The sequence below is a fragment of the Rhodococcus sp. NPDC059968 genome (genome assembly GCF_042738615.1).
Classification (GTDB): Bacteria; Actinomycetota; Actinomycetes; order Mycobacteriales; family Mycobacteriaceae; genus Rhodococcus_F.
Window position 1 is genome coordinate 1 of the sequence record NZ_JBHWUE010000008.1, and the last position, 55,426, is coordinate 55,426.

General features: G+C 67.1%; 56 protein-coding genes, 1 tRNA gene and 5 pseudogenes (1 of these 62 cut by a window edge). 30 read left to right on the forward strand and 32 right to left on the reverse strand.

All coding sequences use genetic code 11. The annotated features are described in order from the left end of the window. Together tnpA and ACFWAY_RS10090 are read left to right on the forward strand one after the other, a co-directional pair. On the forward strand, window positions 1-492 hold a 492-nt coding region (tnpA, locus tag ACFWAY_RS10085), incomplete at its 5' end, for an IS200/IS605 family transposase (RefSeq protein ID WP_378510562.1). An 8-nt stretch (window positions 493-500) separates the two neighbouring features. Beyond that, window positions 501-665 (forward strand): annotated as a pseudogene (locus tag ACFWAY_RS10090) (C4-dicarboxylate transporter DctA); the annotation flags it as partial. Here the strand turns inward: ACFWAY_RS10090 and ACFWAY_RS10095 are convergent. Next, window positions 659-1,501 carry a YdcF family protein gene (locus ACFWAY_RS10095; protein WP_378510655.1) on the reverse strand — a complete coding sequence of 281 codons (843 nt, stop codon included), beginning with the start codon at window positions 1,499-1,501 and terminating at the stop codon, window positions 659-661. The pseudogene ACFWAY_RS10090 and the gene ACFWAY_RS10095 overlap by 7 nt on opposite strands. A 227-nt stretch (window positions 1,502-1,728) precedes the next feature. Between ACFWAY_RS10095 and ACFWAY_RS10100 the strand changes: the two genes are divergently transcribed. Both ACFWAY_RS10100 and ACFWAY_RS10105 read left to right on the forward strand, forming a co-directional pair. Next, window positions 1,729-2,697 carry a helix-turn-helix transcriptional regulator gene (locus ACFWAY_RS10100; protein ID WP_378451524.1) on the forward strand — a complete coding sequence of 323 codons (969 nt, stop codon included), beginning with the start codon at window positions 1,729-1,731 and terminating at the stop codon, window positions 2,695-2,697. A 106-nt stretch (window positions 2,698-2,803) separates the two neighbouring features. Then, window positions 2,804-3,238 (forward strand): hypothetical protein, encoded by a 435-nt coding sequence (locus tag ACFWAY_RS10105; protein WP_378510563.1) that lies wholly within the window; start codon window positions 2,804-2,806, stop codon window positions 3,236-3,238. Window positions 3,239-3,327: 89 nt separating this feature from the next. Here ACFWAY_RS10105 and ACFWAY_RS10110 read toward each other — a convergent pair whose 3' ends face one another. The 4 genes from ACFWAY_RS10110 to ACFWAY_RS10125 form a co-directional block, all read right to left on the reverse strand. Continuing rightward, a complete protein-coding gene (locus ACFWAY_RS10110; protein ID WP_005255446.1) occupies window positions 3,328-3,531 on the reverse strand; it encodes a cold-shock protein in 204 nt (67 codons plus the stop codon). Between the two features lie 248 nt (window positions 3,532-3,779). Next, window positions 3,780-4,670: a 16S rRNA (adenine(1518)-N(6)/adenine(1519)-N(6))-dimethyltransferase RsmA gene (gene rsmA / locus ACFWAY_RS10115; RefSeq protein WP_011597804.1), complete on the reverse strand. Its 891-nt coding sequence runs from the start codon at window positions 4,668-4,670 to the stop codon at window positions 3,780-3,782. 10 nt (window positions 4,671-4,680) lie between these two features. After that, window positions 4,681-5,808 (reverse strand): transglycosylase family protein, encoded by a 1,128-nt coding sequence (locus ACFWAY_RS10120; protein WP_378510564.1) that lies wholly within the window; start codon window positions 5,806-5,808, stop codon window positions 4,681-4,683. Window positions 5,809-5,830: 22 nt separating this feature from the next. Further along, window positions 5,831-6,946, reverse strand: coding sequence for a transglycosylase family protein (locus ACFWAY_RS10125; protein WP_378510565.1), 1,116 nt, complete (start codon window positions 6,944-6,946; stop codon window positions 5,831-5,833). A 242-nt stretch (window positions 6,947-7,188) separates the two neighbouring features. Here ACFWAY_RS10125 and ACFWAY_RS10130 point away from each other — a divergent pair. Then, window positions 7,189-7,438: pseudogene (locus tag ACFWAY_RS10130) on the forward strand (transporter substrate-binding domain-containing protein); the annotation flags it as partial. A gap of 374 nt (window positions 7,439-7,812) precedes the next feature. On the opposite strand, the gene ACFWAY_RS10135 reads toward ACFWAY_RS10130, so the two are convergent. Further along, a complete protein-coding gene (locus ACFWAY_RS10135; RefSeq protein ID WP_378510566.1) occupies window positions 7,813-8,217 on the reverse strand; it encodes a transposase in 405 nt (134 codons plus the stop codon). Between the two features lie 1,063 nt (window positions 8,218-9,280). Between ACFWAY_RS10135 and ACFWAY_RS10140 the strand changes: the two are divergent. The 4 genes and pseudogenes from ACFWAY_RS10140 to ACFWAY_RS10155 all read left to right on the forward strand — a co-directional run. Continuing rightward, window positions 9,281-9,511 (forward strand): annotated as a pseudogene (locus ACFWAY_RS10140) (IS607 family transposase); the annotation flags it as partial. 5 nt (window positions 9,512-9,516) lie between these two features. Continuing rightward, window positions 9,517-11,001, forward strand: coding sequence for an IS607 family element RNA-guided endonuclease TnpB (gene tnpB / locus ACFWAY_RS10145; RefSeq protein WP_378510567.1), 1,485 nt, complete (start codon window positions 9,517-9,519; stop codon window positions 10,999-11,001). A 58-nt stretch (window positions 11,002-11,059) separates the two neighbouring features. Continuing rightward, window positions 11,060-11,209: pseudogene (locus ACFWAY_RS10150) on the forward strand (transporter substrate-binding domain-containing protein); the annotation flags it as partial. 8 nt (window positions 11,210-11,217) lie between these two features. Next, window positions 11,218-11,847 (forward strand): amino acid ABC transporter ATP-binding protein, encoded by a 630-nt coding sequence (locus ACFWAY_RS10155; RefSeq protein ID WP_378510568.1) that lies wholly within the window; start codon window positions 11,218-11,220, stop codon window positions 11,845-11,847. A 49-nt stretch (window positions 11,848-11,896) separates the two neighbouring features. On the opposite strand, the gene ACFWAY_RS10160 is transcribed toward ACFWAY_RS10155, so the two are convergent. Both ACFWAY_RS10160 and ACFWAY_RS10165 read right to left on the reverse strand, forming a co-directional pair. Continuing rightward, entirely contained in the window at window positions 11,897-12,337 is a 441-nt protein-coding gene (locus ACFWAY_RS10160; protein ID WP_378510569.1) for a DoxX family protein, read from the reverse strand. A gap of 139 nt (window positions 12,338-12,476) precedes the next feature. Beyond that, complete coding sequence (locus ACFWAY_RS10165; protein ID WP_378510570.1) at window positions 12,477-13,319, reverse strand: TatD family hydrolase; 843 nt, start codon at window positions 13,317-13,319, stop codon at window positions 12,477-12,479. 35 nt (window positions 13,320-13,354) lie between these two features. Between ACFWAY_RS10165 and ACFWAY_RS10170 the strand changes: the two genes are divergently transcribed. From ACFWAY_RS10170 to ACFWAY_RS10180, 3 genes are all read left to right on the forward strand, one after another. Then, window positions 13,355-14,248: an SDR family oxidoreductase gene (locus ACFWAY_RS10170; protein WP_378510571.1), complete on the forward strand. Its 894-nt coding sequence runs from the start codon at window positions 13,355-13,357 to the stop codon at window positions 14,246-14,248. Window positions 14,249-14,302: 54 nt separating this feature from the next. After that, a complete protein-coding gene (gene metG, locus ACFWAY_RS10175; RefSeq protein ID WP_378510572.1) occupies window positions 14,303-15,862 on the forward strand; it encodes a methionine--tRNA ligase in 1,560 nt (519 codons plus the stop codon). A 107-nt stretch (window positions 15,863-15,969) separates the two neighbouring features. Beyond that, complete coding sequence (locus tag ACFWAY_RS10180; protein WP_378451352.1) at window positions 15,970-17,145, forward strand: DUF2786 domain-containing protein; 1,176 nt, start codon at window positions 15,970-15,972, stop codon at window positions 17,143-17,145. Between the two features lie 14 nt (window positions 17,146-17,159). Here ACFWAY_RS10180 and rsmI read toward each other — a convergent pair whose 3' ends face one another. Continuing rightward, window positions 17,160-17,990: a 16S rRNA (cytidine(1402)-2'-O)-methyltransferase gene (gene rsmI, locus ACFWAY_RS10185; protein WP_378510573.1), complete on the reverse strand. Its 831-nt coding sequence runs from the start codon at window positions 17,988-17,990 to the stop codon at window positions 17,160-17,162. Window positions 17,991-18,064: 74 nt separating this feature from the next. On the opposite strand from rsmI, the gene ACFWAY_RS10190 reads away from it, so the two are divergent. Continuing rightward, window positions 18,065-19,573: a dolichyl-phosphate-mannose--protein mannosyltransferase gene (locus ACFWAY_RS10190; RefSeq protein ID WP_378510656.1), complete on the forward strand. Its 1,509-nt coding sequence runs from the start codon at window positions 18,065-18,067 to the stop codon at window positions 19,571-19,573. Window positions 19,574-19,635: 62 nt separating this feature from the next. Here the strand turns inward: ACFWAY_RS10190 and ACFWAY_RS10195 are convergent, their stop codons facing one another. The 4 genes from ACFWAY_RS10195 to ACFWAY_RS10210 all read right to left on the reverse strand — a co-directional run bounded on the left by ACFWAY_RS10195 (window position 19,636) and on the right by ACFWAY_RS10210 (window position 22,956). Beyond that, on the reverse strand, window positions 19,636-21,267 hold the full coding sequence (locus tag ACFWAY_RS10195; protein ID WP_378510657.1) for a BCCT family transporter: 1,632 nt from the start codon (window positions 21,265-21,267) through the stop codon (window positions 19,636-19,638). 90 nt (window positions 21,268-21,357) lie between these two features. Beyond that, entirely contained in the window at window positions 21,358-21,789 is a 432-nt protein-coding gene (locus tag ACFWAY_RS10200) for a DoxX family protein (RefSeq protein WP_005563060.1), read from the reverse strand. 50 nt (window positions 21,790-21,839) lie between these two features. Continuing rightward, window positions 21,840-22,214 (reverse strand): GntR family transcriptional regulator, encoded by a 375-nt coding sequence (locus ACFWAY_RS10205; RefSeq protein ID WP_378510574.1) that lies wholly within the window; start codon window positions 22,212-22,214, stop codon window positions 21,840-21,842. Window positions 22,215-22,272: 58 nt separating this feature from the next. Continuing rightward, a complete protein-coding gene (locus ACFWAY_RS10210) occupies window positions 22,273-22,956 on the reverse strand; it encodes an NAD(P)H-binding protein (RefSeq protein ID WP_378451356.1) in 684 nt (227 codons plus the stop codon). An 87-nt stretch (window positions 22,957-23,043) separates the two neighbouring features. Here ACFWAY_RS10210 and arsC point away from each other — a divergent pair, with 87 nt between their 5' ends. Continuing rightward, window positions 23,044-23,400, forward strand: coding sequence for an arsenate reductase (glutaredoxin) (gene arsC / locus ACFWAY_RS10215; RefSeq protein WP_378510575.1), 357 nt, complete (start codon window positions 23,044-23,046; stop codon window positions 23,398-23,400). A gap of 68 nt (window positions 23,401-23,468) precedes the next feature. On the opposite strand, the gene arcA is transcribed toward arsC, so the two are convergent. Next, window positions 23,469-24,686, reverse strand: coding sequence for an arginine deiminase (gene arcA, locus ACFWAY_RS10220; protein WP_378510576.1), 1,218 nt, complete (start codon window positions 24,684-24,686; stop codon window positions 23,469-23,471). 107 nt (window positions 24,687-24,793) lie between these two features. Here arcA and ACFWAY_RS10225 point away from each other — a divergent pair, with 107 nt between their 5' ends. After that, a complete protein-coding gene (locus ACFWAY_RS10225; protein ID WP_378510577.1) occupies window positions 24,794-25,324 on the forward strand; it encodes an FABP family protein in 531 nt (176 codons plus the stop codon). A 42-nt stretch (window positions 25,325-25,366) separates the two neighbouring features. After that, complete coding sequence (soxR, locus tag ACFWAY_RS10230; RefSeq protein WP_378451360.1) at window positions 25,367-25,846, forward strand: redox-sensitive transcriptional activator SoxR; 480 nt, start codon at window positions 25,367-25,369, stop codon at window positions 25,844-25,846. 3 nt (window positions 25,847-25,849) lie between these two features. Here soxR and ACFWAY_RS10235 read toward each other — a convergent pair whose 3' ends face one another. Both ACFWAY_RS10235 and ACFWAY_RS10240 read right to left on the reverse strand, forming a co-directional pair. Beyond that, window positions 25,850-26,344 carry a DUF2505 domain-containing protein gene (locus ACFWAY_RS10235; protein ID WP_378451361.1) on the reverse strand — a complete coding sequence of 165 codons (495 nt, stop codon included), beginning with the start codon at window positions 26,342-26,344 and terminating at the stop codon, window positions 25,850-25,852. 50 nt (window positions 26,345-26,394) lie between these two features. After that, complete coding sequence (locus ACFWAY_RS10240; RefSeq protein WP_378510578.1) at window positions 26,395-26,838, reverse strand: GNAT family N-acetyltransferase; 444 nt, start codon at window positions 26,836-26,838, stop codon at window positions 26,395-26,397. A gap of 124 nt (window positions 26,839-26,962) precedes the next feature. On the opposite strand from ACFWAY_RS10240, the gene ACFWAY_RS10245 reads away from it, so the two are divergent. The 7 genes from ACFWAY_RS10245 (at window position 26,963) to ACFWAY_RS10275 (ending at window position 36,713) form a co-directional block, all read left to right on the forward strand. Beyond that, on the forward strand, window positions 26,963-28,417 hold the full coding sequence (locus ACFWAY_RS10245) for a wax ester/triacylglycerol synthase domain-containing protein (protein ID WP_378510579.1): 1,455 nt from the start codon (window positions 26,963-26,965) through the stop codon (window positions 28,415-28,417). Between the two features lie 17 nt (window positions 28,418-28,434). Then, window positions 28,435-30,693: a glycerol-3-phosphate 1-O-acyltransferase gene (locus ACFWAY_RS10250; RefSeq protein ID WP_378510580.1), complete on the forward strand. Its 2,259-nt coding sequence runs from the start codon at window positions 28,435-28,437 to the stop codon at window positions 30,691-30,693. Between the two features lie 4 nt (window positions 30,694-30,697). Beyond that, window positions 30,698-32,137 carry an HAD-IB family hydrolase gene (locus tag ACFWAY_RS10255; protein WP_378510581.1) on the forward strand — a complete coding sequence of 480 codons (1,440 nt, stop codon included), beginning with the start codon at window positions 30,698-30,700 and terminating at the stop codon, window positions 32,135-32,137. Window positions 32,138-32,245: 108 nt separating this feature from the next. Further along, complete coding sequence (locus tag ACFWAY_RS10260; RefSeq protein ID WP_378510582.1) at window positions 32,246-32,650, forward strand: YciI family protein; 405 nt, start codon at window positions 32,246-32,248, stop codon at window positions 32,648-32,650. Further along, on the forward strand, window positions 32,647-33,882 hold the full coding sequence (locus ACFWAY_RS10265) for an RNA polymerase sigma factor (RefSeq protein WP_378510583.1): 1,236 nt from the start codon (window positions 32,647-32,649) through the stop codon (window positions 33,880-33,882). Before ACFWAY_RS10260 ends, ACFWAY_RS10265 begins: the two co-directional genes overlap by 4 nt. A 76-nt stretch (window positions 33,883-33,958) precedes the next feature. After that, on the forward strand, window positions 33,959-34,588 hold the full coding sequence (locus ACFWAY_RS10270) for a hypothetical protein (protein ID WP_378510584.1): 630 nt from the start codon (window positions 33,959-33,961) through the stop codon (window positions 34,586-34,588). 76 nt (window positions 34,589-34,664) lie between these two features. Beyond that, window positions 34,665-36,713 carry an ABC transporter ATP-binding protein gene (locus ACFWAY_RS10275; protein ID WP_378510585.1) on the forward strand — a complete coding sequence of 683 codons (2,049 nt, stop codon included), beginning with the start codon at window positions 34,665-34,667 and terminating at the stop codon, window positions 36,711-36,713. A gap of 3 nt (window positions 36,714-36,716) precedes the next feature. Here the strand turns inward: ACFWAY_RS10275 and ACFWAY_RS10280 are convergent, their stop codons facing one another. Both ACFWAY_RS10280 and ACFWAY_RS10285 read right to left on the reverse strand, forming a co-directional pair. Continuing rightward, entirely contained in the window at window positions 36,717-37,556 is an 840-nt protein-coding gene (locus tag ACFWAY_RS10280; RefSeq protein WP_378510586.1) for an SDR family oxidoreductase, read from the reverse strand. Window positions 37,557-37,698: 142 nt separating this feature from the next. Continuing rightward, the gene (locus tag ACFWAY_RS10285) at window positions 37,699-37,842 is read right to left on the reverse strand and encodes a hypothetical protein (RefSeq protein WP_005561362.1); all 144 of its coding nucleotides are present in this window, start codon (window positions 37,840-37,842) and stop codon (window positions 37,699-37,701) included. A 643-nt stretch (window positions 37,843-38,485) separates the two neighbouring features. On the opposite strand from ACFWAY_RS10285, the gene ACFWAY_RS10290 reads away from it, so the two are divergent. From ACFWAY_RS10290 to ACFWAY_RS10300, 3 genes are all read left to right on the forward strand, one after another. After that, entirely contained in the window at window positions 38,486-38,902 is a 417-nt protein-coding gene (locus tag ACFWAY_RS10290) for a helix-turn-helix domain-containing protein (RefSeq protein WP_073360053.1), read from the forward strand. A 132-nt stretch (window positions 38,903-39,034) separates the two neighbouring features. After that, on the forward strand, window positions 39,035-40,453 hold the full coding sequence (locus ACFWAY_RS10295) for a glucose-6-phosphate dehydrogenase (NADP(+)) (RefSeq protein ID WP_378510587.1): 1,419 nt from the start codon (window positions 39,035-39,037) through the stop codon (window positions 40,451-40,453). 26 nt (window positions 40,454-40,479) lie between these two features. Continuing rightward, window positions 40,480-40,725 carry a DUF2630 family protein gene (locus ACFWAY_RS10300; RefSeq protein ID WP_378451372.1) on the forward strand — a complete coding sequence of 82 codons (246 nt, stop codon included), beginning with the start codon at window positions 40,480-40,482 and terminating at the stop codon, window positions 40,723-40,725. A gap of 8 nt (window positions 40,726-40,733) precedes the next feature. On the opposite strand, the gene ACFWAY_RS10305 is transcribed toward ACFWAY_RS10300, so the two are convergent. From ACFWAY_RS10305 to ACFWAY_RS10340, 8 genes are all read right to left on the reverse strand, one after another. Further along, entirely contained in the window at window positions 40,734-41,747 is a 1,014-nt protein-coding gene (locus ACFWAY_RS10305; protein ID WP_378510588.1) for a hypothetical protein, read from the reverse strand. After that, window positions 41,747-42,247, reverse strand: a complete 501-nt coding sequence (locus ACFWAY_RS10310) for an ImmA/IrrE family metallo-endopeptidase (protein WP_378510589.1) — start codon at window positions 42,245-42,247, stop codon at window positions 41,747-41,749. Before ACFWAY_RS10310 ends, ACFWAY_RS10305 begins: the two co-directional genes overlap by 1 nt. A gap of 2 nt (window positions 42,248-42,249) precedes the next feature. After that, window positions 42,250-42,765, reverse strand: coding sequence for a hypothetical protein (locus ACFWAY_RS10315; RefSeq protein WP_378510590.1), 516 nt, complete (start codon window positions 42,763-42,765; stop codon window positions 42,250-42,252). A gap of 979 nt (window positions 42,766-43,744) precedes the next feature. Continuing rightward, a tRNA-Ala gene (locus tag ACFWAY_RS10320) sits at window positions 43,745-43,820 on the reverse strand. Between the two features lie 97 nt (window positions 43,821-43,917). Beyond that, the gene (gene glpR, locus ACFWAY_RS10325) at window positions 43,918-44,658 is read right to left on the reverse strand and encodes a gephyrin-like molybdotransferase receptor GlpR (protein ID WP_378510591.1); all 741 of its coding nucleotides are present in this window, start codon (window positions 44,656-44,658) and stop codon (window positions 43,918-43,920) included. 274 nt (window positions 44,659-44,932) lie between these two features. Next, on the reverse strand, window positions 44,933-45,568 hold the full coding sequence (locus ACFWAY_RS10330; RefSeq protein WP_378451377.1) for a GNAT family N-acetyltransferase: 636 nt from the start codon (window positions 45,566-45,568) through the stop codon (window positions 44,933-44,935). Between the two features lie 25 nt (window positions 45,569-45,593). Further along, window positions 45,594-46,853 carry a gephyrin-like molybdotransferase Glp gene (gene glp, locus ACFWAY_RS10335; RefSeq protein WP_005238688.1) on the reverse strand — a complete coding sequence of 420 codons (1,260 nt, stop codon included), beginning with the start codon at window positions 46,851-46,853 and terminating at the stop codon, window positions 45,594-45,596. Window positions 46,854-46,872: 19 nt separating this feature from the next. Next, complete coding sequence (locus ACFWAY_RS10340) at window positions 46,873-47,793, reverse strand: UTP--glucose-1-phosphate uridylyltransferase (RefSeq protein WP_378451378.1); 921 nt, start codon at window positions 47,791-47,793, stop codon at window positions 46,873-46,875. 104 nt (window positions 47,794-47,897) lie between these two features. Between ACFWAY_RS10340 and ACFWAY_RS10345 the strand changes: the two genes are divergently transcribed. From ACFWAY_RS10345 to mscL, 4 genes and pseudogenes are all read left to right on the forward strand, one after another. After that, a complete protein-coding gene (locus ACFWAY_RS10345) occupies window positions 47,898-48,476 on the forward strand; it encodes a 5-formyltetrahydrofolate cyclo-ligase (protein WP_378510592.1) in 579 nt (192 codons plus the stop codon). A 105-nt stretch (window positions 48,477-48,581) separates the two neighbouring features. Further along, a complete protein-coding gene (locus ACFWAY_RS10350; protein ID WP_005238679.1) occupies window positions 48,582-48,890 on the forward strand; it encodes an FmdB family zinc ribbon protein in 309 nt (102 codons plus the stop codon). A gap of 97 nt (window positions 48,891-48,987) precedes the next feature. After that, window positions 48,988-49,694 (forward strand): annotated as a pseudogene (locus ACFWAY_RS10355) (SAF domain-containing protein). Window positions 49,695-49,778: 84 nt separating this feature from the next. Next, complete coding sequence (gene mscL / locus ACFWAY_RS10360) at window positions 49,779-50,246, forward strand: large conductance mechanosensitive channel protein MscL (protein ID WP_378510593.1); 468 nt, start codon at window positions 49,779-49,781, stop codon at window positions 50,244-50,246. A 68-nt stretch (window positions 50,247-50,314) separates the two neighbouring features. On the opposite strand, the gene ACFWAY_RS10365 is transcribed toward mscL, so the two are convergent. From ACFWAY_RS10365 to ACFWAY_RS10390, 6 genes are all read right to left on the reverse strand, one after another. Then, a complete protein-coding gene (locus ACFWAY_RS10365; RefSeq protein ID WP_378451382.1) occupies window positions 50,315-50,992 on the reverse strand; it encodes an MspA family porin in 678 nt (225 codons plus the stop codon). A gap of 73 nt (window positions 50,993-51,065) precedes the next feature. Continuing rightward, the gene (locus tag ACFWAY_RS10370; RefSeq protein WP_378451383.1) at window positions 51,066-51,749 is read right to left on the reverse strand and encodes an MspA family porin; all 684 of its coding nucleotides are present in this window, start codon (window positions 51,747-51,749) and stop codon (window positions 51,066-51,068) included. Window positions 51,750-51,994: 245 nt separating this feature from the next. Then, window positions 51,995-52,672, reverse strand: coding sequence for an MspA family porin (locus tag ACFWAY_RS10375; RefSeq protein WP_378451384.1), 678 nt, complete (start codon window positions 52,670-52,672; stop codon window positions 51,995-51,997). A 73-nt stretch (window positions 52,673-52,745) separates the two neighbouring features. Then, window positions 52,746-53,429 carry an MspA family porin gene (locus ACFWAY_RS10380; protein ID WP_378451383.1) on the reverse strand — a complete coding sequence of 228 codons (684 nt, stop codon included), beginning with the start codon at window positions 53,427-53,429 and terminating at the stop codon, window positions 52,746-52,748. Window positions 53,430-54,093: 664 nt separating this feature from the next. Continuing rightward, entirely contained in the window at window positions 54,094-54,654 is a 561-nt protein-coding gene (locus ACFWAY_RS10385) for a molybdenum cofactor biosynthesis protein B (protein WP_378451385.1), read from the reverse strand. Then, window positions 54,654-55,426, reverse strand: the 3' portion of a protein-coding gene (locus ACFWAY_RS10390) for a trypsin-like peptidase domain-containing protein (protein WP_378510594.1). It continues 715 nt past the right edge of the window; the window shows 773 of its 1,488 coding nt (coding positions 716-1,488); the start codon falls outside the window, past its right edge; the stop codon is at window positions 54,654-54,656. Before ACFWAY_RS10390 ends, ACFWAY_RS10385 begins: the two co-directional genes overlap by 1 nt.

Consider the following 55,426-nt stretch of genomic DNA (forward strand, 5'->3'; position numbering starts at 1 on the left):
GACCCGAACGTACGCCGCGGTCGTAGCGTTGTCTGCAACCTACATGCACACTTGGTCTTCGTCACGAGGTATCGTCGCGGTGCGTTCACCGACCCGATGCTGACCCGATGCGGGCAGATCATGGCAGAGGTGTGTGACAAGTTCGGCGCAACGGTGACCGAGTTCAACGGAGAAACCGACCACGTCCACCTATTGATCCACTACCCACCCACCGTGCAAATCTCCACCCTGGTCAATAGCCTCAAGGGCGTCTCCGCTCGATACCTGCGCCAAGAGTTCCCCGACCACATCCAGAAATACCTGTGGGGCAATCACTTCTGGTCACCGTCCTACTTCGCCGCCTCCGCAGGCGGAGCCCCACTCGCCATCATCGCCGAGTACATCACCAACCAAAAACGACCCGAACCCACGAAAGAAAGCGACCCTGCTACGCGCGATCGCGCAGTACAGAATCAGCTTCCTCCCGGCCCTAAAGGGCCAGGCTTCCTCTGATTAATCCGGTGAATCTTCTCGGCAACTGTGTAGCGACGTTCGTCGTCTCGAACTGGGAAGGCCAGCTCGACAAGCAGCAGATGCTGGACGCCGTCAACGGAAAGCTCACCCCCGGCACCGCGGATCCCGTCGAGCAGCCGCCGGTCGTGGCCGACTACGAGTCGCGTCAGTAGCCGGCCGGGATGCCGAACACCCTGATCGCGTCGCGGTACATGCCGAGTTGCTGATCCTTGGTCAGGGGCATGACTTCGGCGATCAGCTGACCGGCACTGGTGATCGCGCTCATCGCCCCGACCACCGGCAGTCCGGCGACGTTGAAATCGACCGTAGCCCTGCGGATGTGGTTGGCCGACGTCACGATGATCGCGCCGCCCGCACCGAGCGAGCGCGCGAGCGGAACCGAGTTGAGTGCGTTACCCACCGTCGATCCGGCACGGTGCTCGGGGTGGATGCGTTGCGCCGGGACACCGTGCGACTGCAACCATCCCTGCATCGCGGCCGCCTCGGTGATGCCGTTCTGTGGGTTGCCGCCGGTGACGATGATCGGCGACAACGGCGAGGCCCACGACTGGACGAGCGCGGCCTGCAGGCGGTTGATCAATTCCGGTCGCATCGCGCCGTCGGGAAGCAGTCCGAAGCCGAGGACGATGATGGCGGTGGACGGACCCTGGATGGCCGGAAGTGGGTTCGGGGGCGTGAACGAAGCAATTCTGATCGCGTTCAGCATCCCGTCGACGCCGGCGCGCATCCCACCGTCCATCGCGCCCAGCCGGGCGAGCGCGGCCTCCCGGGTGATCAGGTCGCCTGCGGCGTCGGCGTAGATGGCTTGCAACGCCAGCGCATTGGTGTCGCCGGGTTCTCCGGCGACGGCGCCACCGATGTCCGCGAGGGCGCCACGAGTGTCGCCTGCCGCGAATCTGCCCTGCGCGCTGTTGAAGAGGTCGGCGGCCGAGGCGGACGCCGTCGCGGTGGTCGAGACCGCCAGAGCCAGGCAGAAGGCGGCGGTCATGACGGTGGCGAGCAGCGCCCTGACTGCTGAAGAAATGGGCCGAACACGAAACTGCGTCACGCTGAGACCTTTCCGTCGGATTTTCACGAAGTACACATGCGATGGTCCGTGGAGCGTCGGCGCCAGTGTAGTGACACTCGTGGGGCTGGTGGGAAAATCGTTACTTACCGTTACCCGCCGTCGATAGAGGACCGGAGATGTCCTCTATCGATGGCATCCTGAAACGCATGCGGGAAACTTCGGCACGACTCCTCCGGCTGCTGTCCCTGCTTCAGACCCGAAAGGACTGGTCCGGGGCAGAACTCGCCGACCGGCTCGGCATCACCCCCCGCACGGTCCGGCGAGACGTGGAGAAACTCCGCGACCTCGGGTACCCCGTCGACGCGACGGTCGGGGTGGGCGGTGGTTACCAACTCGGCGCGGGCGCGGAAATGCCGCCCCTTCTGCTCGACGACGAAGAAGTCCTGGCCGTCGCACTCGGCCTGCAATCCGGCGCGACCGGCTCCGTGGTCGGCATCGGGGAGGCGTCGATGCGTGCGCTCACCAAACTCCGGCAGGTGATGCCGTCCCGTCTGCGGCACCGCCTCGAGGCGCTGCAGGTCGACGTGGTTCACCGCGAGCCCGCGAAGAGCGCCGTCGACGCGCAGGTCCTGTCGGCCGTCGCCTCGGTGTGCCACAACCACGAACGACTCCGGTTCGACTACCGCACCCATGACGGCGCCGAGAGCCGGCGTGAAGTGGAGCCGTACCGGCTCGTCCGCTCCGGGCTGCGCTGGTACCTCGTCGCCTGGGACCTCACGCGGGCGGACTGGCGGTCGTTCCGGGTGGACCGCCTGACACCCAAGATCCCGACGGGACCGCGATTCGCGCCCCGCGAACTACCGCCCGGGGGCGCCGCCGAATTCGTCGCACGCGGAATCAACCGGGCCGTCACCCGGATCCGCGCACGAGTGCTGCTGCACGCGTCGATCGACGAGATGGCGACCCTGGTGCACGAGGACTGGGGAACCCTCGAAGAAATGCCCGACGGACGATGCGCAGTCGCGCTCGGCGGCGACTCCGTGCCGTCGATAGCCAACTGGCTCAGCGCATTCGGCGTCGACTTCACCGTCCTCGACCCTCCTGAGCTGCGCGAAGAGTGCCGACGGGTGGGTGAGCGTCACCGTCTCTTCGCCGACCGCTACGGTAACGCCTGACCGAGACGCCGTTCAGCCGTCACCGCGGACCGAAAATCCGTGGAACCGAACGGTCCTGCGCGGCGTCCAACCAGGTGACGACAAGGAAAGGTCGGGGTAGTCGGGGATGCAGCACACGATTGTCGAGGAGGGGCGCGCGCGGGCGCCTGCGGGGACGGGAACAGTCGGGAAGGTGCTCGTCGGGGGCCATCTGGCGCTCGGGGGCGCGACGGTGGTGATCATGGCGTTCTCGTTGGCGTTCGTGTGCACCCTCGACAACGGAACCCAGCCGTGGACGTGGCCGAGCAGGTATTCGACGGCCTGGTTCGTCGCCGCGGCCATCCTCGCCACCACGCTGTGGGCGCTCTTCGTGACGGGTGTGGTGATCTTCTCGTGGAGGCCCCGGCGGGCGCTCGGCACGGCGACGTTGTTCGTCGCCGCGGCGCTCGGAGCCGCTGCGGTGATCGGGCTGTTCGGTCCGTCGGAGAATTCCGCGCTGCAACTCTGGCTGGTCTGCGCCATGAATCTCGGGTATCAGGCCGCTCACCTGCGGTCGGCGTAGCCGGACAGAAACGAGTCAAGGCCCCACTCTGACGAGTGGGGCCTTGCTCGAACGTCATGTCCCGGCGAACCGGGAAGTCATGGCCGTTCTCAGATCAGGGTGACGCCGGTGGCCTGCGGGCCCTTGTTGCCCTGGCCGATCTCGAACGAAACGCGCTGGTTCTCCTCGAGCGTGCGGAAGCCGCCGCTCTGGATCTCCGAGTAATGGACGAACACGTCAGCGCTGCCATCCTCGGGGGCGATGAAGCCGAACCCCTTCTCGGAGTTGAACCACTTCACGATGCCCTCTGCCATGTAAATCTCCTCTAACACAGTAACTTCTTCAGGCAACCGGCTCGGTTACCTGGGTCATTGAACACGACCGTCTATGACAATTCCTGTGGAGGACGTCCAAACGCTCGCAACCATCGATTTGCGAGCGTGGGAAACACAAACACAAAACTTACGACCTCCAATAGTGAACCACACATCCGGTCGGTTGTCTCCCCCAGGGACGATTCCCGCCCGTGAGCACTTCTTAACGTCCCGCGGTTGACAAGTACTCACGGCTGGGTGGCGGCGAGACGCACGAAGGCCGCGGCGTCGAGAGTCTCACCGCGGGCGGACGGTGCGATGCCGGCCTCGAGCAGTCGTCGCTCCGCCTCTGCGGGTGAACCCGCCCAACCGCCGAGCGCGGCTCGTAAAGTCTTGCGGCGCTGAGCGAAAGCCGCATCGATGACGGCGAACACGCGGCGGCGGTGTGCGTCGTCGACGGGCCACGGCGGTTCGGCGTACCGGTCGATGCGCACGAGACCCGACTCGACCTTCGGCACCGGCCAGAACACCGCTCGCCCGACGGCGCCCGCGCGTCGGACGGCGCCGAAGAAATTGGCCTTCACGCTCGGCACGCCGTAGATCTTGCTGCCCGGGGACGCCGCCAGCCGGTCGGCCACCTCGGCCTGCACCATCACCAGCGCGGTGCGGAGACTGGGAAGTTCGGAGAACAGGTGCAGCAGCACGGGCACCGCAACGTTGTACGGCAGATTCGCGACGAGAGCAGTGGGTTCACCGGGAATCTCGGACGGCTTGACCCGCATCGCGTCCGCGCCGACCACGGTCAGCCGGTCGGCGAGTTCGGGTGCACGGTCGGCGACCGTGACCGGGAGTCGTGCCGCGAGGTTGGGGTCGATCTCGACGGCGATCACCTTGTCGACGACATCGAGGAGCGCCAACGTCAGCGAACCGAGCCCGGGACCGACCTCGAGGACCGTGTCCTCGCGTCCCACGCCCGCGGTCGCGACGATGCGGCGCACCGTGTTGGCGTCGTGCACGAAGTTCTGCCCCAGCTGCTTGGTGGGGCGCACGCCGAACTCCTCGGCTAACGCGCGCACCTCGGCGGGGCCGAGCAGTGCGGCCTGACCTCGAGCGACGGGGGGTACTTCGGCTTCGGACACCAGCCGAACTTTAACGCACGCCGAGCCTGCCCGAACACGTCGGCCACGCTCCCCAGCCCTGCGTCTTCTGCGTCTGCGACGCGATGGCGATCTGCTCCTCACGGGTGGCGAGGTCGGCACGCTGTGCGTACTTAAGGCCGCCCTGACGCTCCCACGTGTTCTGGTCGAACTGGACGCCGCCGAAGAACCCGTTGCCGGTGTTGATGGCCCAGTTTCCGGTGGCCTCGCACTTCGCGAGGGCGTCCCAGACGGAACCGTTCTCGACGGGCGGCACCTCGGTGCCCGGCTTCGCGCCGACGCGGATCACCTTCGGCTGAGCCGGCGTCGTCATCGTCGCGGACACCTGGTTGCGTCCGACTTCGGTGCCGTTGACCGTGTTGACCGCGAACGTGACGTCCTGGACGCCGGGCAGTCCCGGATTCTCGACCACGATGCGGCTCTTGTTCATCGTCGGGTCCTCGATGCGCTGCTCCTCCGGAGCCAGCGGCAACGTCTCGACCTTCGCCTCGGTGCGGTCGCGGGTGACCGTCACGGCCATGCCCTCGGTCAGCGGCGCGTCCGCGGCCGGGACGACGGTGTCGGCCTGCTCGAGCGGCGCGCCGTGTGCGGCGAGGAACTCGCCGACCGTCGGCGCGGCCATACGCACGCCGGTGACCGGCAGCGCGCCGTCGGCGAGCTCGACGACGAGCGGATTGAGCACGTCGAGGGCCGCACCGTCGAGCGGAAGCCGCTGCGAACGGGACGCGGACACGTGCACGTCCTCGCCGAGTTCGAACTGCTTCAGCGCGTCCTCGACGGTGAGCGCGGTGGTCCACACCGTTTTGGGCTGACCGTCCACCGTCAGCGACACCTCACGCGCGCGGCGCAGCACCACGGTGTCCCCGTCGGACAGGGTCGCATCGCGTTCCGGTGCCACGACGTCGCGGTCGCTGATCGAGTACCCGGCGTCGGACAAGGCGGCGTCGACGCTCGTCGTCATGGTGCTCAGCGAGATCGTCTCGCCGTCCACGTCGAGTGTGACGTTCTTGTGCCGGACCACGGCCATCACTCCGCCGGCGATCAGTGTGGCGAGAAGCAGGGCCACCACGGCGTAGAGCAGCGGCGAGCGAGCCGAGTTGATCTTCGCGAAGGGCGACATCGTGTTCCTTTACTTCAGACCGTCAGCGGAGTCCGAGCTTGCTGGTGCAGGCGGGCCAGGCGCCCCACCCCTGCGCCGCCTGGACCTTCTCGGCGACGGAGATCTGCTGTTCGCGGGATGCGAGGTCGGCGCGGGCGGCGTACTGGGTTCCGCCGAACGCCGCCCAGGTGCTCTGGGTGAACTGCAGTCCGCCGAAGAACCCGTTACCGGTGTTGATGGCCCAGTTGCCAGTGGCCTCGCAGTGCGCGATCGAATCCCAGGTGGAGGCGTTGGAGATGGCGAGTTCCTTCACCCCGACCTTGACCAGCGCCGGCGCGGGCTCGCGGAGCACCTGCGAGCTGAGCTCCTGGCGTCCGGCCTCGACACCGTTGACCGTCTTCACGGATGCGGTGACGGTGCGCTCGCCGGGAACTCCGGGGTTGTCGACGACGGTCTTGCCCTTGTCCAGCGCGGGATCCTCGACGCGGTTCTCGGGCGGCGCGATGGGCAGCGTCTCGGTGCGGGTCTCGGTGCGGTCGCGGGTCACATGGATCTCCGCGCCTTCGACGACGGGGGCGTCGGCGGGCGGAACGACGGTGTCGGCCTGCTCGAGCGGGGCGCCGTTGGCCGCGAGGAGCTCACCGACGGTGGGGGCCGCCAGCCGGACGTCCGTGAGCGGTGCGCCGCCGTCGGCGACCTTGACGAGCTTGGCGTTGACGACCTCGAGCGCGGTGCCCTCCAGCGGCAGGCGCTCGGAGCGGGACGCCGAGACGTGGACGTCGTCGGCGAGTTCGAACTGCTTCAGTGCGTCGTCGACGGTGAGGGCGGTGGTCCACACGGTCTTCGGCTGCCCGTCGACCGTGAGGTCGATCTCGCGGGCCCGCCGCAACACCACGGTGTCGCCGTCGGAGAGCGATGCGTCGGCCGCGGGAGCGACCGCGTCACGCTCGCTGACGGAATACCCGGCGTCGTCGAGCGCGCCGCCGACGTCGGACGCCATCGTGCCGAGCGAGATGGTCTCGCCGTCGACGTCGAGCGTGACGGTCTTGTGCCGCGCCACTGCCAGCGCACCGCCCACGACGAGCGTCGCGAGCAGTGCCGCGACGACTACGTAGAGAAGGGGCGATTTGGCGGTGTTGATTCTGGCAAAAGGCGACACGTGAGATCCCAAGGCTGGCGGACGTTTGATCACGGTACGGTAACGAATCGGCGATGGTCTGGCAACTTTGCCGCTACGACCTGCGTGCGAGATCACGGAAAGGTTGAGATCGGGGACAGTTTTCGCTTCTACCGCGAAGGATCGCTTCTGGTCCGGACCACGTCCGAAACGCAGTATCTTGCGACATGCACCAAGAAGCCCGGAAGCGACCAGGCACCACTGACTGAGAAAGCTGGGGTTCCGTGCGCAGCAGATCCGATGGACTTCTGAGACTCGTCAGACGTACGAGAGTGCCCGCGGTGCTCGCCGCGCTGACGCTGCTCGTCACACTCGTCGCGCCCGGTCTCGCCGGCGCGCAAGAGCCCGCTCCGGGCAACAACTACAACATCGCCACCGACATCACGTTCGCCCCGTTCGAGTTCCAGGACGAGAGCGGCATGCTCGTCGGACGACGTGGACCTCCTCGCCGCTATCGCCGAGGACCAGGGGTTCGCGGCTGCTCACATTCTGTGAGCAAACGTGAGTGTTTGTGTGCTTGGTGTAGGAGTGAAGCTGGCCGAGTGGGGCCGGACGAGACTGCGTACCGGTGATTCCGTGAGGATCGGATGCCGGTGCCTGCTCGCCGTTTGCCGTCGGGACGATCTGGGTCAATGCTGGCTCGACCGGGACGGATGCCGGCACGTGGGTCGTGTACGCGCAGGTGTCGTCGCAGGATCAGAGGGGTTATCTGGTCCGTCAGGTTGCCCGGTCGACCGAGTGGCCACCTCGGCGGGCGACAAGTACCGAAGCTGTTGTCCGCGAAAATCGGATCCGGGTCGAACGGCAAGCGCCCGAAGCTGCGGAAGATTCTGATGCTCCTATCTCTGTCAATCAGCGGCCGTGAGCCATTCGCGGCAAATGTGGGCGAAGGCGTCGTCGCGTGGTAGGTCGCGTTCCATGCGGGAGATCTTGGTGGGCCAGACGCCGAAGTGGGCGGCGACGGCGGTGAGGGTGATGTACTTGGCCTGACGTGCCGGTCGGAGGTCGCTGCAGTCGGGAACGGTGACGTGGCGGGTGAGGAGCTTGAACACCTCTCGGGCGATGGCACGTTTGAGCAGCCTCAGGATGTCGAGTTTGCTGCGACCCTTGGAGGTCTGCCTGCTGACGTAGTCGCGGGTGGGTTGATGGCTCGACATTCGAACCAACGCGATCCGGTGTAGGGCGTTGTTGCCGGCGCGGTCGCCGCCTCGGGAGAGCCGGTGGCGGGTGGCCTTCCCGGACGAGGCGGGCACGGGCCGTTCCGCACAGTGCGGCGAATGCGGCCTCACTGCGCAGCCGGTGCGGGTTGGTGCCCGCGGTGACGATCAGTTGCGCGGCGGTGTCCGGGCCGACGCCGTGGGCGGCGCGTAGTGCCGGGTTGAGGGTGCCGACAAGCTGGTCGATCTGGCGGGTCAGGGCGGCGGCTTGGTCTTCGAGGAACTCGATCCGTGTGGCCAGAGCTTGGGCGGCGGTCAGAACCGAGACGGCGACCGGGTCGGTGGCGGCGGTCGGGCGGCATTTCGCCAGTGCGGCGATCAACGCGGAAGTTTCCATCCTCCGGTACTTTTCACGGACCGACTCGAGCGCCCCAACCAGCAGGGCCTTGATCTGATTGATCGCAGCGGTGCGCTCTTGACCGCGGACCGGCGGGTGGTCAGCAGCGCACGCAGCGCCAGGGTGTGGTCCGCTTTCGGGACCGCGAGGTCGCGTCCGGCCAAGGCGATTCCTGCGCGGTGTAGGCGTCGAGGGGATCTGACTTGCCTTTGCGGCGGCGGTCGGCACGGTCCGGCCGGATGACCTCGGCGACCTCCATTCCGGCCGCGTCAGGGCTCGGGTGATCCCGGCGCCGCAGCTAGAGGTTCCCTCCACTCCCACGAGGCGGAATGTGCCGTGGCCGGTCACGAAGGTAACCGCGGCCCGGTAGCCGGCCGGTGTCGTCGGGAACTCGCGGTCCCCGACGTGCCCACCGGTCGCGGTGATCACCGCGACGTGGATGGTGTCGGCGTGCGTGTCCACACCGGCGATGGCCTCACAGGGTTCTGTCATGCTGTCAAGAACTCCTTCGTCGTCGTGAGCCGTTTGGGCGCGCACCGGAGACGAGAGCGGGCAGACAAGACATTGATGAGGGAACTGCCAGGCTCCTGATTAAGTCATGTCCGCTCCCGTCTCCGGTTCATTCACTGCGTGCCCCCGCGACTGGCCGGACAGATCAGATGGAGGACAACCCAGCAGGGCGTCAGTCAAACCCAGAGTCACGACCAGTGCGGGGGCACGCTTACATCATCAATGTCGGACCCCTCTGCGATGGTGATCGTCGTGGAGAATCGTGATCGGTTGGCCCGGTTCGGGGCCCGAGTACCTCGAAGCGGCGCTGTCGGCGCAGGGCCGCAGGGTCGTCGTGCGCGACGCCGGACCACGGATGATCTGGTTCGGGACATACCCGAGGTGCTCACCAGTCGGGGCACCCGCCTCGACGGCCGCCGCGGAGCAGGCACTCGCGCGATGAGAGCGGTCACCGCCGCAACCGGGCCCGCAGAACCACGGTGAGTGTGATGCCGCTGTTCGAGGTTCCTGACGGGTGGCAGGTGCAGGCGTATCGGTTCGCGTTGAACCCGACCCCGGCGCAGGTGTCGGCGATGGAATCGCATTGCGGTGGCGCCCGGTTCGCGTTCAATCACATGCTCTTCCATGTGAAGTCGGTGATGGATCAACGGTCCGCGGAACGCAGCTACGGACTCAACGGGGACGAGTTGACACCGCCGGTGGGGTGGTCGTTGGCGTCATTGCGGAAGGTTTGGAACGGCCGCAAGGAAGCGGTGGCGCCATGGTGGGCCGCGAACTCGAAGGAGGCCTACAACTCCGGCCTCGACGCCCTCGCCCGCGGGTTGGATGCGTGGTCAAAGTCCCGCAGCGGTGACCGCGCGGGTGCGGCTGTCGGCTTCCCCAGGTTCAAGTCGAAAGCGCGGGCCGGGAAGTCGGTGCGGTTCACCACCGGCGCCATTCGTGTCGAGGCTGATCGACATCACGTGACCCTGCCGCGGCTCGGCCGCATCCGCACGCACGAGTCGACCCGAAAGCTCGCCCGCCGCCTCGAAACGGGCACGGCCCGGATATTGTCGGCGACCGTCCGTTTGACGGGTGGCCGGTGGTTGTGCTCGTTCCAGGTGCTCGTCCAACGCGCCATCGGGGCACCACCGGCTCACATCGCCCGCTCGGTGCATCCGGTGGTCGGTGTCGATGTCGGGGTCAAGGACCTGCTGGTGGTCGCGGCACCGGACGGCACCGAGGTTGCCCGGGTTCCGGCGCCGAGGCCGTTGACGGTGGCGCAGGACCGGTTGCGGGTGTTGCAGCGCCGCGCCGCCCGTCAGCACGGCCCCTACGACCCCGGCACCGACACCCGGCGGGAGCCGTCGAAGCGGTGGCAGCGCACCCAGGCCCGGATCGGGCGGGTGCACGCCCACGCCGCGGCCGTGCGACGGGACGCGATGGCCAAGGCGACCACCGCGTTGGCGCAGCAGCATCAGGTGATCACGGTCGAGACGTTGTTCGCCGCCGGGATGCGGTCGAAGGGTGGCGCCTGCAAACGCGGATTGAACCGGGCACTCGGCGACGCCGCACTCGCGGAGATCCGGCGGATGCTCGGCTACAAAACTGTGTGGTACGGGTCGGAACTGGTTGCAGCACCCCGGTTCTACCCGTCCAGCAAGACGTGCTCGGCGTGTGGCGGGCGAAAGCCAAACCTGACCCTCGCCGAGCGCACCTACGTGTGTGAGCACTGCGGCCTCGCGATCGACCGTGATCTCGGTGCCGCGATCAACCTCGCCCGCCTCGGCGACACCCGAACGGGTGAAACGGGGACCGGTACCGGGAGTGGCCCGGCCGCCCACCAGCAGGGTGGGAAAGGACGTGGAGCCAACCAGAAGACCCGCCCCGCACATGCGGGAACGGCAGGAGGCTGTGAAGCGTCAACCCGGCACAACACCACCAGTGGTGTCGGTCAGACCGGGACCGCCACACCGCAAGGCGAGGCGACCTGATGGCGAGCGGACTCACATTTGCTCACCAGAGGGCAACGGTTCACCTACCAGGTCAACCCCCGTCGGATTCGACGCGGCGCTCCAGGCGGTCACGGGCGGCCAGGCCAACGGCATGATCGCCGGCATGTCGATCACCGACGCCCGCAAGGCGACGTTCGACTTCTCCGATCCCTACTTCGAGTCGGGCGTGCAGATGGCGGTGGTGAAGTGGTCTGCGTGATCGGACCGTCGGGCTCCGCAAGAGCACGTTCCTGCGCTGCCTCAACCGGCTCGAGGACATCACGGACGGCAAACGTCGTGGTCGACGGCTTCGACGTGAGCGACAAGAAGATCGACATCGACCGGGTGCGTCAGCACATCGGCATGGTGTTCCAGCACTTCAACCTGTTTCCGCACATGTCGGCGATCGAGAACGTGATGCTCGCGCCCGTGCAGACCAAGCGGGCCTCCAAGGAGGAGGCGCGGACGACGGCCGTCCGACCGCTGGAGCAGGTCGGGTTGGCGGAGAAGGCGGACGCGAAACCGGCGAACCTCTCCGGTGGGCAGAAGCAGCGCGTCGCGATCGCGCGGGCCCTGGCGATGAACCCGGACATCATGCTGTTCGACGAGGCCACCAGCGCCCTGGACCCCGAGATGGTGGGCGAGGTGCTGCAGGTTCGGCGCGACCTCGCGAAGGGCGGCATGACGATGGTCGTGGTCACGCACGAGATGGGCTTCGCCCGCGAGGTGTCCGACCGGGTGATCTTCATGGCCGACGGGTACGTGGTGGAGGAGGGAACTCCGGAGCAGATCTTCGGCGACCCGCAGCAGTCCCGCACCCAGGACTTCCTGAACAAGGTCCTCTGACATGTGAGTGGCGAAGCATGCCGGGGCACGCTTCGCCACTCACATGGGGTCAGACGGTGGCGCGTTCCTTCGCGGCCCACGGCACCTTGTCGCCGAGCAGTCCGTCGACACCGAACCGGCCCGATCCGACGACGGCGAGCAGCAGCGAGCCGACGCCCAGAGCCAGCACCAGCTCGTAACCGCCCTCGCTCGCGAAGATTCCCTTGTCGATGTGCACGAGGAAGAAGGCGCCGACCATGTCAAGGAACAGCAGGATTCCGAAGACCGGGACTGCGGCGCCGACGATGAGCGCGATGCCGCCGATCAGCTCGATCCACGTCGCGAGGAACGCCGAGATGCCGGGGAGCGGAACTCCCATGGCCTCGAAGCCGGCGGTCTGGGCGTCGAGGCCGTTGGTGAAGGCCTTCTGCCAGCCGTGGGCGAGGAAGATGACGCCGAGGCCCACGCGGGCGACGAGGATGCCCAGGCTTCGGACTGCGGGGTTGTTCATGGATGCGCCTTTCATCGAGGTGTCCCCGCGCGACCGGGACGACCGTTAGTTGAACAAGCAACGATCCTAAGTTCTTTAACTTGAAACTTCAACATAAGGGCTTCGGCCCCCGTGCGCGCCCGACGAGTCCAGGGACTCGCTAACCACTCACGGGCCGGAGGCCGTACACGCGCTCGGCGGTCGCGGTGGACGCCTTCGCCAGGTCGTCCGGGTCCTCGCCGCGGATCTCGGCGAGCGCCCGGACCGTGTACGGGAGGCAGTACGGCTCGTTGGGGGCGCCCCGGAACGGGTGCGGGGTGAGGAACGGCGCATCCGTCTCGACGATCAGCTGATCCGACGGCACCAATGGGGCCGCCTCCCGCAAGGCCTTCGCGTTCTTGAAGCTGACGGTGCCGGAGAAGCTGAGGACGTAACCGGCGTCGACGCACTGGCGCGCCATCTCGGCGTCCGAGGAGAAACAGTGGAAGATCACAGTCTCCGGCGCACCCTCCTCACGCAGAACCTGCAACAGCGCCTGGTCGGCCTCCCGGTTGTGGATCATCAACGTCTTGCCGAGCCGCTTCGCGAGGTCGATGTGCCAGCGGAAGCCCTCGGTCTGCTCGGGGATCGTCGCGCAGCCGTCGAGTTTCCCGGGCCAGTAGAAGTCGAGTCCCGTCTCCCCCACCGCGACCACCCGGGGATCACCGGCGAGCCGCTCGATCTCCGCCCTGGTCGCGTCGTCGAGCACGTTCGCCCGGGTCGGGTGGATGGCCACGGCCGCGTAGACGCGGGGATCCCAGTGGGCCGCGTCGACGGCGAACTGCGCGGCCGCCAGGTCGTCGGCCACCGTGACCACCCGCTCCACCCCGACCGCGGCGGCCCGGTCGACGATCGCCGTGACGCTCGCGGCGTCCGAGGCACCACACGCGTCGAGGTGGGTGTGCGAGTCGACGAGCGGGAACAGCGGCGCAGGGGCTTCCGGGGCGGGACGGTCTTTGCTCATGCGGACATTGTCGACGCCGCCGCCGCACGTGTCACATGCGGTACTTTCTCCCCGACGGGGAGGGAGCCGTGTCCATGACTTCGAGCTCGATGAACGGCCGCGTGATCGCGGTGACCGGTGGTGCGAGGGGAATCGGGAGGGAGATCGCCCGACAGCTGGCACTGGCCGGCGCACGGGTCGCGATCGGCGACGTCGACGGCGCCGCGGCCCGCCGGACCGCGGACGAACTCGGCCGGGCGGGCGGGACGGTGGAGGGCCTCGAACTGGACGTCACCGACACCGCGTCGTTCTCGGCATTCCTCACGGCCGTCGAGGATCACTGGGGCCCGATCGACGTGCTCGTCAACAACGCGGGCGTCATGTGGGTCGGGAGGTTCGACGAGGAACCCGAGTCCGCGACGGATCGGCAGCTCGCCGTGAACCTGCACGGGGTCATCCGCGGGGTGAGACTGGTGGCGCCGTCGATGCGTGAGCGCGGCCGCGGTCAGATCGTCACGGTGGCGTCGGCAGCGTCGAAGGTCGCACCACCCGGCGAGTCGACGTATGCCGCGACGAAACACGGCGTGCTCGGCTACCTGACCGGCGTCCGCGAGGAGCTGCGCGGGTCGGGCGTGCAGATCTCGGTGATCATGCCGGGTGTCGTCGACACCGAACTCGCGGCCGGAACGGCGACCGGCGCGGCGAAACTGCTGGTACCGGCCGACGTCGCGAAGACCGTGGTCGCGGTGATCCACCGCCCCCGGTTCGAGGTCACCATCCCCCGGTACGTGGGTCCGCTGGCGCGCCTGGTCACCATATTTCCGCAGTTCGCTCGCGACTTCGCGATCCGCCGGATGGTTCCCGACCAGGTCAGGTCCACGAACAAGTCGGCCCGCGCGGCGTACGAGTCACGCACCGTCACCGACGAGGACGGCACCGGACCGGCGTAGAACCCGCTATCTGCGCGTCACGAAACGGCGGCGCGCAGATAGAGTGGTCGCACCATGAATGCTGCTGATTCCACCGCCTCGCGGCCACCTTTCTATCTGACGACGGCGATCGCGTACCCGAACGGCGTCCCGCACATCGGCCACGCCTACGAGTACATCTCCTCCGACGCCCTCGCACGCTTCAAGCGTCTGGACGGGTTCGACGTCTTCTTCATGACGGGAACCGACGAGCACGGCCTGAAGATGCAGCAGACGGCGGCCAAGGAAGGCATCGACGTCCGCGAGCTCGCCGCGCGTAACTCGGACGTGTTCGAGGCCATGGACAAGACGTTGAACATCTCCTTCGACCGGTTCATCCGCACCACGGACGCCGATCACGAAGAAGCCAGCAAGGCGATCTGGCAGAAGATGCTCGACAACGGCGACATCTACCTCGACACGTACTCGGGCTGGTACTCGGTCCGCGACGAGGCGTTCTACACCGAGGCCGAGACCACGCTGCAGGACGACGGAACGCGCCTGTCCACCGAGACGGGCACCCCGGTCGAGTGGACGGAGGAGTCCACGTACTTCTTCAAGCTGTCCGAGTACCAGGACAAGCTGCTCCGCCTGTACGAGGAGAACCCCGACTTCATCGCGCCCGCGACGCGGCGCAACGAGATCGTCAGCTTCGTCAAGGGCGGACTGAAGGACCTGTCGATCTCCCGCACGACGTTCGACTGGGGCGTTCCCGTTCCCGATCATCCCGAGCACGTCATGTACGTGTGGGTGGACGCGCTCACCAACTACCTGACCGGCGCCGGATACCCGGACACCGACTCCGAGCAGTTCGGCAAGTTCTGGCCCGCGAACCTGCACATCATCGGCAAGGACATCACCCGGTTCCACACCGTGTACTGGCCGGCGTTCCTGATGTCGGCGGGAATCGAACTGCCGAAGCGCGTCTTCGTGCACGGATTCCTCTACAACAAGGGCGAGAAGATGTCGAAGTCGGTCGGCAACGTCGTCGACCCCGTCGCCATGGTGGAGCAATACGGCCTCGACGCCGTGCGCTTCTTCCTGCTCCGCGAGATCTCGTACGGTCAGGACGGCAGCTACAGCCACGAGGCCATCGTCACCCGGATCAACGCCGACCTGGCGAACGAGCTCGGCAATCTCGCGCAGCGGTCGCTGTCGATGGTCGCGAAGAACTGCGACGCCCAGGTCCCGACCCCCGGCGAGCTGACCGAGGACGACACGGCGATGCTCGCGCAGGCGGATGCGCTGCTCGAGCGGGTTCGCGCCGAATACGACGTCCAGGCACTGCATCTCGCGCTGGAGGCGATCTGGTCGGTTCTCGGCGAGACCAACCGGTACTTCTCCAAGCAGGAGCCGTGGGTTCTCCGGAAGACGGATCCGGAGCGGATGGCGACGGTGCTGTACGTGACGCTCGAGGTGGTGCGGATCGTCGGCATACTCGTGCAGCCGGTGATGCCGGACGCCGCGGAGAAGATCCTCGACCTGCTGGGGCAGCAGACGAATGCGCGGCAGTTCAGCGACCTTTCGACGCGCATCGTGGCGGGCACCGCGCTGCCCGCGCCGGCGGGCGTGTTCCCGCGCTACGTGGAGGACTGATCCGAGCGGGGTCCGTTGTTGTCGGACCCCGCATGCACACTCTCCCCATGACGCCGAATAGAACATACATTCGATCTCATCACGGTGGATTCCGGAACGGAGCGCGCGTGTTCGACGACGAAGTGAGCCCTCAGGCCGCCACTGCAGTCCACACCCTGATGGGTGAGTTGTCGGCCGCGTACGAGCGTGGGTGGCAGCCCGCCGACGTCGTGCATCTGGCGCGGAGATCGAAGGAGCCATCCGACGCGGCACTCGCGGCGGCCCTGGTGCTGCACGAGTCGGAGCGCACGCGCGCCGCGCACCGGGCGCCGCGGGATTGGGTGGAGCAACTTCGCACCATCGGCGAGCAGTACCCGGGCGCGTCGCACCTGGCGGGGCGGGTTCCGGTCGACGGTCCCGACGTTCGGGCGCTGGCCGCCGGGTTGTTGTTCGAAGACCCGTATCACTCCGTCTACCAGCTCACCGATCTGTCGCTGACGTGGACGAATCTGCCCGGCTGGACGGTGCTCACTCCCCCGCCGTCGACGTGGCCCGTCGTGAGGGTCGCGGACCCGGCCGCGGCGATGTCGGGTGAGACCGAGGCCGACGCAAAGGTGCTCAACAGGATCCGCGGGCTGCTCGCGAAGGCCGAGGCCACCGATTTCGCGGAGGAGGCGGAGATCTTCACGGCGAAGGCGCAGGAGTTGATGACGCGCTACGCGATCAACGCCGCTCTCCTTCACACCCAGAACGGGGTGGGCAACACTGCGGTGCACAGTCGCCGCATCCACCTGGAGAATCCGTACGTCAAGGAGAAGGTGCACCTTCTCACCGAGATCGGCGACTCCAACCGGGTGCGCACCGTGTGGTTCAGCTCCCTCGCCATCGCGACCGTGGTCGGAACGCCTCTCGACCTCCAGCAGGTCGACATGCTGTTCACCTCACTGCTCGTGCAGGCGACGCGCACAATGCAATTCGCGGACGCCGACAGTCGCAGTGGTTCACGCACCACGTCGTTCCGGAAGGGCTTCCTCGCGGGCTTCGCGAGCCGCATCGGGCAGCGGTTGCGCGACGCCGACAGCCGGGCCACGACCGAGGCCGCCGATGAGGCGTCGATTCCCGTCGCCGATCTGCTGCCGATTCTGGCCACCAAGTCCGAGGCCGTCGACGCCGAGTTCGATCGCCTGTTTCCGCGTACCAAGAAGGCCCGCGGCAGGGCCGTCGACGCCAACGGCTGGTACGCCGGGCAGGCGGCCGCGGACGACGCCTCGCTGGCTCCCGGGGAGCGTGCCCTCCGGCGGTAGCCGTCGCCGTCCACCTAGTCCTTCCGGGATGCCAGCACCGTTTCGTAGAGTTCCCGCTTCGACACACCGGTGGTGGCGACGAGCGCGCACGCGTCCTTGAGCCGGGTGCCGTCGGCGACGAGTCGCTCCACCTCGTCGACGAGGTCGGCGGGGTCGGCCGCGACGAGGGTGGCGCCCTCCACCACCACTGTGATCTCGCCGCGGACACCTTCGGCGGCCCACTCGGCGAGTTCGGCGAGGGTGCCGCGGCGGACCTCCTCGTACGTCTTGGTCAGTTCCCGGCAGACGGCGGCGCGTCGGGTTCCGCCGAGCACCTCGACCGCGTCGGCCAGGCAGTCGGCGAGCCGGTGCGGCGCCTCGAAGAACACGCAGGCGCGTTGCTCGGTGACCAGTGCCTGCAACCACGTCTTGCGCTGGCCCTGCTTCCGGGGCGGGAAGCCGTCGAAACAGAACCGTTCGACGGGTAGCCCGGACAGCGCGAGCGCCGTCGTCACCGCCGACGGTCCGGGCAGGCACGTCACCGCCAGATCCTCGGCCACGCACGCCGACACCAGCCGGTACCCGGGGTCGCTGACGGAGGGCATGCCGGCGTCGGTGACGAGGAGAACGGTCTTGCCGGACGCGACGTCGGCGATGAGGGCGGGCAGCCGGGCCGTCTCGACCTGGTCGTAGAAGCTGACGACCTTGCCGGTGATGGTCACGTCGAGAGCGGAGGCGAGAGCTTTGGTGCGGCGGGTGTCCTCGGCGGCGACGACGTCGGCCGTCTCGAGCGCCGTACGCAGCCTCGGCGACGCGTCACCCACGTCCCCCATCGGTGTTGCGGCGAGCACTAGGCGACCAGTCATGACCCACAGCCTACGATTGCGGCGTGACGATGCTGACGGACGAGCGACCGACGCCCTCAGCACGACAGCCGTCCATGGTCGGACCGGCGCCGCTCGTGCCGCCCCCCGACTTCGGTCCCGTCGACCGCGCCCGCGGCTGGGTGGTCACCCTGTTCGTCACGGCGATCGCGGCGATCACCCGGTTCACGATGCTCGGCTACCCGACGGACGCGGGCACTCCCGTGTTCGACGAGAAGCACTACGCGCCGCAGGGCTGGCAGGTGCTCACCGGCGGCTGGCTCGAGGACAACCCCGGCTACGGGCTGGTGGTGCATCCGCCGATCGGCAAACAACTGATCGCGATGGGCGAGGCGATCTTCGGCTACAACGGGTGGGGCTGGCGTTTCGCCTCCGCCGTGGCAGGCACGATCATGGTCCTGCTGGTGATCCGCATCGTCCGCCGGCTCACCCGATCCACTCTCATCGGCGGCCTCGCCGGGGTCCTGCTGGTCGCGGACGGCGTCACGTTCGTGTCCTCCCGGCTCGGCATGCTCGACATCTTCCTGGCACTGTTCGCCGTCGCCGCTCTCGGCTGCCTGATCGTGGACCGCGACCAGATCCGCGAGCGCATGGCCCGCGTGTACGACGAGGGCCGGATCGGCGACAGCGACTGGGGTCCGCGACTCGGTGTGCGCTGGTGGCGGTTCGGTGCCGGGATCATGCTGGGTCTGGCGTGCGGCACCAAATGGTCGGGCGTCTACTTCATCGTGTTCTTCGGGCTGCTCAGCGTCGCATTCGATGTGTCGGCCCGACGCGCCTACGGGGTGGGGCGCCCGTGGTTCGGTGCCGGCATCCGAGACGTGGGCCCGGCGCTGTACGCGCTCGTCGTGGTGCCACTCTTCGTGTATCTCGCCAGCTACTGGGCGTGGTTCGCGAGCGAGACCGGCGTGGACCGGCATGCCGTGGGCAATGAGATCGGAACGGGCGGCCCCTGGTCGTTCGTGCCGGGCGCGCTCCGCTCGCTGTGGTACTACAGCGGCAACGTCCTCGAGTTCCACGAAGGCCTCACCAATTCGGCGGGCAATCATCACCCGTGGGAGTCGAAGCCGTGGACGTGGCCGATGGGTCTGCGCCCGATGCTGTACTACTTCGCCGAAGGTGATCACGTCACCGGCTGCGGAGCGTCGAGTTGTGTCAAGGCCGTCATGCTCATCGGGACGCCCGCCATGTGGTGGCTGGCACTGCCGATGCTCGCGTGGGCCCTGTGGCAGACCGTGGTGCGGAAGGACTGGCGTTACGCCACCGTCCTCACCGCCTACGGCGCTGCGTTCCTGCCGTGGCTGACCACCCTGGACCGCCAGATGTACTACTTCTACGCGGTGGCGCTGGCGCCGTTCATGGTGATGGGTCTCGCGCTGGTTCTGGGCGACATCCTGGGAAGCGCGAAGGGGTCGTTCGAGCGGCGCACCACCGGCCTGCTCGCCGTCTGCCTCTATGTGGGTCTCGTGGTGGCCAACTTCATCTGGTTGTGGCCGATCCTCACGGCCGTCCCGATCACCCCGGACATGTGGCAGCACCAACTGTGGCTCCCCAGTTGGCGCTGACACCGGAATGAGTCGAGCCGCCCGGGTCCCGTGGGACACCGAGCGGCTCGCAGACTGTTTCTCTAGCGGGACGAGATCCGGTCGCGGCGGCGTTTCGCCGCCACTCTCCGCATCTCTCTTCGCATTTCCCGGCCGTCGACGATCATCTGGTCGCGGGACAGATCCTTGTAGAGCGAGAAGCACAACCCGATCATCACGATGACGAACGGCGCCGCAGCGATGATCGTCATCGTCTGCAGTCCGTCGAGCGCGGTGTCGCCGCCGGTCCACAGGATGAGCGCGGCCACGCCACCGGTGAGCACACCCCAGAACACGACCACCCAGCGCTGCGGTTCCAGCGAACCGCGCTGCGACAGGGTGCCCATCACCATCGACGCGGCGTCGGCGCCGGAGACGAAGAAGATCGCCACGAGGATCATCACCAGGACGGTGGTGATGCCGGTGAGCGGCAGGTGGTTGAGCATGCCGAACAGCTGCCCCTCCTGGGTGTCCTGTCCGGCGAGGTCGATTCCGTCACGCTGCTCGCTGATTCCGGCACCACCGAAGATCGCGAACCACACGAGGCTCACGGCGCTCGGCACCACGATCACGCCGACCACGAACTGGCGGATGGTCCGGCCGCGGCTGATGCGTGCCAGGAACATGCCGACGAAGGGGGTCCAGGAGATCCACCACGCCCAGTAGAAGATGGTCCACGAGGACAACCATTCGCCGGTCGCGGGATCGGACGACGCGCCGGTGCGGGCCGACATCTGCGCGAGTTGCGCGGCGTAGGCGCCGATCGTCGTGGGCAGCAGGTTGAGGATCAGGACCGTCGGTCCCACGACGAACACGAACAGGGCCAGGATGATAGCGAGCACCATGTTGGTGTTGGAGAGCCACTGGATTCCCTTGGCGACACCCGATACGGCGGACGCCACGAACGCGAGGGTCAGCAGGGCGACGATGGCGACCAGCAGGAACGTGCTGACCTGCGACATCCACCCGACGACCTGGAAGCCGGAACCGATCTGCAGTGCGCCGAGGCCCAGCGAAGCGGCGGTACCGAACAGCGTCGCAAAGATCGCGAGGACGTCGATGAACTTGCCGATCGGCCCCTCGGCGCGGCGGCCGAGCAGCGGGATGAATGCGGAGCTGAACAGCTGCTTGCGACCCTTGCGGTACGAGCCGTACGCGATCGACAGTCCGACAACCGCGTACATCGCCCAGGGGTGCAGGCTCCAGTGGAACATGGTGGTGGCCATCGCAGTTCCGATGCCACCGTTAGAACCCGGAGGGGGTGTCACGTAGTGCGCGAGCGGTTCGGCGACGCCGAAGAACATCAGTCCGATGCCCATGCCGGCGCTGAACATCATCGCGATCCAGCTGACGGTCCGGAACTCGGGCTTCTCGCCGTCCTTGCCAAGCGGAATGTGACCGAACTTGCTGAACGCGAGCCACAGTGAGAAGAGGACGAACCCGGACGCCGACAGGACGAACAACCAGCCCATGTCGGTGACGAGCCAGTCGAGTGCCTTACCGGTCGTGGAGTCGAGATTGTCGGGGGCCACGAGCCCCCAGACGACGATTGCCGAGACCGCGGCGGCAGCGGCGGAGAACACGACGTGATCGGTGCGAACACCGACCCGTTTGAGCCCTCCGCCGACGCTCGCGTCAGCGGTCTCGGAACCTTGATCAGGCAGATCAGTATTCATTGCCATGAACAACTACGTTGGTCATTTTCGATGGTAAAAGCAAGCTAGCCCACCGCGTCACACCGAATCGAGACCCAGCCCACGGTATCGTTACGCTGCGGTTTTTCCCCATCCCGAGCCTCGTCCGAGAAGCCCGTCGATGCTGAGGCGTCCGGCACCGATCACAGCCAGAAGTAGCGACCCGACGCCGAGTGCGACGACGAGTTCGTACCCGCCGTTCGCGACGAAGACGCCCTTGTCCGCGTGCACCAGAATCAGCGCTCCGAGCATGTTCAGAAACAGCAGGATTCCGGCGATCGGTGTGGCCACACCCACGATGAGAGCAAATCCACCCGCGAGTTCGATAGTGGCGGCCGCAACAGCCGAAATGTCGGGAAGCGGGATGCCCATGTCGGCGAACGACGCCTGTGTGGCCTTCACTCCGTAGTCGAAGAACTTCTGCCAGCCGTGCGCGACGAAGACGACGCCGAGTCCGATCCGGGCGATCAGTAGTGCGAGGTCACGGAAGAGTGCGGAAGCCATACCGAGCGTCTACCTTTCTGGGGTCACACCTTCTGGATGCGGCGCCGTCCTCATTCGGCGCCGCGGAGAGCGGACTGCACGAAGCCGAGGATCTCCTCGTCGGACACCCCCAGCTTCCGCAGTTCCAGCACATACCCTGTTGCGGCCTTCTCGGCGCCGGCGCGGATGGGGTCACCGCCGCTCGCGATGAACGTGCCCTGCTTGCCCCGGGTTTCGATGACGCCCTGCTCGCCGAGTTCCCGGTACGCCTTGGCGACCGTGTTCGGTGCGAGACCCACCTCGACGGCGAGCGCGCGGACCGTGGGGATCTTCGTTCCCGCGATCAGCTGCCCACTGCGCACCTGCTCGATGATCTGCAATCGCAACTGGTCGAACGGGGCGGTCGACGAATCCGGATCGATGTCGATGTCCACGGCCGGCGCCACCTCCGTTGTTCCACGCGTTGTATCAGACCGTAGTTGCGCGGTTGCGGCGCCGCAATGCTTACACCGCGGCGACGGCCTCCTCGATCGACGTGGGGCCGGACGTCAGCATGAGCGTCTTCTTCGCAGTGTCCGGGTGATCCAGGAGCGCCGCGACCACTGCGGCGACGTCGGCGCGCGTGACGGTGCCGCGTTCGAGGGGAGGCGCGGTGAGCGTGACATGACCCGTCGGGTCGTCGTCCAGCAGACCGCCCGGACGGAGAATCGTCCAGTCGAGGTGGGTGCGGGCGCGCAGGTCTTCCTCGGCGGCCGTCTTCGCGACGAGGTAGGCGGCGAACACGTCGTCGGTGCCCTCGGGGATCGGCTCCCCCGCCCCGAACGAACCGACCTGAACGAATCGCCGCGTTCCCGCCTTCTCTGCGGCGTCGGCGAGGAGGACCGCGGCCCCACGGTCGACGGTGTCCTTGCGGGCGATGCCGCTGCCTGGGCCGGCGCCTGCGGCGAACACCGCGGCGTCCGCGCCGACGAGCGTCTTCGCCACGTCGTCCGCGCTCGCCGTCTCCAGATCGATCACCACCGGTTCGGCGCCGAGCGCCGCCACCTCGTGCTCGTGATCGGGGTTGCGGATCAGCGCGACCGCACGGTCACCGCGCGCGGTGAGAATCTTGATGAGGTGACGGGCGATCTTCCCGTGTCCACCCGCGATGACGATGCGCCGCGGAGTCGCGTCCCTGTGCTCGGCCATGATCGATCTCCCTCTTTCGTCGACTATTCACGAGTTACTACCCCAGGTTCAGCGCTCCCTGCGGGCGCGTTTGTTCCCCGGTGCAGAATGTCGGGTATGGCGAACACCGCGACCATCTACCACAACCAGCGATGCAACACGTCCCGCACCGTCCTCGGACTGATCCGGGACGCGGGCATCGAGCCGACCGTCGTGAAGTACCTCGAGACCCCGCCCTCACGGGACGGGTTGCGCAAACTTCTCGACGACGCCGGCCTGAAGCCGAGCGAGGCGATCCGTAAGAAGGAGGCCGTCTTCAAGGAACTCGGGCTCGCCGAGGCGTCCGAGGACGAACTGCTGGAAGCGATGGTGGACAACCCCATCCTCATCGAGCGACCGATCGTCGTGACGAACAAGGGCACTGTCCTCGCCCGCCCGGCCGAGAAGGTCCGCGAGGTCCTTTAGGCCCTTCGGGCTCGTGCGCCTTTCTGGTTGCTCCGACTACCAGAAAGGCGCACGGGCGGCGGCGCCGCCTACAGCGGGTCGCGGGCCACCGGACAGGACATGCAGCGGGGCCCGCCGCGGCCGGAGCCGAGTTCGGAACCGGCGATCCGCAGTACCTCGATCCCCGACGCCTCGAGCCGGGCGTTGGTCTCGACGTTCCGTTCGTATGCGACGACGACGCCGGGTGCGAGTGCGAGCGTGTTGTTTCCGTCGTCCCACTGCTCGCGTTCGGCAGTGACGTTGTCGAGTCCGGTGTCGATGACGCGCAGCTTGCCGATGCCCATGGCCTCGGCGGCGGCGGTGAGGAACGGATCGGCTCCGCGGATCGACACGCCGTTGTCCTCGCGGTGAATGGTGAACGCCGACAGCGTGTCCTGAATGATCGGGTACATCACGACGGCGTCGTGGTCGACCATCGTGCAGACGGTGTCGAGGTGCATCGACGCCCTGGCCTGCGCGATGGGCACCACCAGCACGGTGTGCGCCAGTTCGTCCTCGAAGACGCTGCGCGCCAACGCCTCGGCGCCTGCCGGTGTGGTGCGTTCCCCCACCCCGACGGCGACGACTCCCGGGGCGAGGAGCAGGACGTCACCGCCTTCGACGGGGGCGGTGTGGGATTCGTAGGCGCGCCGGGCGCCGCGGAAACGCGGGTGGTGGGCGTAGATGATGTCGGTGAGGGATGTTTCGCGGACCCGGGCGGGCAGGGCGAGAGACGTGATCGCGACGCGGGGCCCGATCCAGAACGACGAGTCGCGGGTGAACAGCAGGTTGGGCAGCGGGTCGATGACGAAGTCGCCGCCGTGGTGCATGCGACGGACCAGCGACGCCGTGTTGGCGGCGACGGGGAGTTCGTCGAAGGTCATGCCCGCAGTGAGGATGGTGGAGAGGTCGGAGGCCGGGACACCGCGGAGGTGTGCGGCCAGTTCCTGCGCCAGGGTGTGCCCGAGTTTGCGTGGGTCGACGGCCGCGCCGATGCCCTGTATTCGGGCGGCGCCGCTGGCGCCGAGTGTCTCGGTGAGCAGGTCGGACAGCAGCAGGACCTCGACGCCGCGGCTGCGCAGGAGGTCCGCGAACGCGTCGTGCTCTTCCTGCGCGCGGTCGACCCAGGGCAGTCCGTCGAAGAGCAGTTGGTCGTTGTTGCGGGGCGTGAGCCGCTTCAGTTCGTCCCCGGGCCGGTGCAGGAGGACGGCACGCAGCTGCCCGACTTCGGAGTTGGCCCCCAGCGGTGCAGAACCGGACGCGTTCATGTCTAGACGGTAATGCCGGCGGCCCCGGCAGGCACGCTCAAACACTCCGGCGCCGACCGTGTCCCTCGGCGCCGCAGGCGAGTACCGTGAAACGGCGGAGGTATCTCATGGACGAGAACTCGACTCTCTCGCCGGCGCACTCGGATGCGGCGGCGAGTTCGTCTGCGAACCCGCCGCCACTTTCGTCCGTTCCCCTCGCCCTGGCGCCGTTCGCCGGTTTGTGGCGCGGCGAGGGCGAGGGCGCGTACCCGACGATCGACGACTTCGCGTACACCGAGGAGATCGAATTCGCCCCCACCGGTAAACCGTTCCTGGCGTATCGGTCTCGGACGCGGGAGGCGGGCAGCGGGCGGCCGTTGCACTCGGAGTCCGGGTTTCTGCGGCTCGTCGCCGAGGACGAGGCGGAACTGCTCGTGGCCCAGCCGACCGGATTCACGGAGATCCACCGTGGTCAGATCCGGGAGGGGACCATCGAGTTGTCGATGGTGGCGCTGTGCGCGTCGCCGGACGCGAAATCGGTGCACAGCATCCGGCGACAGTTGTCGGTGCGCGGCGGCGACCTGACGTACGACCTGTGGATGGCGCACGACCTGACTCCGCTCACGCACCACCTGCACGGACATCTCCGCCGCGAGTGACCTCGAGTATTGTTCAGGTAGCCGCGTGAAAGGTTGCCTGTCGTGGAGATGCCCGAGTGGAGAGCCAAGGAACTGACGCCGGGGCAGCTGTCGGAGCGCAGTGGCGTGGCGGTGTCGGCGTTGCACTTCTACGAGCGCGAGGGACTGATCACCAGCAGGCGGACGTCCGGCAATCAGCGTCGCTATCGCAGGGACACGCTGCGCCGGGTCGCGTTCATCCGCATCGCCCAGCGGGTCGGGATTCCGCTGGCCGAGATCCGGGACGCCCTCGCGACCCTTCCTGAGGGCCGCACGCCGAACCGGAAGGACTGGGAGAAGCTCTCGACGCGGTGGCATGCGGATCTGGATCAGCGGATCGAGCAGCTGATCCGGCTCCGCGACAACCTGACCGGCTGCATCGGCTGCGGGTGCCTGTCGCTCGGGAGTTGTGCGATCGTCAACACCCACGACCGGCTGGGAACGGCGGGGCCGGGTGCCCGCACGCTGGACGTCGAACTCGACGGTCCGGCGTCCGGGGCGTGAGCGTCAGCTGTCGCCGAGCCACTTCTCGATCGCGTCGCGGTCCTGCCCGACCATGTCGCCGACCAGCTTCCTGACGAGGGATTCGATCTGTCCGCCGACGAGCGGAATCTTGACCTGCACCGATCCGGCGACGTCCAGGACGGTGACGTCGCCCGACGCGCGGAGCACCGACGTGCACTCGATCTTCACCGGGATCCCGGTGGAGCTGCCACTGATCCGGCCGTCGGCGCGGTCGCCGTCGAGGGCGCCCCATTCGTCGGCACGCTCGACCTTCAGTTCACCCGAGACGACCTTACGGACCAGCCCGGGGAGGGAGGACGCGCCGATGGTGTCGCGCATCGTCGCCGTCAGGGTGCCGGGGCCGCGACTGTCGTCGAGGGTGAGTTTCTCCGGCGCCTCTTCGAACCGGTGCTGCCAGAACGCCCGATCCGTCACCGTCGCGTGCACCCGGTCGATCGGGTACGCGATCTGTTCGGAGTATTCGAAGCTTTTCGCCATGACGGCAGCCTACGACAACTCCGTGGGCGGTGAAGGAGTCCGGAGACTCGTCAGCCACGCACGGGCGCGGAGCGCCTCATCGGCAGGTGGTCGATGCCGGCTTCGAGGTAGTTCTCGCCGGTTCTGCGAAAACCGTAACGGTCGTACCAGTTTTCGAGGTAGGCCTGGGCGGAGATCTCGATGGGTCCCGGGAACGCCTCGAACACGGCTTCGAGCAGCCGGCCCGCGAGTCCCCGTCCGCGGGCGTGGGCGGCGGTGGCGACGCGTCCGAGATGCAGTGTCGGTTCGTCGGCCAGCACACGCAGTGTCGCGAGAACCTCGCCGTCCTCCTCCGCCCAGAACTGGGTGGTGGTCGGTTCGAGGTCGCGCCCGTCGAGTTCGGGTTCCGACACGATGCCCTGCTCGAAGACGAACACGTCGGTCCGCAGGACCATGATCCGGTAGAGCGTGGCCGGGTCGATCCTGTCGAGCGTCGCGTGGTGGAGAGTCGGCACGTCCTCACCTTAGACAGAAAGTCCGGTGCGTAATCCGACGGAACCAGGGACGCGATCTGCGGGGCGGGTCCACACTGGAAAAGCAGCAGCTGAGGGCAACTCGAGCAACCGAATGAGGGTGGGCATGGCCGACGGCGAACCTCTGATACCGCCGAGTGCCGTCGACGTGGATTTCTCCGACGTCGCCTGGGGAGCGGACCGCACGATGTCCGACTTCGAGACCGGGATGTGGCGGATGGAGGAGGTGCAGCCGAAGCTGCGCTCACCGATCGTCGCGGTCGACGTGCTCGACAAACCGCCGGACTGGGACCGGCTGGTGCGCGCCCACGAATGGGCGTCGCACATGGTGCCGCGTATCCGGATGCGGGTGGTGGAGCCGACGTTGCGGCTGGGCAACCCGATGTGGTCGGTCGACCCCGAGTTCGATCTCGACTATCACCTGTCGCGGGTGCGACTGCCGGAGCCGGCGACGTTCGACCACGCGCTCCGGATGTGCAGGCATATGGCGACCGAGCCGTTCGACCGCGCCCGGCCGCCGTGGAGCGCGATGCTCATCGAAGGACTGGACGACGGCCGCGCCGTCTACGTGGTGAAGACGCATCACAGCATCACGGACGGTCTCGGCGGCATCCAGTTGATGACGCTGCTGCACAGCAGGCGCCCCGAACCGTCCCCGGACAAACCGGATCGGCCCGCGCCGTTACCGGAGCAGATGTCGGGCGGCGGCGCACTGTTCGAGCAGGCGCTCGACAACGTGCGCAGCGCCCCCGGCCGTCTCGGCGGCCTGATCCGCGGCGCGGTGCGGACGGCGATGACGGTCGTGGGCGACCCGGTGGGCAGTGTCACAGAGGTCGCCGGTTACGCGAACTCGATCCGCCGGGTGGTGACCCCTCCCCCGACCACGGGTTCGGACCTGCTGCGCGACCGTGGACTCGGACGCTGGTTCGGGGTGCTCGAGGTGAGTGTCGACGAACTGCGTTCCGCCGCTCACGTCGCGGGAGGGTCGCTGAACGACGCGTATGTGGCGGCCCTCCTGGGCGGCTTCCGCCGCTACCACGAATCGTTCGGCCACGACCTCGAGACGATTCCGGTGGGCATGCCGGTGAGCATGCGTTCGGCGTCGGATCCGACGGGCGGCAACCGGTTCGCCGCGGCCCGATTCGCCGGACCTGTCGGTGAGCGCGACCCTGTCGCGCGGATCAAGAAGGTGCGCGCGATCATCCTGGGGCTGCGCCAGGAACCCGCACTCGGACTGCTGGATTCGGCCGCCCCACTCCTGGTCCGGCTTCCGACGGTGGTGCTGGCGAACTGGTACCTCTCGCAGTCGACGGGTCTCGATCTGCAGGCCAGCAACGTCGCCGGTGTCCCGGTGCCCGTGTACCTGGCTGGTGCCCGGATCGAGCGGATGTTCCCGTTCGGCCCGGCCCCCGGCTGTGCGGTCATGGCCACCCTCGTCTCCCACGTCGGCACGTGTTGCATCGGCGTCAATCTCGACACCGCCGCCGTCACCGAGCCGGCGCGGTTCATGTTGTGCCTGCAGGAGAGTCTCGACGAGATCGTCGAACTGGGCCGCGGGTGAAAGGAAAGGCTGACGCGATGGACGAGCAGACGACACGGCCACGGGTCTATCTCATCGAGACGATGAGTGACATGGAGGACGACGTTCTCCGGACGTGGCTGGAGCGGCAGGCGAACGACTCCGGTCAGCCGCCGCCGACGGTCCGCGTCACCGACCAGGCCCTCGCCGATCTCGTGCGCCGGAAGGATGATCCGCTGCTCACCCCGCTCCGGGTGGTCTGGCTGCCGAAGGAGACCCATCCGGACGGCGCGCAGCGATTCCGGGAGACGCTGTCGCTGCGCGATCCGCTGCACCCCGGCCAGAACATGCAGCGCCGGGTGATGCGCGACGACCCGGCCCGGTGCCAGGTCCTGGAAGGCGATCCGGCCCCGCTCAGCGACCTCGAACGCCGGCTCGCCGAGAACGGCGGCGGGTCGCTTCCGGATTTCATTCGCCGCCAGGCCGCGCTGACCCTCGAGCGGGCCGAGCGGACCCTGCTGGGCACGCAGTACAAGGTGTCGAAGTTCGTCGTCGACGAAATCACCGACGCGAGCCGGTACCACGACGGCACCCGGGAGCTGTCCGCGAAGTTGAACCTCCCCGTCGCCGAGGTGGATCGGCGGGCCCGTGGGGCACTGGACGAGATGGTCGCCGCACAGAGCAGGCGTGCCATCGCGCTGTGGGACCAGTTGGGCCGCTACTTCTCCCGCGCCTACCGCCTCGACGTCGACACCACCCGGCTCGACGAGCTGCGGGAGCTGAACAAGGAACATTCCCTGGTGTTCCTGCCCAGCCACCGCTCGTACCTCGACCCGCTGGTACTGCGTCCGGCGCTGCTCGCGAACGATCTTCCGCTCAACCACGTGATGGGCGGTCTGAACATCAACTTCTGGCCCATCGGACCGATCGGCAAGCGCAGCGGCACCGTGTTCATTCGCCGGAAGTTCGACGGCGACGAGATCTACAAGTGGACGCTCCGCGAGTACATGCGCTATCTGCTCACCAAGCGGTTCAACCTCGAGTGGTACATCGAGGGTGGGCGCAGCCGCACGGGGAAGCTGCGGCCGCCGCGGTTCGGTCTGCTCAACTACCTCGCGAAAGCCTTCCGGAGCAGCGGGACGTCCGACGTGTATCTCGTCCCGGTGTCGCTGACCTACGACCAGCTGTACGAGGTCGGGGCGATGGCGGCGGAGGCGCACGGCCAGGCGAAGAGCAAGGAGAGTCTGCGCTGGCTCTTCGGATACGTTCGGGCACAGGGTCAACGGCACGGCGTCGCACACGTCAACGTGGGCAGGCCGATGTCGCTGGCGGACTACCTCGGCCAGGAGGACGACCTGCGGCTGGCGGTGCAGAAGACGGCATTCGAGGTGTGCCACCGCATCAACGAGGTCACGCCCGTCACGGCGTCCTCGCTCGTCATGCTCGCGTTCCTCGGCATCGAGGACCGGGCGCTCACCGTCGCCGAGGTCGGTGCCATCCTCGGACCACTCGTGGACTACATCACGGCGCGCTCGTTGCCGACCGCGGGCGACGTGGACCTGACCGACCCACAGGTGATCCGCAAGGCCGTGCGCACCCACCTCGATTCCGGTGTCCTGCGGAGTTTCGATCAGGGCAGCGAACGGGTGTTCTACCTCGGCCGGGATCAGCATCTCGTGGCAGCGTTCTACCGCAACAACACGATTCACTTCCTGGTGATGCGGGCGATCGCGGAGATGGTGCTGCGGGCGGCCGTCGATCAGCAGTTCACCGATCCGCTGAACGACGGATGGGATGCGGCGCTGCGAATTCGCGATCTCCTCAAGTTCGAGTTCTTCTTCAGCGAGAAGGACAGCTTCCGGAAGGAACTGCGGGCCGAACTGGATCTGATCGACCCGGCGTGGGAGTCGAATCTGGGTGACCCGCAGCATGCGGTGAACCTGTTGTCCGGGATGCGTATTCATCTGGCGCACCGGGTTCTGCAGCCGTTCCTCGAGGCGTACGCCGTGGTCGCGGGTCAGCTGCTGCGCACTCCCGTCGACCGGAAGTTCGACGAGAAGGCCTTCATGACGTCGTGCCTCGCGCTCGCCGAGCAGGAGCGCCTCCGGCAGCAGATCGGGAGCAGCGAGTCGATTTCGGCCGAACTCTTCACGACCGCGCTCAAGCTGGCACGAAACCGGGGCCTGGTCGAACCGAATGCCGAGAACATGGCGGCCCGGCGGGTCGAGTTCGAGGCCGAACTCCAGGCCCTGATCGATCAGGTGCTGCGCATCCGGGCCATCGCGCACGAAAATCTCGACCAGATGGGTGGTAGGTGAGTAGATGAGCGATCTCCGCAGTCTCCACGACGACATCGCGGCCGCCGTTCCCGGCGCGGGCACCCTCGCCGCGTTCGATCTGGACGGCACCTTGATCAGCGGGTACTCCGCGAGCGTCGTCTACCGGGACCGCCTGCGTCGCTTCGACATCAGCGTGGCCGAGCTTCTGCGCACCACGGGCGCCGCGGTGGAGACCCGCTTCCGGGGTGCCGATGTCGGCAACCTGATGCGCATCGGAGTGCAGAGCCTGGCCGGGCGCATGGAGGACGAGATGCAGGAGTGGGGGCAGCGGCTGTTCCGCCAGGAGATCGCCAGGATGATCTTCTCGGAGGTCCGGGGACTGCTCGCCGCGCACCGGCACGCCGGTCACCGGGTGGTGATGGCCACCTCTGCCACCCCCTATCAGGCACTGTCGGTGGCCGCGGACCTCGACATCGACGCCGAGGACGTGCTGTGCACCCGGCCCGCGGTTCTGGACGGGATGCTCACCGGGAAACTTGAATCGCCGCCGCTGTGGGGTCCGGCCAAGGCCGAGGCACTGCGCGAGTACGCCGACAAGCACGGAGCGGACCTGGGTGACAGCTTCGCGTACTCCAACGGCGCAGAAGATGTTCCGATGCTGAAGTCGGTAGGACATCCCGTGGCACTGAACCCCGACAGCAAGCTCGCGGCGACCGCGCGGCAGAACGGCTGGCCGTCGGTGAATCTGCGACCACCGGAGAGCGGCGCCGACCCGATGTCCATCGCCCGCACCACCACCGCGATCGGCGCGCTGATGGGGGCGGCCGCGTTCGGCGTCTCCGCCGGCCTGCTCACCCAGAACCGGCAGACGGGCGCCAACCTGGTCGGCAGCTTCGGCCCGGATCTCGCGCTCGCGATCTGTGGGATCAACGTGCGGATCAAGGGCAAGGAGAACGCGTGGTCGGCCAGGCCGGCGGTCTTCATGTTCAATCACCAGAGTTCGCTCGACATGCTGGTGATCGGCAGCGTCATCCGTCGCGACGTCACCGGCGTCGCGAAGAAGGAGGCTGCGCGCGATCCCCGGTTCATTCCCGTGGGGGCGCTGCTCGACGTCGCGTACATCGACAGGGCGGACAGCACGAAGGCGAGGGCTGCCCTCCGCCCGGCCGTGGACAAATTGCAGTCCGGCATCTCCATCGCGATCGCCCCCGAGGGCACCCGCTCGCCGACTCCGCGCCTCGGCAAGTTCAAGAAGGGCGGATTCCACCTGGCGATGCAGGCGGGAGTGCCGATCGTGCCGATCGTCATCCACAACGCGGGCGAACTGATGTGGCGGAACTCGCTCGTCGCGCACCCCGGCACAGTCGACGTCGACGTCCTCGCACCCGTGCCGACCGACGGCTGGGACCTCGCGGATCTCGACCGGCACGTCGCCGAAGTGCGCACCCTGTTCGAGGACTGTCTGCACGCCGGGCACCGCTGAAACGATTTCCTCGAAGAAAGTTCCCGAAGGATGTCGAGAACCCCGGATGTGCTCCGTCCTGTTCCTGAAAGCGCCAGAATGGGCGCCACACCGGGTGAGGAGACAGAGATGCCGAAGTTCATGTTGCTGCAGCACTACGAGGGCGGCGCGGGGTGCGACGTGCCGATGACCGAATGGAAGCCGGAGGACGTGCAGGCGCACATCCGGTTCCAGCACGACCTCAATACGGAACTCGTCGCGAAGGGTGAACTCGTCGACGCTCAGGGGCTCGCCGGACCGGACGTCGCGAAGCGTGTCACCTTCGACGGCAAGGGCGCTCCGGTGGTGACCGACGGACCGTTCCCCGAATCGAAGGAACTGCTCGCCGGATACCGCATGATCGACGTGGAATCCGAGGCACGGGCGCTGGAGATCGCCGCGCAGACGTCGGCGGCACCGGGGCCGGACGGCGCACCGATCCAGCAGCCGATCGAGGTTCGGCAGGTGATGGGCGCGCCCGACACCGATCTGTGAGTACCGGCGCCGCAATCGAGGGCCTGCTGCGCGACCTCGCGCCGCAGGTCCTCGGTGTGCTCGTGCGGAGGTCCGGTGATTTCGAGGGGTCCGAGGACGCGGTGCAGGAGGCGCTGCTCGCGGCGGCCCGGCACTGGCCGCGGGAGGGGTTGCCGGACAATCCGCGGGGCTGGCTGATCCAGACCGCCACCCGCAAGATGACCGATCAGATCCGCAGCGAGATCGCCCGCCGCACGCGGGAGGAGGTGGTTGCCCGGCAGGTGCCGCCGTCGACGGACGTGCCGGATCGGGACGACACCCTGCTCCTGCTGTTCCTGTGCTGCCATCCTGCTCTCACCCCGGCCTCGGCCATCGCGTTGACGTTGCGTGCGGTCGGGGGGCTCACCACCGCCGAGATCGCCAACGCGTTCCTGGTTCCGGAAGCGACGATGGCACAACGGATCAGTCGCGGAAAGCAACGCATCACGGCCTCGGGGATACCGTTCCGGCGGCCGACGGGTGACGAGTGGACGGAACGCCTGCGGTCGGTGCTGCACGTGCTCTACCTGATCTTCAACGAGGGATACGCCAGCAGCATCGGCGATCACCTGCACCGCACCGAACTGTCGGCCGAGGCGATCCGGCTCGCGCGGGCGGTGCACGCGATGCTGCCCGACGACGGTGAGGTGGGTGGGCTGCTGGCGTTGATGCTGCTGACCGATGCCCGCCGCCCCGCCCGCACCGGCCCGCACGGCGAGCTGATCCCGCTGGCCGAGCAGGACCGCACGCTGTGGAACCGGGAACTGATCGTCGAGGGTCAGCGGGTGGTGATGGACGCCGTCGCCCACGGTTCGATCGGGGCCTACCAGCTGCAGGCCGGAATCGCGGCGGTGCACGACGACGCGGATCGGGTCGAAGACACCGACTGGGCACAGATCCTCGCGCTGTACGGTCTGCTCGAGCGCATGTCGGACAATCCGATGGTGACGCTGAACCGCGCGGTGGCCGCGGCGATGGTGCACGGACCGGCCGCGGGGCTGACGATGCTCGAGCCCCTCGACGTGACCCTGGCCGGGCACTATCGACTCGACGCCGTCCGCGCTCACCTGTTCGATATGGCCGGCGACACCGAATCGGCCCTCACGCATTACCGCTCGGCGGCGAACCGCACCACCAGCGTGCCTGAGCAGCAGTACCTCGCGGCGCAGGTGGCCCGGCTCAGCGCTCCCGGCGGGGTGTCACGACCCGAGTAGTCGACTACGCGCGACGGGGCGCCGGCCAGGCGGGAGAGTCGGTGGAAACCGGTGGTGCGGCGAAGGGAGCAGGACGATGAGCGAGCGTGACGGCGTCAAACCTCCCGAGCGAACGGACGTGCGGCGCCACGAATTTCGACTCAGCCTGCTCGTGGCCTCGATGGCCGTCGTCGGCACGCTGATCGGCTCGGTGTGCGGAGGGGTGTTCACCTTGCTGAACACGTCGAATCAGGTGGAGGCGACGGTGAATCAATCCTCGAACGAGTTCCTGCGAACGCAGCGGCAGCAGATCTACTCGGAACTCCTGACCGCGGCCAACGAGGTGCGCATCACGTCGGGTTCCGTCTCGGTGGCATTTGACCGCTTCGACGGACCCGACCTCCTGACCATGATCGCCGATGTCCTCCGCCCGCTACCTCGACAGAACATCGTGCTCGGCTCGAAGTTCACGGCGGTGGAGTTGATCGGATCCGAACCGGTCGTGGAATCGGCACGGCGAATGGTGGTCGAGTATCTGGCCGGATCCGAGACGGTCGGCTGGCTGAGCACCGACTTCGCGACGGATGACGTCGTGTCGGCGGACGCCCTGTCCACCCGCCAGCAGCAGTTCGCCGACCACTTCCACGCCGGGATGAGTGCCCAGGAAGACTTCCTCGCCGCGGTGCGAGACGAACTCGGCATCCCCGAGCACGGGGACCTACCGTAACCACCGGACCGGAACAGCGGGACGGGCCGCGTCGAATCGGCTCGCCAGGGCCGCGGCGGATGGGCACGATGGGGAGATGCCCGCGACCGGTCCCACATCCACACAGCAAGCCTCGGAAGCACCCGCCGAGCCTTCGCTACTCCCCCGCATCTGGGCTCTTCTCCGTCCCTACCGCGGGTGGCTGGTGCTCGTCGCGGCCGCCATCGTCGTGTCCTCACTGCTCGGCATCGTGAATCCGTTCCTCACGAAGGCTGTATTCGACCGCGCACTGTTTCCCACCGACGGCAGCGGTGTCCATCTGACATTGCTGCTGTGGCTGGTCGTGGCCATGATCGTGGTGACGCTGGCGGGTTCGTTGATCGGCGTCGGCCAGAGCTACCTCACCACCAAGGTCGGCAACCTGTCGATGGCGGATCTCCGGGAGCGTCTGTTCGCTCACCTCGAGAAGATGGAACTGGCGTTCTTCACGTCCACCAAGACAGGCTCGATCCAATCGCGTCTCGCCAACGACGTCGGTGGGGTGCGGTCGGTCCTCACGTCCACGGCGTCGAGCATCCTGTCGAATGTTGTCACCGTCACGGCGTCCCTCATCGCGATGCTGCTGCTGTCGTGGCAGCTGACGCTTCTCGCGGTTGCACTGCTCCCCGGCTTCGTCTATCTGCAGCGGCGGGTCGGCGCCCGGCGACGGGTTCTGGCGCGCAAGACGCAGGAGTCGTTGTCGGACATGACCGCAATCACCGAGGAAGCGCTGAGCGTCTCGGGTGTGCTGCTGACGAAAGTGTTCAACCAGGCCGATACCGAACTCGACCGGTATCGAACCGAGAACGCCCGGCAGACCGAACTCCAGGTGCGGCAGGCCATGACGGGGCAGGGCTTCTTCGCCGTCGTCAGCTCGTTCATGGCGATCACTCCCGCTCTCGTCTACCTGCTGGCGGGCTACCTCGTCAGCGGCGGTTCCGCGGCGCTGTCGGCGGGCACCCTCGTCGCGTTCTCGACCCTGCAGGCCAGGTTGCTGCAACCGTTGGTCTCGCTGATGCGGGTCACCCTCGACGTCCAGACGTCGATGGCGTTGTTCCGCCGCATCTTCGAGTACCTCGACCTGCAACCCGCGATCGTGAACCGCCCGGACGCCGTCGAGTTGCCCACGGACTCCCCCGGGCGGGTGGAGTTGGACGACGTGTACTTCGCGTATCCCGCGCCCGTCCGGCTGGCCACCGCCGATCCCGACCCGGTGGCACTGCGCAGCCTGGGTCGCGGCGGCGGGGGCGGCGGCATGCGCGGCGTCGCGACCGTCGCGCCTCGGCTCCCGGCCGCGGCGACGCCCGAATTCGAACCGGCGGAACCTCGCAGCAGGCGCTGGGCGGTCGCGGGCACGTCGCTGGAGATCGAGCCGGGTCAGCTCGCCGCCTTCGTCGGACCGTCCGGCGCAGGCAAGACCACGCTCTGTTATCTCGTGCCGCGCCTGTACGAGGTTGACAGTGGCGCCGTCCGGGTCGACGGCCACGATGTGCGCGACCTGACCATGAGCTCGCTCGCCGAAGCGGTCGGAATGGTCACCCAGGACCCGTATCTGTTCCACGCCTCGATCGCCGACAACCTTCGATATGCCAAACCGGACGCGACCGACGCCGAACTGCAGGCCGCCGCGGCGGCCGCCAACATTCACGACCGCGTCCTCGGATTCGACGACGGATACGACACCCTGGTGGGTGAACGAGGATTCCGCCTGTCCGGTGGCGAGAAGCAGCGATTGGCGATCGCGCGGGTGCTGCTGAAGAACCCCCGCGTTCTGATCCTCGACGAGGCGACGTCCGCACTCGACACGGTCTCCGAGCGACTCGTCCAGCGAGCTCTCGGTGAGGTGATGCGGGGACGCACCACCCTCGCGATCGCCCACCGGCTGTCCACCATTCAGCACGCCGACGTGATCTTCGTGATCGACGAGGGAGCGCTGATCGAGCGCGGCACGCACACCGAACTCCTTGCGCGACAAGGGTTGTACGCGCGACTTCACGCCGAGCAGTTCGGCGGCGGGCAGGTGGAGTGCCGGTGCACCGACGGCGTCCGATTCACCGATGGGACGGTGCTGGCCCCGAGCGCCCCCGCCCGGGGCGGAGACTTCTAGCTCCTACAGGAACTTGCTGAACTGGTCGTTGGCCCTCTGCATCACGAAGTCGTACGGCGGCGAGAACTTGCGCGCCCACCAGTAGCCGAACCGGATATCCGGCGACGTGTACACCAGGTACCGGTCCTTCTTGATACCGGCGATGATGCAGGACGCGACCTTCTCGGGCGTGACGGCCCGCTTCTCGAAGCGGTGGACGGCCTTCTGAATGCGCGGGTCCTCGCGATCGACCCCGGCGATCTCGACCGTCCCCACCAGCGGCGTCTTGACCGCACCCGGAACCACGAGGCTCACGCCGATGCCGTGCCGTTTGAGATCGAACCGCAAAACCTCGGACACTCCGCGAAGCCCGAATTTGCTTGCGCTGTAGGCTGCATGCCACGGGAGTGCCAGCAGTCCGGCAGCGGAAGAGACGTTGACCAGGTGACCGCCGCGCCCCGCCCGCACCATCGAGGGCAGGAAACTCTCGATGATGTGGATCGGACCCATCAGATTGACGTCCACCATGGACTTCCAGTGGCGGTGTTCGAGATTCTCGACGGTCCCCCATGCGGAGATACCGGCGACGTTCATGACGACGTCGAGGCTGCCGAACTGATCGTGGACATCGGCGGCGAAGGCGGCGACGGTGTCGTAGTCGGACACGTCGAGCGCCCGCGAGAAACTGACGGTGCCCCCGCGGCTGCCGACTTGTTCGACCGTCTGCGCCAGGCCGACCTCGTTGATATCGGTGAGAAAGAGTTCGGCGCCCTCCGCCGCGGCCGCCAGGGCGGTCGCCTGCCCGATCCCGCTACCTGCACCCGTGATCAGGCATTTCTTGCCGTCCAGCGTCTTGATCGCCATAGCCGTGCGCGCCCCCGTCGTCACCAATCTGTGTCGGCTGGAAGTCTACGCACGCAATCTGATTGCGCGCACGCAACTGCAGCGGTGCCCCTTCCCGAGAAGAAACGCGAACCGGCCCCTCATCGGGCCGGCTCGTAACAGTTCACAACCGCTGGGTCATTTCTTCCTGATAGGTACGAATCGTCCTCTCGATTCCGTTGGCGTCGTCGTCGTTTCCTCGATGCCGGGCGTCGTCGGCGCGCTCGCGCAGAACTCGAATCGCCTTCCGAAGCTCGGCGTCACTCATTCTGTGTTCCATATCACAATCATCCCCGACGGCTTCAGATTTGACCAGACTCGGGGGGTGCGCCCGAGCGGCGGAACCCCGCCTGAGCTGGACAATCGTCCAACTGAACGGGGAGACTCGCAAAGATCGCATGTCGGCCGAGGGCCGGATCGGCGGCGGGCGGCCCGGAGCCCGTGCGGATGCCACTGCTTCACAGTAGTGTTCACAAAGCCCCGCAGGCCGCGAGCGACTTCTCGACGTTGCGATGCGCAACGCAACACAATTGCCCTGAACTGGGGATATAGGCACCGCAGCCTCACAGGGCACAGCCCTGCGACGTTGCCAGCTAACTCCCAGTGATTGAAAGGGCAACCACGCAGTCGCGTCGGCGACCGCGACCGATGGTGCAGCCATGGCTTACCCCGCACCGGCGCCTCTCTTGAGCTTTCAACGGTAGAACGCGCGTGACGAGCACAGAGGGCGTCCGAAATGTCGGCGATCCGCGAGCGGGGAGCAGTCGATCGTTGAAACATATATGAGATAAGTCCGGCGCCGGCCGACGACGTTTTGCCCCTATGTCCGTGAGTTATCAATCGGTTATCATCGTGGTACGGTGTCGTTCACATGACTGACGCCCGCACAAGAGAGGACCCGGCGGCTCACAATGGCAGATTTTGCTGCGCGGTTGAACAAGCTCTTCGACACGGTCCACCCTCCGGGACGCAAACCGCATACCAACGCTGAGGTCGCGGCGGCACTCATCGCAGACGGACATCAGATCTCGAAGCCCTACATCTCCCAGCTCCGATCGGGACAACGCACCAACCCCTCCGACGAGACGGTCGCGGCATTCGCTCGCTTCTTCAAGGTGAAGCCCGACTACTTCTTCAACGACATCTACGCCGCAAAGATCGACCACGATCTCGAGCTTCTCTCTCAACTGCAGGGATACGGACTTCGCAAGCTCTCCAGCCGCGCGTTCGACCTCTCCGAAGAGTCGCAGAGCCTGCTCACCACGATGGCCGAGAAACTTCGCGCCAGCGAGGGGTTGCCGGAGGTCCCCCCGGACGCGTCCCGCTGATCACCGGAGCCGTTGGGCGGCAACGAGTTTGCCGCGGTCCGCACCCGACGACCGGGTAGGACTCACCGGGCGCACCCGACGACACCGCCGGAATGCCCTGCCCGGTGTGCTCACGTGGCGCATGATGGAGCAATGGTTGACAGACCGCAGCTCGGTCCCACGATCTTCGTCCTCTTCGGTGCCACCGGGGACCTGTCCAAACGTATGGTCCTCCCCGCGTTCTTCCAGCTCGCCCGGTCGGGGCTCCTGAACTCCGAGTGGATGCTGATCGGCACCGGTCGGGGCAACGTCTCCGACGATCAGTTCCGCGACCACGTGCGCGACGTCGTCAACCAGTTCGGAGTGGCGCACGACGACACCGACTGGGAGGCGTTCGCCCGGCGGCTGAGATTCGCCGGCGGCGGCTTCACCCCGGACAACCCGGGAACGCTCCCCGCGGCCGTGCGGCAGGCGCGGGACGACCTCGGCGCGGCGGACGCGCAGTTGGTGCACTACCTGGCCCTGCCACCCAGCACGTTCGCCGAGACCACCCGCGCGCTCGGCGCTCACGACCTGGCCCGTGGCGCACGCGTCGTGTACGAGAAGCCGTTCGGGACGTCCCAGGAGGCGTTCACCGAACTCGACGAAGCCGTGCACCACGTCCTCGACGAGAAGCAGATTTATCGGATCGATCATTTCCTCGGCAAGGAGAGCACCCAGAATCTGCACATCCTGCGCTTCGCCAACGGGCTGATCGAGGGCGTCTGGAACCGGGAACACGTCGAGCAGGTACAGATCGACGTGCCCGAGACACTCGACATCGACGACCGCGCCCGGTTCTACGACGCCACCGGTGCCGTCCTGGACATGCTGGTGACCCACCTGTTCCAGGTCGCCGCCGAGATCGCGATGGAGCCGCCGGAGACGTTGGGTGCCGACGACCTCCAATCTGCCCGTGAATCCGTGATCGGGGCGTTCCGTCCCCTCGACACCGCCGACGTGGTGCTCGGTCAGTACGAGGGATACCGCGACGTCGACGGTGTGGCGGACGATTCGACGACGGAGACATTCGTCGCCGCGCGGCTGTGGGTCGACACGGACCGCTGGCGTGGGGTGCCGTTCCTCCTCCGGACCGGAAAGATGCTGGGCGTCAGCCGGCAACGGGTCAGCCTGGTCTTCCGAAGTCCGCGCGGCCCGCTCACGGACATTCCGCCGGACGGCGCCGTCCTGACGTTCGATCTGTCCGGGGACGGCGAGATCGACATCTCCATGGTCGTCAAGGAACCCGGGCCCGACGACAGCTTGTCGGTGGGGCACCTGGGCCTGCCCCTCGACACTGTGCCGCTCGCCCACGCCCTCGCACCGTATTCGCGTCTCATCCTCGACGTCCTGCACGGCGACCGGTCTCTGTTCACGCGCCCCGACGGCTTGGCGCACGTCTGGACCGTCGCCGACGCGCTGCTGCGTGACCCTCCCCCGGCCAAGCCGTACCCCGCAGGATCCATGGGACCGCCGGAGGCCGAAGACCTCGCCTCGCCCTGTGGGTGGCTGGTCACCGACTCTCCGAAATGATCACTGTCACGAGCTGAGGAACAGGCATGGACGACCACGAGATCGCCGATCGAATTCAAGCCCTCGTCGAGCAGGAGCACGAACTGCGGACACAGTTGCAGGAGGAGGGCCTGGCACCGCAGGAAGAACAGGCCCGGCTGCGGGCGCTGGAAACCTCGCTCGATCAGTGTTGGGACCTCCTGCGGCGCAGACGCGCCCGCCTCCACGCCGGCGAGGATCCCGACGACGCCACGGTGCGCCCCGAAGCCGAGGTCGAGGGGTACCTGCAGTAGTACCCGGGCTACTCCGTCGCCGATTCGAGGGTGTCCGCCCTCGCCGGGGCGGGACTGGTCTTGCGGAAGTCCTCGTACGCGTCGGCGAGATCCAGCACCCATCGGCGCGGCGACATGCCCTGGGGCGGCGCGATCCACTCGGTGTCGAGGACGTCCGAGGCGACCGGGTCGTCGATCCAGCGGGCGAGAATCCCCGCGCGTTCGGCGGTCGATTCCGGAAGATCCTGTTCGTCCGTGTCGAGCATGCCCGCGCCCGCCTGCAGGTACAGCGCATCCATGATGTGCGCAACCGCGTCGGAGGCGCGGAGAACGGTTGTGCTCCCCTTGCCGTCGCCCTCGACCACCTCGGGGAACCGTGCTACGAGCACCGAATGCACAGTGTTCATGCGGCGCAGGTCCTGCCGTGCGCGCAGCCACGTCTCGACGAGCACCCAGACGGTGCCGACCGACACGACCACGGCCGCGACGGTGTATGCCGACGAGGAGCCGACGGCCCATGTCTCCCCCGGCACCTCACGCACCAGTCCTACGACAGCCGCCGCCAGGACGATCGCCGATCCGACGACGATCAGTGAGATTCCGCGGCCGAGCGGTGTCCATGCGACGTGCCGGACCCCGGTCACGACCACCGCGGCCAGCGCGATCACGATGAACACCAGCGCCGGAACGGGATACCCACCGGCAAGCCCGATTCCGAGCACGACGGCCACGGTGTAGACGACCACGGCGACAGCGCGCAGCGCAGGACGCGGGAGTATCGGCCACACGGAGATCGCGCCGACCGCGCTCGCGGCGGCGAACAGCGTCCACGCCAGTTCGAGGACGATCTCCGACAGCCCGACAGCCGGGGCCACCGTGTCGAGACGCCCGGCGACGTCCGGAACGGCCAACGTGGAGGCGAGGGCCGCGCTGGACACCGCCACCACCATCGCCACGCGCAGCGGCGTCGGCTGACGCGCGGCGACCCGGCCGATCCGGGCACCCGCGGCAGTCCAGACGACGAGAGCAACCAGCCAGCCCATCAGCCGATCGCCTCGTCGTAGCGGAGCACGGACACGGGAGTCCCGCGCCCTCGCATCGTGTTCAACCGGATGAGCAGCATCGACGCGAACGTCTCGGCCTCCCACTCGGCCACTTCGTCGGACGGCTGCTCGTCTTCCCGCCGTCGCGACCGCTGACTGAGCATGTAGGCGATCAGATCGTCGCCGGCTTCGAGCGTCGCGGCGACGATCTCGGCTCCTTCGTGCCGAAACACGATGTGACCCAGCTCATGCGCAAGCGTGCGGTCGAGGTCCGGCAGGCCCGGCGCCAGCACGATCACGTCCCGGTCCGGGTACGCGCGTCTCTGGCCGCACACACCGGGCGCCATCGACGTCGTGAAATCGAGTTCGATGGGACGCTGCCGTTCGCGGGCCACCGCGTCCACCACGTGCCGGAGTGACACTGCTTCGGCACGGGCCGCCGCGTCACACACGGCGTCCACGGCTGCCGCGACCCGGCGATGAGATCTGTTCGCCCCCACGACTACATCCCTCCACTCGAAGCGGACGGGAAGAATTCCGCCCGCGCGGCCGCGATGCGCGCCTGTTGTGCGCGAGCACCCTTGAAGGTCAGCGCACCCGCCCCGCCGGCGCAGCACAGCAGCACGCCGACGCCACCGAGAACGGTGATCGCAGGCAACGGCTCGCTGTGGACCACGGGAACCATTCCCGGCGGCGCAGCGGCCGGATCGCCCTGGGCCGGTGCCTCCGCGGCGGACGACGGTCCGTCGCTGCTCGGGGTCTCCCCGGCAGGCCGATCCTCGGGTGCGGAACCCGCCGGACCGCTGACCCCCGGAGCTGCCGCGGCGGCGCCGGAACCGGAACCTCCGGCCGCCGCTCCCCCGGACGCCGGGGGTGCGGCAGGGCCCTCGGAGCCCGGGGCGGCAACAGCGTCGGAACCCGAGTCGTCTCCGGAACCGTCGTCGCCGGGGAAGTCGGGGCGCACGACCTTCGGTTCCCCCGCCGGCGGCAGCTGGATCGGGGGCGGAGGCGCAACCACGACACGTGATGTCGAAGGAGTCGACGTCTTCGTGGGTTCGGCAGTCCCGGACGGTTCGGTGGTCTCGGACGGTTCGGTGGTTTCGCTGGGTTCCCGTGTCTCACTGGGTTCCCGTGTCTCACTGGGTTCCCGTGTCTCACTGGGTTCCCGTGTCTCGCTGGGTTCCCGTGTCTCGCTGGGCTCTCCGCCACCGCAGCCGCGGCGACTCTCGCACGGCGGATGAGGATCCTGTGGCTTGCCGCCGCCGGCAGACTCCGAGGAAGCATCGTCGCATCGACTGCTGGCGCAGTCGTGATACTGGGGATCGGCGGAGGCGTCGGACGGGAACACCGAGACGGTGACCCAGCCGAGTCCGGACAAGAAGGCCAGCGCCAGTCCGACCATGGTCAGCCTTCGAACAACACGACGCGCGCTCACTGTGCACCCCCCTCGTATTCACGACACGACACCACGTCTACGGCGACGTCGCCGCTGTCATGGTATCGAGCGAACCGAGCGGAGGTGCTGGTGGTGCCGGTGTCGGGGAACCGGCACCACCAGCGATGCCCGAGCCAGGTGGGACTCGAGCAGCTTCTGAGAACCCCTGCGGGTTCGGTGTTGTCGCGTGGAGGTGCTGATCGGTCAGCGAAAGGCTGGCGTCTCCGACGCGACCCTCGCGACTTCGGTTGGTCGGTCGGAGTTCACAGGACGTTCACCAGCAACATCGTCGCGGTGATGGTCGCGACCACCGTTGCCGGCTCCAAGAACTTCGAGATCTTGTCCATTGCCTGCATGTATTTCCACCCCGTGCGATCGACCCCTTGATGACCTACGGACATTACACAGCATTCAGTTACCTTTTGGCAAATCCGAGAGCCGAGCATTCGCGCGGTGCCACGTTCTCGCTCCCCCGACGACGGCGCTCACCTGGTCCGGAATGCAGAAAAGGCGCGGAAAACAGAAAAGGCACTCCCTCCGAATGGAGTGAGTGCCTCTTCTGTGGTGGAGCTGAGGGGAATCGAACCCCTGACCTCTTCGATGCGAACGAAGCGCGCTACCAACTGCGCCACAGCCCCGTGCGGATCCTGCGATCCGCTCGGCAAACTCTAGCAGGCCACCCGCGGCGGGAGCGAATCGCCTACACCGACGTAGCTTTCGGCCCGATTCGCCCGGCTACTCACCGGCAGCTCGGCGCATCGTGGCCTGCTGCATCGGCGCGTCGTCGAAGTGTTCGAGATGGTCGAATTCGGGGTCCTCGTCGTCCACTTCGAGGACGACGGCGCCCGGACGCCGCAACCGAGCCGGGATGAGGCGGAGTTCCTCGTCGCTGCGGGACTCGACACCCAACTGCGAACGGTTGAGACGCGCGGTCCGTCGACGGCGGATCTCCTGCTCGATCTGGACCTGCCGGCGCAGATACGCCAAGTAGCCGAAGAGGCCGACCACACCGGCTGCGAACGCCCACCACATCAGCGGGGAGATGATCAGCCCGAGCGCCGCCGACATGATCGTCGCGAACACCAGCCCGAGAACTGACCGCTGGCGAAACCCGTACCGTGCCTCGCGCGCGATCGCGTCGGCCTCGGGATCGAAGCCGCCACGCCCTCGGCGCGCCGGTACGTACTCACCGACCGGTGCCCGCTCACCGTCGAACTCGTCTTCCTCTGCGTGAGTGTCCACAAGGTCCTCCGCGTCGTAGCCGTAGTGGTCCGGTTCCGGTTGCCAGTACGGGTCGCTGCGGTGTCCAGCCGCGGGTCCACGCTGCACGGGACGTTCGTCACCGCGGTGCAGCACACGCGTCGCGAGTGCTGCGTCACTGGTTTGCCGAATCCGGGGGCGGTTGTTCACCAGCATCGGAACCAGGACGAAGAGCCACACGACGACGAGCCCGATCCAGAGAAACGAGTTCGGCATATTGCGACCTCCTCCCAATCGTCTACCAGCATGGATACCGCTGTTGACCCACCCAGGCTAACCGCATGAACACGCACATCTTGGCAGACGCGCCGATCTCACCATACTCAGGTGTCACATGCGTAACGCGAAAATGTGGTGCTCGACATGCCTCGCGAAGGCATAGGGAACGATCCGGCAAAGACTCGCCGAAAGCGGAGCCCCGGTCAGGAAGCTTTGATACCGTCAGATAACTGCCGCGTAGCTGGACGTTTGTCCACGTCCGCTACGGCGGTCACGCCCAGGTGGCTTTGCCACTCCGCACGAGCGAATCCGCCACCGTACCGGGCACGTCCTCGACGGTCATGCCGACCAGAATGTGGTCGCGCCACTGCCCGTCGACGTCCAGGTAGCGCTTGAGGAGACCTTCCTCGCGGAAGCCGACGTTGCGGAGCACCGCCTGGCTCGCCAGGTTCTCCGGACGCACGGTTGCCTCCACGCGGTGCAATCCCACGGGTCCGAAGGCGTGATCGAGCCCCAGCGCGAGTGCGCCCGTGGCCACCCCGAGCCCGTTGACGTCGCTGGCCACCCAGTAACCGATCCAGGCGGAGCGCAGTGCACCCCGCACCACGTTGCCGATCGTGATCTGGCCGCAGAAATTGCCGTCGAGTTCGATGGCCATCGGCAGCATGCGACCCTTCCGGGCCTCCGACCGCAGACTGCTGCACAGTCCGGGCCATCCTGAAATATGGTGGCGCGCTTCCCAGGGCGCCTCCCCCGTCGGCTCCCACGGTTCGAGGTGCGCACGGTCGCGGATGCGCAGGCGGCTCCACGCGGCCGCGTCACGCAACCTGATGGCGCGCACGGTGACGACGCCACCCTTTACGCGCAGAGGCCCGAGATGCGGCGGCCAACCCGGATGCTGTGTCATCCCGTCTCACACTGTCGCGGTGTCATCAGCCCCGCTGCGCCAGAAAGGCCACGTCCACCTGGTCACCGGTCCGGACCTCGGTGATCTCGGGGTCGATGAGGACGAGGCAGTTGGCCTCGGCCAGCGTGGCGAGCAGGTGTGAGGACGCGCCCGGCGCCCCGCCGAGAGCTTGGACGAGGTATTCCCCCGTGGCCTCGTCGCGCATGAGCTGACCGCGGAGAAAACCCTTGCGGTGCTCGATGGACGTGATCGGCGCGACGGTGCGCGCGGTGACGACGCGTCGCATCGGCTGCCTGCGCCCCAGCGCGATGCGGATCAGCGGGCGCACCATCACCTCGAAGACCACCAGGGCGCTCACCGGATTGGACGGGAGCAGGAACGTCGGGACCTCGTCCCGGCCCAGCTGACCGAAACCCTGGACCGATCCCGGATGCATCGCGACCCGGTCGACCTCGAGGTTTCCGAGATCGGCGAGTGCGTCCCGCACATCCTCGGAGGCGCCGCCGCCGACTGCACCCGCGATGACGACGATCTCGGAACGGATCAGCTGACCTTCCACCACCTCGCGCAGGCGACGGGCGTCGGCGTTTGCGATACCGACCCGGTTGACGTCGGCGCCGGCGTCGCGGGCGGCGGCGGCCAGCGCGTACGAGTTGACGTCGTAGACCTGACCGGGACCGGGGGTCCGGTCGACGTCGACGAGTTCGCCACCGACCGAGATGACGGACAGCCGGGGCCGGGGATGCACGAGCACCTTGTCTCGGCCCACCGCCGCCAGCAACCCCACCTGCGCGGCTCCGATGATGGTGCCTGCCCGGACTGCGACGTCTCCGGGCTGTACGTCGTCGCCGGCCCGGCGCACGTAGTCGCCGGAGCGGACCGGCTTGTAGATCTTGACGCGGGCCCGGCCGCCGTCCGTGCGGTCGAGTGGAAGGACGGCGTCGGCGAGCGTCGGCAGCGGTGCACCCGTGTCGACCTTGACGGCCTGACGCGGCTGCAGCCGGATCGGCTGCCGCGAACCGGCCGTGACCTCACCGACCACGGGAAGCGACAGTTCGACGGGAGCACCGTCGTCGTCGCGGATGTCGGTTCCGGCGGCCTGGACGTCGACGCTACGGACGGCATAGCCGTCGATCGCGGCCTGGTCGAAACCGGGAAGCGGACGCTCGGTGACCACCTCTTCGGCACACAGCAGCCCCTGGGCTTCGGAGATCGCCACACGGACCGGCCGCGGCGCCACCGCGGCCGCGGTCACGATCGTCTGTTGCTCCTCGACCGACCGCAAGTTCTTGCCTCCCGAGCTTCTAGGAATCCGTCCGCTTCAAACGGTCGATCAGCCATTCGCGCAACGATGGGCCGTACTCGTCCATGTCCAACGCAAAGTCAACCGCAGCACGGAGGTAGCCGCCGGGATTTCCGAGATCGTGTCTCGTGCCTCGGTGCACGACGACGTGAACGGGATGGCCTTCCTTGATGAGGAGGGCAATGGCGTCGGTGAGCTGGAGCTCGCCACCGGCGCCGGGTTCGATCCGCCGCAGCGCATCGAAGATCGCGCGGTCGAGGAGGTAGCGACCTGCGGCGGCGAACGTGGAGGGCGCATCCTCGATGGCCGGCTTCTCGACCATGCCGACGACCTTGAGGACGTCCGGGTTGGTGGCGTCGGGCACCGTCTCGACCTCGAAGACGCCGTACGCGCTCACCTGATCCTTGGGGACGTCGATGGCGCACAGGACGGTGCCGCCACGCTTGCGGCGGACCCGCGACATCGTCTCGAGCACTCCGCGCGGCATCACCAGGTCGTCCGGAAGGAGCACGGCGATCGCGTCCTCGTCGTCGTCGAGGACCGACTCCGCGCAGCCGACCGCGTGGCCCAGTCCGAGAGGCTCGTCCTGGACGACGGATTCCACCTCGAGCAGGCCGGGAGCCTTGCGCACCTTCTCGAGCAGGTGATACTTGCCGCTGGCCTCGAGCTTGCTCTCGAGAACGAGATCCTCGACGAAGTGGGCGACCACTCCGTCCTTACCCGGCGAGGTCACGATCACGAGCCGGCCGGCACCCGAATCCGCGGCCTCTCCGGCCACGAGTTCGATACCCGGGGTATCCACGACCGGGAGCAGCTCTTTCGGCACGGTCTTGGTCGCGGGGAGGAATCGCGTACCCATTCCCGCTGCGGGCACGACAGCCGTGCGAAAGGCGCTGGCGGTGTGCGGTGCGGCGTCTGTCATGCCCACACCTTAACCGTGCGGACCTACTCGATAGTCACCAAGATCCTGTCGGTTACCTCCCGCAACCCGTCGGGACGCTCGCCGGTCGGCTCTAAGGTTGGGGCATGCACGCACGAACGAAGGACGAGTGGCGGCAACTGGTGCTCTCCGGGCGGCGCGCGCTGACCCCCGAACGCCGCACCGCCGAGGACCGGGCGCTTGTCGCGCTCGTCACACAGGGAATCTCCGGCGGATCGACCGTCTGCGCCTACGTTCCCACCGTGCTCGAGCCGGGATCGCTGGACTTTCTCGACGCCCTCCGACAGGTCGCCGGACGCGTCCTCGTGCCCGTCACGCGCGAACCGGGTCCGCTCCACTGGTCCGAGTTCACGGGCGCGGACGGTCTCGCCGACGCGAGTTACGGCCTGCGCGAGCCGACCGGACCGGTGTGGGAACCCGACGAGATCCGTTCGGCCGGGACCATTTTCGTTCCCGCCCTGGCCGTCGACAGGAGGGGCGTGCGCCTCGGCCGCGGCGCCGGCTTCTACGACCGGACTCTCGGCCTCGCCGCCCCCTACACACGGCTGATCACGGTGGTCCGCGACGAGGAACTGGTATCCGAGCTGCCCGAGGACCCCCATGACGTACGTATGGGATGGGCACTCACCCCCGGAAAGGGCCTCGTCGCGCTCGGCGAACACTGAGGACGCTTCCGGCCCCGGAATAGTTCTCTGATTAGCCTTGTTGGCACTGTCGACTGTAGAGTGCTAAAAACCTGCGGTTTGACTACACAGTGCGGAGGAACCCCGGTGCCCACTTACTCATATGCGTGCACGGCATGCGACAACCGTTTCGACATCGTCCAGTCGTTCAGTGATGACTCCCTGACCGTCTGCCCCGCATGCTCGGGCAAGCTTCGCAAACTGTTCAACTCCGTCGGCATCGTCTTCAAGGGCAGCGGTTTCTACCGCACCGACAGCCGCGGCACGTCCGGCGCAGCAAGCGAGCCGGCCAAGACCGACTCCGCTCCCGCCGCGAAGTCGGAAAGTTCGTCGACGGCCTCGTCCAGCTCTTCGAGCACCGCAACCGCCGCACCGGCCAAGGCTGCTGCCAGCTAGTTCTCGCGCCTCCGCGAGTTATCCACAACTTCTCGCCCATCCACAGGCGGGCCCATTCGGTGCACCCACGGGCCCGCCGGCCTCCTAGCGTCGAACCATGTCGTTCGACCCTGTCCAGACCGGTCGCCGCCGGTCGAACCGAGCACACCGCAGCCTGAGCCCGTCGTGGGCCGACCGGCTGTCGAACCTCGCCCATCCTGGTTGGGCCCGCACCCTCGTCGCCCGACGCGTCCTGGCCGCCGCGCTGGTCTGCCTCGCACTGGCCCTCCTCGCCCGTGGAGACCCCGACTCCGCCCGCTCCGCAGTCGTGGTGGCCGCCCGGGACCTCCAACCAGGCGTCGTTCTCACGGACGCCGACGTGGAAGTGGTGGAACTCGAAGCGGGAACCCTGCCCCACGGGGCCGTCACCGCAGTGGCGGACGTCGACGGGCGCACCCTCGCCGGACCGACCCGCGCCGGTGAAGCCCTCACCGACGTCCGGGTACTGGGACCCCGCCTGCCGCCGCCGGCATGGACGACGCCCGGATCGTCCCAGTCCGGCTCGCCGACCCCGCTGTCACGGAACTTCTGCGTGAGGGCGATCGCGTCGACGTGCTCGCGGTCGATCCCGCCACACCAGCGAATCCGGACCGGCGGTCCGGCGCCACCGTGCTGGCGTCCCGCGCCGTCGTGGTGTTGGTGACACCGTCCGAGAACGGGCGTGACCAGCGAGAACGCGTGGTGATGCTGGCCCTTCCGGCGTCCGAGGCCACGACGGTGGCCGCGGCATCCCTCACGAGCGCGATCACCGTGACCTTTCAGTGATCTGTCACGCGGAGCCGTACTGATCTAGTCTTTTTTTGCCAGACAGTGCTGGATGACTTGCCACCCACTCGAGGAGAGGTCGACATGTTCAAGGGATTCAAGGACTTCCTGCTCCGGGGGAACGTCCTCGACCTCGCCGTCGCGGTCGTAGTCGGAGCCGCGTTCACCGCCATCGTCACAGCGTTCACCAACAACGTGATCAATCCGCTGATCGCCGTTGCGGGCGGCGCCAACGATCTGGGCTGGGGTTACCAGATTATCGCCGACAACCCGGCCACCTTCATCAACATCGGCGCCGTCATCACGGCTGTGATCAACTTCGTGATCGTCGCAGCGGTCGTGTACTTCATTCTCATCGTCCCGGCCAACGCCGCGAAGAAGCGGTTCATCACCGAGCCGGCCGACAAGAAGGCCAGCGAGGCGGACCTGCTGATCCAGATCCGCGACATCCTCGAGGCCAGCCTCCAAACCGACGGGGCGGCAGCCAGTTCCGACGGTGCGCACGCCATGCCCGCCGAGAAGGCGGCGAACCTCGACAAGACGCGCGAATAGCGTTCAGACAACTCCGGGCCCGTGCAGCAGCTGCGTGCACGGGCCCGGACTCTTTGGTGGAACGAATATCAGCCGATGCTGAAGGGCTGTCCCCACAGGGTGACGGTGCTGCTCACGTTGTCCGTCTCGACGGACACGTTCACGTACGACCGTGCCTGCGCGTAACCGGCGCAGCCGTTCACGCCGAGGGTCGAGTCGGCCCAGGTGACCGAACCGTCAGTACCCTCGAAGCTGTTGTATGCCGAGTGCGACTCTCCGCCGTAGGCGTCGGCCGACTCGAGGTCAAGGATGTCGACGCTGACGGCCTCACCGGGGCCGAGGGTGATACCAGCGCTCGTGCCGCCGTCGACAGGAACCGAAACGGTACCGTCAGCATTCACCACCGGAGTCGAGCCGGCTTCACCGCCTGCCTCCGCACCGAAGTCGACCTGGCAGGCCAGGACGTAACCCGGCTGGATGTCGGCACCGGTCGCTCCGGCGCCGTCCAGGTGGACGGAGGCCTTGCCGTTGACCCAGACGTTACGGTGCAACGGAGTCGAACCCATCGACGGCGAAACGTTCGCGCTCTCATCGGTCAGGTTCACCGTCACCACGGTGCCGTCAGCCAACGTCTGCGTGATCGAACCACCAGGCAGCGGAATGAACGTGTCGGCGCTCGCCGCACCGACGGAAAAGAAGCCCATGGTCGCGGCAGCAGCGGCACCGACCGCGGCCAGACGCACACCGTTCTTACGGTTGATGATCATTGTTCCCCTCTCAGGGATAGAAACCTCGCGCACGCGAGAAAGTGGGTGGGAAGAACTGCGAAAGAGACCGAAATCAGCCGATGCTGAACGGCGCACCGTACAGAACGGTCTTCGAGTAGTCGTTGCCCACGATCTCCACGACCGAGTACGAACGAGCCTGCGCGAATCCACCGCACTTCTGCACCTGCAGCTCCGCATCCTGGTACTGCAGCGCGTACACGCCGTCCTTCTTGATGTCCTTGCCACCCAACGGCACGTACTTGATCTCACCCGAAGCCAACGGAACCGTCAGACCCGCACTCGCCGACAACGAATCGAGACCCAGACTGAACGACGGGTTCGCCGACAGACCCGTGATATCCACCTGGCAACCCACGATGTACCCGGTCGACACCCGCGAAACACCATGCGTCGTCGACGCATTCGTACCGTTGTAGGTACCCGCATTGTTCGTCGTCGAGTTCGCGTCCGGAACGTCGGTGACGTCCTTGATGCCCTTGACATCGGCAACGACGGTGCCCGACACCCAGGCCACACGACCGACGCCATTGGCAGCCAGCGACGGCGACGACAGAGCGCTCTCCGCAGTACGCGTCAACGTCACATTCGGACCGGCCTTCGAACCATCAGGCAGCGGGATGAAAGTATCCGCGCTCGCCGCACCAGTGGACATCAAACCGAGTGCAACAGCCGCAGCAGCACCCAGGCCTGCAATACGGGCGCCACGGCGCAGGCCGGACTTGCGGTTCTCGCTCATTCGTTCCCCTCATCAGGCGTGGTTGCTCCGACCTTCGGAGAAGACCTACGACCTAGCGAGGTCCAAAGTTAGAGCATTCGAGTCTGAAACGTAATATCCGGAACGGTGCATTTACGTAAGTGTTACCAGACATAAAGGCGCGTTATTTGCGCGTAATAGCGCATTTTTGACGCGCCAAAAATCGGGGCGCGAGTATTACCGCGCCCCGATTCCGGGTAATTCCTACTTGTTTATGGAGAAAGCAATCAGCCGATGCTGAAGGGCTGTCCCCACAGGGTGACCGTGCTGCTGACGTTGTCGGTGCTGACGGCAACCTTGACGTAGCTGCGCGCCTGGGCGTAGCCGGCGCAACCGCTCACTCCGAGGGTCGAGTCGGCCCAGGTGACCGAACCGGTCTTGCCCGTGAACTTGTTGGCACCGGAGTGCGACTCGGCGCCGTAGGCGTCCTTCTTCTCGAGGTCGAGAATCGTGACGTTCTTCGCCTGGCCGGGGCCGAGGGTGATTCCGGCGCCGGTGGCACCCGTGACCGGAATAGAGACGGTGCCGTCGTCGGCGACGGACGGCGTCGAGCCCGTCTTGCCGTTGGCGCTGGCACCGAAGTCGACCTGGCAGGCCAGGACGTAACCCGGGGTGATCGAGGCTCCCTTGGCTCCGGCGCCGTCCAGCGTGACGGAGGCCTTGCCGTTGACCCAGACGTTACGGTGCAACGGAGTCGAACCCATCGACGGCGAAACGTTCGCGCTCTCATCGGTCAGGTTCACCGTCACCACGGTGCCGTCAGCCAACGTCTGCGTGATCGAACCACCAGGCAGCGGAATGAACGTGTCGGCGCTCGCCGCACCGACGGAAAAGAAGCCCATGGTCGCGGCAGCAGCGGCACCGACCGCGGCCAGACGCACACCGTTCTTACGGTTGATGATCATTGTTCCCCTCTCAGGGATAGAAACCTCGCGCACGCGAGAAAGTGGGTGGGAAGAACTGCGAAAGAGACCGAAATCAGCCGATGCTGAACGGCGCACCGTACAGAACGGTCTTCGAGTAGTCGTTGCCCACGATCTCCACGACCGAGTACGAACGAGCCTGCGCGAATCCACCGCACTTCTGCACCTGCAGCTCCGCATCCTGGTACTGCAGCGCGTACACGCCGTCCTTCTTGATGTCCTTGCCACCCAACGGCACGTACTTGATCTCACCCGAAGCCAACGGAACCGTCAGACCCGCACTCGCCGACAACGAATCGAGACCCAGACTGAACGACGGGTTCGCCGACAGACCCGTGATATCCACCTGGCAACCCACGATGTACCCGGTCGACACCCGCGAAACACCATGCGTCGTCGACGCATTCGTACCGTTGTAGGTACCCGCATTGTTCGTCGTCGAGTTCGCGTCCGGAACGTCGGTGACGTCCTTGATGCCCTTGACATCGGCAACGACGGTGCCCGACACCCAGGCCACACGACCGACGCCATTGGCAGCCAGCGACGGCGACGACAGAGCGCTCTCCGCAGTACGCGTCAACGTCACATTCGGACCGGCCTTCGAACCATCAGGCAGCGGGATGAAAGTATCCGCGCTCGCCGCACCAGTGGACATCAAACCGAGTGCAACAGCCGCAGCAGCACCCAGGCCTGCAATACGGGCGCCACGGCGCAGGCCGGACTTGCGGTTCTCGCTCATTCGTTCCCCTCATCAGGATTCATGCAAGTTCCCAGCCCCGACGATCGAAGCTGAGGAGTGGTCCATTTCGGGCCCAGCGCAGTATTCGCAGCAAAGGTGTCCGCAGAGTTAACTGCGGACGACCAGTTGCCGGAATTTCGACACTAGAGACAAACCTCACAAGGAGGCTCATCCGGGCAACGACGTGGCACCACGCCCCGCCCTCCATCTTCGTACTGACTCGTCAGGGACATTAACCCGAGCTAAGAACCTGGGCAACGTGATCAGCTCGTGACGCAATTGTGATGTGCCTCACAAAGTTGAAAACGAAACATTACCTACGGGTAGCCCCGCTTTGGATTCTCGTGAACGAAAGCGGCCGTACCAGTAGTTTTCCGGGCGCGATTTTTTCCGTTACTGCCGACAACACTTAGATTCATCCAGATTTCAATCAGGCGTCTACCCGTGATGAGGGGGAACCTGACGCCGAATCCACTCCTCGGACTCGTTGCGTTTGTCCACATACTGAGATGCCTCGTCCTGTCCGCGTTCGTCCACGGTGGTGTCGGGGAAGACGTCCCCGAAGATGCGTTCGAGCCGGGCCCTGTCGATCGGGGCCCGGCTCGGAACTGCCTGCTCGTCGGGCTCGCTGTGCGAGTCCGGCTCGTCGGAACGAGAAATCGTCTCAGCCTTCCAGACCGGACAATTCGGAAATCACGTGCGCCGCGAGCGGCGTCAGGGTGGCCATGCCGTCCCGGACCGCGGCGCGGGAGGACGCGAGATTTACCACGAGTGTGCTGCCGGACACTCCGGCGAGCCCGCGGGAAAGGCCCGCGTCGAGCGAACCGGCGGCGAGACCGGAAGACCGGAGGGCCTCCGAGATTCCCGGAATCTCGCGGTCGAGGACCTCGGCGGTGACGTCGGGGGCGACGTCACGCGGCGACACGCCGGTACCGCCGACGGAGACGACGAGGTCGACGCCTCCGATGACGGCGGTGTTGAGCGCGTTGCGGATCTCCACCTCGTCGGCCGCCACCGCCACGATGGCGTCGACGATGAAGCCGGCCTCGTTCAGCAGTTCTGTCACCAGGGGCCCGATGGAGTCCTTGCCGTCACCGTGAGCGGTGCGGTCGTCGACGATTACCACCAGCGCGCGGCCGGCCAGCGAGGCTTCGATTTCCATGGTCCCTACCGTAGTGGCCCCATTCAGAACGGACTCCACCTGTCCGAGAATCCCCGTGTTCATCAGCGGCCACCCTGTTCGGCCGTTCCGAGCGTGACGTCGACGGTCTTGGTATTGGATCCGTTCCCGTCGGTGTAGGTGATCGACACATTGTCTCCCGGTGCGTGTGAACGGATGGCGGCGATGAGCGCGTCGCCACTGGTGATGACGCGGTCGTCGACCTTGGTGATCACCGACCCCTTCGGAATACCCGCCTTCTCCGCCGGGCTGCCCGCCGTGACCTCGACGACGGTGGCACCGTTGGCGGCGTCCTGCGACGGGACCTGGATCCCGATGACGGCCTGGGTCGCCTTGCCTGTCTTGACCAGCTCGTCCGCGATGCGCCGGGCCTGGTCGACCGGGATCGCGAAGCCGAGTCCGATGGAGCCGCTCTGCTCGCCGGCACCGGAACCGCCGATGCTCGCGATGGCCGTGTTGATGCCGATCAGCTGGCCGTCCATGTTGACGAGGGCGCCGCCGGAGTTGCCCGGGTTGATCGCCGCATCGGTCTGGAGGGCGTCGATGACGGTGTTCTGGTTGCCGGACTCGCCGCTGGTGGACACCGGGCGATTGAGCGCCGAGATGATGCCCTCGGTGACGGTCCCGGCCAGGCCGAGGGGCGACCCGATCGCCACGACCTGCTGTCCGACCTGCACGTTGCCGGACGTTCCCAGCTCGATCGGAGTGAGGTCGGTCTTGCCGTCCACCTTGATGACCGCGAGATCGGACACCGGGTCGGCGCCGACCAGCTTGGCGTCCGCCGTGCTGCCGTCCGAGAAAGCGACCGTCAGCTTGC

Coding starts and splice junctions, on each gene's coding strand:
- ACFWAY_RS10375 (WP_378451384.1), bottom strand. CDS start 52,672: ATGATCATCAACCGTAAGAACGGTGTGCGTCTGGCCGCGGTCGGTGCC.
- ACFWAY_RS10095 (WP_378510655.1), bottom strand. CDS start 1,501: ATGACCGCCGCCTTCTGCCTGGCTCTGGCGGTCTCGACCACCGCGACG.
- ACFWAY_RS10200 (WP_005563060.1), bottom strand. CDS start 21,789: ATGGCTTCCGCACTCTTCCGTGACCTCGCACTACTGATCGCCCGGATC.
- ACFWAY_RS10380 (WP_378451383.1), bottom strand. CDS start 53,429: ATGAGCGAGAACCGCAAGTCCGGCCTGCGCCGTGGCGCCCGTATTGCA.
- ACFWAY_RS10270 (WP_378510584.1), top strand. CDS start 33,959: ATGAGCGAGCGTGACGGCGTCAAACCTCCCGAGCGAACGGACGTGCGG.
- ACFWAY_RS10100 (WP_378451524.1), top strand. CDS start 1,729: ATGCGGGAAACTTCGGCACGACTCCTCCGGCTGCTGTCCCTGCTTCAG.
- ACFWAY_RS10330 (WP_378451377.1), bottom strand. CDS start 45,568: ATGACACAGCATCCGGGTTGGCCGCCGCATCTCGGGCCTCTGCGCGTA.
- ACFWAY_RS10345 (WP_378510592.1), top strand. CDS start 47,898: ATGCACGCACGAACGAAGGACGAGTGGCGGCAACTGGTGCTCTCCGGG.
- ACFWAY_RS10285 (WP_005561362.1), bottom strand. CDS start 37,842: ATGAGTGACGCCGAGCTTCGGAAGGCGATTCGAGTTCTGCGCGAGCGC.
- ACFWAY_RS10170 (WP_378510571.1), top strand. CDS start 13,355: ATGCGGTACTTTCTCCCCGACGGGGAGGGAGCCGTGTCCATGACTTCG.
- ACFWAY_RS10110 (WP_005255446.1), bottom strand. CDS start 3,531: ATGGCAGAGGGCATCGTGAAGTGGTTCAACTCCGAGAAGGGGTTCGGC.
- arsC (WP_378510575.1), top strand. CDS start 23,044: ATGTCGGGTATGGCGAACACCGCGACCATCTACCACAACCAGCGATGC.
- ACFWAY_RS10250 (WP_378510580.1), top strand. CDS start 28,435: ATGGACGAGCAGACGACACGGCCACGGGTCTATCTCATCGAGACGATG.
- ACFWAY_RS10260 (WP_378510582.1), top strand. CDS start 32,246: ATGCCGAAGTTCATGTTGCTGCAGCACTACGAGGGCGGCGCGGGGTGC.
- metG (WP_378510572.1), top strand. CDS start 14,303: ATGAATGCTGCTGATTCCACCGCCTCGCGGCCACCTTTCTATCTGACG.
- ACFWAY_RS10105 (WP_378510563.1), top strand. CDS start 2,804: ATGCAGCACACGATTGTCGAGGAGGGGCGCGCGCGGGCGCCTGCGGGG.
- ACFWAY_RS10195 (WP_378510657.1), bottom strand. CDS start 21,267: ATGAATACTGATCTGCCTGATCAAGGTTCCGAGACCGCTGACGCGAGC.
- ACFWAY_RS10275 (WP_378510585.1), top strand. CDS start 34,665: ATGCCCGCGACCGGTCCCACATCCACACAGCAAGCCTCGGAAGCACCC.
- ACFWAY_RS10160 (WP_378510569.1), bottom strand. CDS start 12,337: ATGAACAACCCCGCAGTCCGAAGCCTGGGCATCCTCGTCGCCCGCGTG.
- glpR (WP_378510591.1), bottom strand. CDS start 44,658: ATGCCGAACTCGTTTCTCTGGATCGGGCTCGTCGTCGTGTGGCTCTTC.
- tnpB (WP_378510567.1), top strand. CDS start 9,517: ATGCCGCTGTTCGAGGTTCCTGACGGGTGGCAGGTGCAGGCGTATCGG.
- ACFWAY_RS10295 (WP_378510587.1), top strand. CDS start 39,035: ATGGTTGACAGACCGCAGCTCGGTCCCACGATCTTCGTCCTCTTCGGT.
- ACFWAY_RS10255 (WP_378510581.1), top strand. CDS start 30,698: ATGAGCGATCTCCGCAGTCTCCACGACGACATCGCGGCCGCCGTTCCC.
- ACFWAY_RS10235 (WP_378451361.1), bottom strand. CDS start 26,344: ATGGCGAAAAGCTTCGAATACTCCGAACAGATCGCGTACCCGATCGAC.
- mscL (WP_378510593.1), top strand. CDS start 49,779: ATGTTCAAGGGATTCAAGGACTTCCTGCTCCGGGGGAACGTCCTCGAC.
- ACFWAY_RS10165 (WP_378510570.1), bottom strand. CDS start 13,319: ATGAGCAAAGACCGTCCCGCCCCGGAAGCCCCTGCGCCGCTGTTCCCG.
- ACFWAY_RS10290 (WP_073360053.1), top strand. CDS start 38,486: ATGGCAGATTTTGCTGCGCGGTTGAACAAGCTCTTCGACACGGTCCAC.
- ACFWAY_RS10225 (WP_378510577.1), top strand. CDS start 24,794: ATGGACGAGAACTCGACTCTCTCGCCGGCGCACTCGGATGCGGCGGCG.
- ACFWAY_RS10280 (WP_378510586.1), bottom strand. CDS start 37,556: ATGGCGATCAAGACGCTGGACGGCAAGAAATGCCTGATCACGGGTGCA.
- ACFWAY_RS10305 (WP_378510588.1), bottom strand. CDS start 41,747: ATGGGCTGGCTGGTTGCTCTCGTCGTCTGGACTGCCGCGGGTGCCCGG.
- ACFWAY_RS10370 (WP_378451383.1), bottom strand. CDS start 51,749: ATGAGCGAGAACCGCAAGTCCGGCCTGCGCCGTGGCGCCCGTATTGCA.
- ACFWAY_RS10385 (WP_378451385.1), bottom strand. CDS start 54,654: ATGAACACGGGGATTCTCGGACAGGTGGAGTCCGTTCTGAATGGGGCC.
- ACFWAY_RS10210 (WP_378451356.1), bottom strand. CDS start 22,956: ATGGCCGAGCACAGGGACGCGACTCCGCGGCGCATCGTCATCGCGGGT.
- ACFWAY_RS10120 (WP_378510564.1), bottom strand. CDS start 5,808: ATGTCGCCCTTCGCGAAGATCAACTCGGCTCGCTCGCCGCTGCTCTAC.
- ACFWAY_RS10365 (WP_378451382.1), bottom strand. CDS start 50,992: ATGATCATCAACCGTAAGAACGGTGTGCGTCTGGCCGCGGTCGGTGCC.
- rsmI (WP_378510573.1), bottom strand. CDS start 17,990: ATGACTGGTCGCCTAGTGCTCGCCGCAACACCGATGGGGGACGTGGGT.
- arcA (WP_378510576.1), bottom strand. CDS start 24,686: ATGAACGCGTCCGGTTCTGCACCGCTGGGGGCCAACTCCGAAGTCGGG.
- ACFWAY_RS10190 (WP_378510656.1), top strand. CDS start 18,065: ATGGTCGGACCGGCGCCGCTCGTGCCGCCCCCCGACTTCGGTCCCGTC.
- ACFWAY_RS10300 (WP_378451372.1), top strand. CDS start 40,480: ATGGACGACCACGAGATCGCCGATCGAATTCAAGCCCTCGTCGAGCAG.
- ACFWAY_RS10340 (WP_378451378.1), bottom strand. CDS start 47,793: ATGACAGACGCCGCACCGCACACCGCCAGCGCCTTTCGCACGGCTGTC.
- ACFWAY_RS10245 (WP_378510579.1), top strand. CDS start 26,963: ATGGCCGACGGCGAACCTCTGATACCGCCGAGTGCCGTCGACGTGGAT.